Origin of the sequence: Acidovorax sp. 62 (assembly GCF_002754495.1) — a bacterium.
In the GTDB taxonomy this organism is placed as follows: Bacteria; Pseudomonadota; Gammaproteobacteria; order Burkholderiales; family Burkholderiaceae_C; genus Acidovorax.
Genome location: NZ_PEFJ01000001.1, coordinates 568,765 through 624,279 on the forward strand (window position 1 = coordinate 568,765; position 55,515 = coordinate 624,279).

The 55,515-nt window shown below is 64.9% G+C and carries 49 protein-coding genes and 1 tRNA gene (2 of these 50 cut by a window edge); 25 read left to right on the plus strand and 25 right to left on the minus strand.

Going from position 1 to position 55,515, the window contains the following annotated elements:
- The 3 genes in view from rsgA to CLU86_RS02580 are tightly spaced (at most 18 nt apart) and all read right to left on the minus strand, a layout consistent with a single transcriptional unit that may run on beyond the window.
- Nucleotides 1–350: the beginning of a ribosome small subunit-dependent GTPase A gene (gene rsgA, locus CLU86_RS02570; RefSeq protein ID WP_099740493.1), read on the minus strand. 598 nt of this gene lie to the left of the window's left edge; 350 of the gene's 948 nt are visible here — the first part of the coding sequence; it begins with the start codon at nt 348–350; the stop codon falls past the left edge of the window.
- A gap of 18 nt (nt 351–368) precedes the next feature.
- Nucleotides 369–710, minus strand: coding sequence for a 4a-hydroxytetrahydrobiopterin dehydratase (locus tag CLU86_RS02575; RefSeq protein WP_099658468.1), 342 nt, complete (start codon nt 708–710; stop codon nt 369–371).
- A complete protein-coding gene (locus CLU86_RS02580) occupies nt 707–2,014 on the minus strand; it encodes a M48 family metallopeptidase (protein WP_233194742.1) in 1,308 nt (435 codons plus the stop codon). Before CLU86_RS02580 ends, CLU86_RS02575 begins: the two co-directional genes overlap by 4 nt.
- Nucleotides 2,015–2,051: 37 nt before the next feature.
- Here CLU86_RS02580 and orn point away from each other — a divergent pair, with 37 nt between their 5' ends.
- The 3 genes from orn to CLU86_RS02595 all read left to right on the plus strand — a co-directional run bounded on the left by orn (nt 2,052) and on the right by CLU86_RS02595 (nt 6,433).
- A complete protein-coding gene (orn, locus tag CLU86_RS02585) occupies nt 2,052–2,630 on the plus strand; it encodes an oligoribonuclease (RefSeq protein WP_099658470.1) in 579 nt (192 codons plus the stop codon).
- 325 nt (nt 2,631–2,955) lie between these two features.
- Nucleotides 2,956–4,809, plus strand: a complete 1,854-nt coding sequence (locus tag CLU86_RS02590) for a DEAD/DEAH box helicase (RefSeq protein ID WP_099740495.1) — start codon at nt 2,956–2,958, stop codon at nt 4,807–4,809.
- Between the two features lie 202 nt (nt 4,810–5,011).
- On the plus strand, nt 5,012–6,433 hold the full coding sequence (locus CLU86_RS02595; protein WP_099740496.1) for a sensor domain-containing diguanylate cyclase: 1,422 nt from the start codon (nt 5,012–5,014) through the stop codon (nt 6,431–6,433).
- Here the strand turns inward: CLU86_RS02595 and CLU86_RS02600 are convergent.
- From CLU86_RS02600 to CLU86_RS02610, 3 genes are all read right to left on the minus strand, one after another.
- Nucleotides 6,430–7,695 (minus strand): multidrug effflux MFS transporter, encoded by a 1,266-nt coding sequence (locus CLU86_RS02600; protein WP_099740497.1) that lies wholly within the window; start codon nt 7,693–7,695, stop codon nt 6,430–6,432. The two genes, CLU86_RS02595 and CLU86_RS02600, sit on opposite strands and share 4 nt — an antisense overlap.
- 104 nt (nt 7,696–7,799) lie before the next feature.
- Nucleotides 7,800–7,875, minus strand: a tRNA-Lys gene (locus CLU86_RS02605).
- Nucleotides 7,876–7,955: 80 nt separating this feature from the next.
- Nucleotides 7,956–8,876 carry an NAD(P)-dependent oxidoreductase gene (locus tag CLU86_RS02610; protein ID WP_099740498.1) on the minus strand — a complete coding sequence of 307 codons (921 nt, stop codon included), beginning with the start codon at nt 8,874–8,876 and terminating at the stop codon, nt 7,956–7,958.
- 95 nt (nt 8,877–8,971) lie between these two features.
- Here CLU86_RS02610 and CLU86_RS02615 point away from each other — a divergent pair, with 95 nt between their 5' ends.
- Nucleotides 8,972–9,853, plus strand: coding sequence for an alpha/beta hydrolase (locus tag CLU86_RS02615; protein WP_099743232.1), 882 nt, complete (start codon nt 8,972–8,974; stop codon nt 9,851–9,853).
- A gap of 50 nt (nt 9,854–9,903) precedes the next feature.
- Here CLU86_RS02615 and CLU86_RS02620 read toward each other — a convergent pair whose 3' ends face one another.
- Both CLU86_RS02620 and CLU86_RS02625 read right to left on the minus strand, forming a co-directional pair.
- The gene (locus tag CLU86_RS02620; RefSeq protein ID WP_099740499.1) at nt 9,904–10,881 is read right to left on the minus strand and encodes a GMP reductase; all 978 of its coding nucleotides are present in this window, start codon (nt 10,879–10,881) and stop codon (nt 9,904–9,906) included.
- A gap of 204 nt (nt 10,882–11,085) precedes the next feature.
- Nucleotides 11,086–11,802 carry a hypothetical protein gene (locus tag CLU86_RS02625; protein WP_099740500.1) on the minus strand — a complete coding sequence of 239 codons (717 nt, stop codon included), beginning with the start codon at nt 11,800–11,802 and terminating at the stop codon, nt 11,086–11,088.
- A 37-nt stretch (nt 11,803–11,839) separates the two neighbouring features.
- On the opposite strand from CLU86_RS02625, the gene CLU86_RS02630 reads away from it, so the two are divergent.
- Together CLU86_RS02630 and CLU86_RS02635 are read left to right on the plus strand one after the other, a co-directional pair.
- The gene (locus tag CLU86_RS02630; RefSeq protein WP_099743233.1) at nt 11,840–14,293 is read left to right on the plus strand and encodes a UvrD-helicase domain-containing protein; all 2,454 of its coding nucleotides are present in this window, start codon (nt 11,840–11,842) and stop codon (nt 14,291–14,293) included.
- A gap of 25 nt (nt 14,294–14,318) precedes the next feature.
- Nucleotides 14,319–14,747, plus strand: a complete 429-nt coding sequence (locus CLU86_RS02635; RefSeq protein WP_099740501.1) for a hypothetical protein — start codon at nt 14,319–14,321, stop codon at nt 14,745–14,747.
- Nucleotides 14,748–14,778: 31 nt separating this feature from the next.
- On the opposite strand, the gene panC is transcribed toward CLU86_RS02635, so the two are convergent.
- Nucleotides 14,779–15,639 carry a pantoate--beta-alanine ligase gene (panC, locus tag CLU86_RS02640; protein WP_099740502.1) on the minus strand — a complete coding sequence of 287 codons (861 nt, stop codon included), beginning with the start codon at nt 15,637–15,639 and terminating at the stop codon, nt 14,779–14,781.
- A 202-nt stretch (nt 15,640–15,841) separates the two neighbouring features.
- The gene (gene panB / locus CLU86_RS02645) at nt 15,842–16,714 is read right to left on the minus strand and encodes a 3-methyl-2-oxobutanoate hydroxymethyltransferase (protein ID WP_099740503.1); all 873 of its coding nucleotides are present in this window, start codon (nt 16,712–16,714) and stop codon (nt 15,842–15,844) included.
- 253 nt (nt 16,715–16,967) lie between these two features.
- Here panB and CLU86_RS02650 point away from each other — a divergent pair, with 253 nt between their 5' ends.
- The 4 genes from CLU86_RS02650 to nadA all read left to right on the plus strand — a co-directional run bounded on the left by CLU86_RS02650 (nt 16,968) and on the right by nadA (nt 21,880).
- On the plus strand, nt 16,968–18,014 hold the full coding sequence (locus tag CLU86_RS02650; RefSeq protein WP_099740504.1) for a hypothetical protein: 1,047 nt from the start codon (nt 16,968–16,970) through the stop codon (nt 18,012–18,014).
- Nucleotides 18,015–18,074: 60 nt separating this feature from the next.
- Entirely contained in the window at nt 18,075–19,427 is a 1,353-nt protein-coding gene (locus CLU86_RS02655; protein WP_099740505.1) for an ankyrin repeat domain-containing protein, read from the plus strand.
- 302 nt (nt 19,428–19,729) lie between these two features.
- A complete protein-coding gene (nadC, locus tag CLU86_RS02660; protein ID WP_099740506.1) occupies nt 19,730–20,608 on the plus strand; it encodes a carboxylating nicotinate-nucleotide diphosphorylase in 879 nt (292 codons plus the stop codon).
- Nucleotides 20,609–20,761: 153 nt separating this feature from the next.
- Complete coding sequence (nadA, locus tag CLU86_RS02665) at nt 20,762–21,880, plus strand: quinolinate synthase NadA (protein WP_099740507.1); 1,119 nt, start codon at nt 20,762–20,764, stop codon at nt 21,878–21,880.
- A gap of 75 nt (nt 21,881–21,955) precedes the next feature.
- On the opposite strand, the gene CLU86_RS02670 is transcribed toward nadA, so the two are convergent.
- Nucleotides 21,956–22,678 (minus strand): response regulator transcription factor, encoded by a 723-nt coding sequence (locus CLU86_RS02670; protein WP_099740508.1) that lies wholly within the window; start codon nt 22,676–22,678, stop codon nt 21,956–21,958.
- Nucleotides 22,675–24,330 carry a HAMP domain-containing sensor histidine kinase gene (locus CLU86_RS02675; RefSeq protein ID WP_099740509.1) on the minus strand — a complete coding sequence of 552 codons (1,656 nt, stop codon included), beginning with the start codon at nt 24,328–24,330 and terminating at the stop codon, nt 22,675–22,677. The genes CLU86_RS02670 and CLU86_RS02675 overlap by 4 nt, the downstream gene beginning before the upstream one ends.
- A gap of 185 nt (nt 24,331–24,515) precedes the next feature.
- Here CLU86_RS02675 and CLU86_RS02680 point away from each other — a divergent pair, with 185 nt between their 5' ends.
- From CLU86_RS02680 to CLU86_RS02690, 3 genes are all read left to right on the plus strand, one after another.
- The gene (locus CLU86_RS02680; RefSeq protein ID WP_099740510.1) at nt 24,516–25,073 is read left to right on the plus strand and encodes a hypothetical protein; all 558 of its coding nucleotides are present in this window, start codon (nt 24,516–24,518) and stop codon (nt 25,071–25,073) included.
- 253 nt (nt 25,074–25,326) lie between these two features.
- On the plus strand, nt 25,327–27,186 hold the full coding sequence (locus CLU86_RS02685) for a chorismate-binding protein (protein WP_099740511.1): 1,860 nt from the start codon (nt 25,327–25,329) through the stop codon (nt 27,184–27,186).
- Nucleotides 27,187–27,507: 321 nt separating this feature from the next.
- Nucleotides 27,508–28,263, plus strand: a complete 756-nt coding sequence (locus CLU86_RS02690; RefSeq protein WP_099740512.1) for a carbonic anhydrase — start codon at nt 27,508–27,510, stop codon at nt 28,261–28,263.
- Here CLU86_RS02690 and CLU86_RS02695 read toward each other — a convergent pair.
- Nucleotides 28,260–29,189, minus strand: a complete 930-nt coding sequence (locus CLU86_RS02695) for a LysR family transcriptional regulator (RefSeq protein ID WP_099740513.1) — start codon at nt 29,187–29,189, stop codon at nt 28,260–28,262. The two genes, CLU86_RS02690 and CLU86_RS02695, sit on opposite strands and share 4 nt — an antisense overlap.
- Before the next feature lie 138 nt (nt 29,190–29,327).
- Between CLU86_RS02695 and CLU86_RS02700 the strand changes: the two genes are divergently transcribed.
- Together CLU86_RS02700 and CLU86_RS02705 are read left to right on the plus strand one after the other, a co-directional pair.
- Entirely contained in the window at nt 29,328–30,299 is a 972-nt protein-coding gene (locus CLU86_RS02700) for a tripartite tricarboxylate transporter substrate binding protein (RefSeq protein WP_199173490.1), read from the plus strand.
- A gap of 50 nt (nt 30,300–30,349) precedes the next feature.
- Nucleotides 30,350–31,963, plus strand: a complete 1,614-nt coding sequence (locus tag CLU86_RS02705; RefSeq protein ID WP_099740514.1) for a gamma-glutamyltransferase family protein — start codon at nt 30,350–30,352, stop codon at nt 31,961–31,963.
- A 93-nt stretch (nt 31,964–32,056) separates the two neighbouring features.
- Here the strand turns inward: CLU86_RS02705 and CLU86_RS02710 are convergent, their stop codons facing one another.
- The 9 genes from CLU86_RS02710 to CLU86_RS02750 all read right to left on the minus strand — a co-directional run bounded on the left by CLU86_RS02710 (nt 32,057) and on the right by CLU86_RS02750 (nt 39,692).
- A complete protein-coding gene (locus tag CLU86_RS02710) occupies nt 32,057–32,419 on the minus strand; it encodes a 5-carboxymethyl-2-hydroxymuconate Delta-isomerase (protein ID WP_099740515.1) in 363 nt (120 codons plus the stop codon).
- 30 nt (nt 32,420–32,449) lie between these two features.
- Entirely contained in the window at nt 32,450–33,709 is a 1,260-nt protein-coding gene (gene bioF / locus CLU86_RS02715; protein ID WP_099740516.1) for an 8-amino-7-oxononanoate synthase, read from the minus strand.
- Nucleotides 33,706–34,383: a dethiobiotin synthase gene (gene bioD, locus CLU86_RS02720; RefSeq protein ID WP_099740517.1), complete on the minus strand. Its 678-nt coding sequence runs from the start codon at nt 34,381–34,383 to the stop codon at nt 33,706–33,708. Before bioD ends, bioF begins: the two co-directional genes overlap by 4 nt.
- A complete protein-coding gene (gene bioA, locus CLU86_RS02725; protein ID WP_099740518.1) occupies nt 34,380–35,720 on the minus strand; it encodes an adenosylmethionine--8-amino-7-oxononanoate transaminase in 1,341 nt (446 codons plus the stop codon). Before bioA ends, bioD begins: the two co-directional genes overlap by 4 nt.
- A gap of 15 nt (nt 35,721–35,735) precedes the next feature.
- Nucleotides 35,736–36,110, minus strand: coding sequence for a 6-carboxytetrahydropterin synthase (locus CLU86_RS02730; RefSeq protein WP_066783393.1), 375 nt, complete (start codon nt 36,108–36,110; stop codon nt 35,736–35,738).
- Between the two features lie 66 nt (nt 36,111–36,176).
- A complete protein-coding gene (gene queE, locus CLU86_RS02735; RefSeq protein WP_099740519.1) occupies nt 36,177–36,812 on the minus strand; it encodes a 7-carboxy-7-deazaguanine synthase in 636 nt (211 codons plus the stop codon).
- On the minus strand, nt 36,809–38,398 hold the full coding sequence (gene nadB, locus CLU86_RS02740; protein ID WP_099743234.1) for an L-aspartate oxidase: 1,590 nt from the start codon (nt 38,396–38,398) through the stop codon (nt 36,809–36,811). Before nadB ends, queE begins: the two co-directional genes overlap by 4 nt.
- Nucleotides 38,399–38,534: 136 nt before the next feature.
- Nucleotides 38,535–39,401 (minus strand): ScpA family protein, encoded by an 867-nt coding sequence (locus CLU86_RS02745; RefSeq protein ID WP_369803800.1) that lies wholly within the window; start codon nt 39,399–39,401, stop codon nt 38,535–38,537.
- 84 nt (nt 39,402–39,485) lie between these two features.
- Nucleotides 39,486–39,692, minus strand: coding sequence for a DUF3460 family protein (locus CLU86_RS02750; RefSeq protein WP_099658497.1), 207 nt, complete (start codon nt 39,690–39,692; stop codon nt 39,486–39,488).
- Between the two features lie 42 nt (nt 39,693–39,734).
- Here CLU86_RS02750 and CLU86_RS02755 point away from each other — a divergent pair, with 42 nt between their 5' ends.
- The 3 genes from CLU86_RS02755 to CLU86_RS02765 all read left to right on the plus strand — a co-directional run bounded on the left by CLU86_RS02755 (nt 39,735) and on the right by CLU86_RS02765 (nt 42,718).
- A complete protein-coding gene (locus CLU86_RS02755; protein WP_199175078.1) occupies nt 39,735–40,283 on the plus strand; it encodes an outer membrane protein assembly factor BamE in 549 nt (182 codons plus the stop codon).
- Between the two features lie 236 nt (nt 40,284–40,519).
- Nucleotides 40,520–41,161 carry a YitT family protein gene (locus CLU86_RS02760; protein WP_099740520.1) on the plus strand — a complete coding sequence of 214 codons (642 nt, stop codon included), beginning with the start codon at nt 40,520–40,522 and terminating at the stop codon, nt 41,159–41,161.
- Between the two features lie 219 nt (nt 41,162–41,380).
- Nucleotides 41,381–42,718: a hypothetical protein gene (locus tag CLU86_RS02765; protein WP_099740521.1), complete on the plus strand. Its 1,338-nt coding sequence runs from the start codon at nt 41,381–41,383 to the stop codon at nt 42,716–42,718.
- A gap of 92 nt (nt 42,719–42,810) precedes the next feature.
- On the opposite strand, the gene metG is transcribed toward CLU86_RS02765, so the two are convergent.
- From metG to CLU86_RS02780, 3 genes are all read right to left on the minus strand, one after another.
- Nucleotides 42,811–44,910, minus strand: coding sequence for a methionine--tRNA ligase (gene metG, locus CLU86_RS02770; protein ID WP_099740522.1), 2,100 nt, complete (start codon nt 44,908–44,910; stop codon nt 42,811–42,813).
- An 88-nt stretch (nt 44,911–44,998) separates the two neighbouring features.
- Entirely contained in the window at nt 44,999–46,249 is a 1,251-nt protein-coding gene (locus CLU86_RS02775) for a patatin-like phospholipase family protein (RefSeq protein ID WP_099658500.1), read from the minus strand.
- Between the two features lie 407 nt (nt 46,250–46,656).
- Nucleotides 46,657–47,214, minus strand: coding sequence for a restriction endonuclease (locus tag CLU86_RS02780; RefSeq protein ID WP_099743236.1), 558 nt, complete (start codon nt 47,212–47,214; stop codon nt 46,657–46,659).
- A gap of 202 nt (nt 47,215–47,416) precedes the next feature.
- Between CLU86_RS02780 and apbC the strand changes: the two genes are divergently transcribed.
- From apbC to CLU86_RS02815, 7 genes are all read left to right on the plus strand, one after another.
- Entirely contained in the window at nt 47,417–48,508 is a 1,092-nt protein-coding gene (apbC, locus tag CLU86_RS02785; RefSeq protein ID WP_099740523.1) for an iron-sulfur cluster carrier protein ApbC, read from the plus strand.
- 182 nt (nt 48,509–48,690) lie between these two features.
- A complete protein-coding gene (locus tag CLU86_RS02790) occupies nt 48,691–49,635 on the plus strand; it encodes a LysR substrate-binding domain-containing protein (RefSeq protein WP_099740524.1) in 945 nt (314 codons plus the stop codon).
- Nucleotides 49,636–49,816: 181 nt separating this feature from the next.
- Nucleotides 49,817–51,496: an OFA family MFS transporter gene (locus tag CLU86_RS02795; protein ID WP_099740525.1), complete on the plus strand. Its 1,680-nt coding sequence runs from the start codon at nt 49,817–49,819 to the stop codon at nt 51,494–51,496.
- Nucleotides 51,497–51,650: 154 nt separating this feature from the next.
- Nucleotides 51,651–53,999, plus strand: coding sequence for an FdhF/YdeP family oxidoreductase (locus tag CLU86_RS02800; RefSeq protein ID WP_099740526.1), 2,349 nt, complete (start codon nt 51,651–51,653; stop codon nt 53,997–53,999).
- Nucleotides 53,996–54,292: a hypothetical protein gene (locus CLU86_RS02805; protein ID WP_233194752.1), complete on the plus strand. Its 297-nt coding sequence runs from the start codon at nt 53,996–53,998 to the stop codon at nt 54,290–54,292. The genes CLU86_RS02800 and CLU86_RS02805 overlap by 4 nt, the downstream gene beginning before the upstream one ends.
- A complete protein-coding gene (gene fdhD / locus CLU86_RS02810; protein ID WP_099740527.1) occupies nt 54,289–55,197 on the plus strand; it encodes a formate dehydrogenase accessory sulfurtransferase FdhD in 909 nt (302 codons plus the stop codon). Before CLU86_RS02805 ends, fdhD begins: the two co-directional genes overlap by 4 nt.
- Nucleotides 55,198–55,269: 72 nt before the next feature.
- On the plus strand, nt 55,270–55,515 hold the 5' end (the start) of the coding sequence (locus CLU86_RS02815) for a DUF3305 domain-containing protein (RefSeq protein WP_099740528.1). Its footprint extends 312 nt past the window's final position; the window shows 246 of its 558 coding nt (coding positions 1–246); it begins with the start codon at nt 55,270–55,272; the stop codon falls past the right edge of the window.

Below are 55,515 nucleotides of genomic sequence, written 5' to 3' on the forward strand. Positions count from 1 at the left end.
ATGTGGGTGGCTTCTGCTGTGATCAGTGCGCGGGCCAACTGGCTTTCTGAAAACACGGGCTCTGCAGCGATCAGGATCAGCACCTGGTCGATGTTGGCGGCGAAAGACTTGGTGCGGATCTCATCTTGGCGATAGAACAGGTTGCGCCGCTCCTGTACTTTCTCGATGGTCCCTTCGTCTCCTTGCCCGGCTGGGGCGGCCTGCCACAGCACGTGGTCGCCCACCACCGCTTGGCTTTTCTTGCCCCGAGGGTGGCAAATGCGGCGCTGGCCGTCGGGTGTTTCCACCACGCAGTGGCGACCATGGCTGGCTACCACGGTGCCTTGCATCAGGGCGCTGCGCTCAGCCATGGTTCAAGCCGGTGCGGGTCATGCCAGCACCAGCAGGCCGTCAAACTGCGCTGCGCATTCGATATCGGTGATCGAAATGCCCTGCACATCATGGGTGTTAAGACGCACCACGCAGCGGTTGTAGTGCACCGACAGGTCGGGGTGGTGGTCTTGCGCGTTGGCGATAAAGGCAACCGCGTTCACGAACGCGATGGTTTCGTAATAGTTGGCAAAGCGGTAGGTCTTTTCGATGGCCACATCGGCGCCATCGCCACTCAGGCTCCAGCCTTCGAGTTGGGCCAGTTTTGCTACAACTTCAGGAGCTTTCAGCGCCCGACGGGTCTGCGTTGACCAGTCTTTTTTCTTCAGCATGGAGGTCATGGTGTGGTGGTGAGAGGGAGTCGGGCCAGCCGCTCGGAAGCGGGTGGGTGGGAGTAGTAGAACTTCACGTAGATGGGGTCGGGCGTCAGTGTGGACGCATTGTCCTCATACAGCTTGAGCAAAGCCGATGACAGGTCTGCCGCCTGTGTTTGCAATGCGGCATAGGCATCGGCCTGGAACTCGTGCTTGCGCGAGAGCTGTGAAAACAGGGGAGAGATGAACTGGGTGAACACCGGTGTTGCCAGCATGAACAACAGCAGTGCCAACGCGTCGTTGGGCGCCGCTGTGCCATCGGCCTGCAGCCCCATGGATGGCAGTACCCCCAGCCCGGTGTAGAACCAGGCTTGGGTGGACAGCCAGCCCAGCAGGGCGAAGCCCACCAGGCTGAAGGCGAACAGGCTCACGATGCGCTGCACGATGTGGCGGTGCTTGAAGTGGCCCAGCTCGTGCGCGAGTACGGCCTCCACTTCACCGGGGGTGAGCTGTCGCAGCAGGGTGTCGTAAAACACCACCCGCTTGGCCGCGCCAAAGCCCGTGAAGTACGCATTGGCGTGGGCACTGCGGCGGCTGCCATCCATGACAAAAAGGCCCTTGGCTGCAAAGCCGCAGCGCCGCATCAGCTCAGATACGCGCTGCTTCAGGGCGTCGTCTTCCAGGGGCTTGAACTGGTTGAACAGCGGCGCAATGAAGGTGGGGAAAATCACCATGAGCAGCAGATTGAAACCTATCCACACCCCCCAGGCCCAAGCCCACCAGTAGGCGCCTGCCTGGCCCATCAGCCACAAAATGGCTGCGGCAATCGGCAGGCCAATGGCGGCGCCCAGCAGCGTGGATTTGCACAGGTCAATCAGCCAAAGTTTGGGGGTCATGTGGTTGAACCCAAACCGCTTTTCTTGCACGAAGGTTTTGTACAGCGATAGCGGCAGATCGATGAGCCCGCTGATGAGCACAAAGGTCGCCAGCAGCGCCAGTTTTTGCAACATGCCACCCCCCAGCCACTGCAGCAGGGCTTGGTTGAGCAGGCTCAGTCCGCCCAGCAAGGTCCAGCCCAACAGCACGGCCGTGCCCAAGGCCAGCTCCAGCAACTCCAGGCGTGTTTTGGACAGGGTGTAGTCAGCGGCTTTTTGGTGGGCTGCCAGGCCAATGCGTGCGGCGAAGGCCTGTGGCACGGCGCTGCGGTGTCGCGCTACGTGGCGGATTTGCCTGGACGCAAGCCACAGCTTGAGGAGCATGCCCGCACTGACGGCCAAGGCAAACAGCAGGGTCAGAAGCAGGGAGGGGGAGGGGGTGTCAAGGGCTGCCATGTGCGGCGAGTTTAGGTCATCGGCGACAATGCGCCCCATGTCAGAAGCTAACACCCCTATCCCCGCCGCGCTCTCCAAATCAGACCAAAATCTGGTCTGGCTGGACTGTGAGATGACCGGCCTGGACCCTGAAAACGACCGATTGCTGGAAATTGCCGTGGTGGTCACTGGCCCCAATTTGGAGCCGCGCATTGAAGGCCCGGTGATTGTGATTCACCAGTCTGATGAGCAACTTGGCAAGATGGATGCTTGGAACCGTGGCACGCATGGCCGCAGTGGCCTGACCGACAAAGTCAAGGCGTCCCAGGTGACGGAGGCCCAGGCTGAGCAGGAGATTCTTGCGTTTTTGAGCAAATACGTGCCCAAGGGCGTGGCCCCGATGTGTGGCAACAGCATTGGGCAAGACCGCCGTTTTCTCGTTCGCTACATGCCCAAGCTGGAGCGATTTTTTCACTACCGCAATGTGGATGTGAGCACCCTCAAGGAACTGGCCAAGCGCTGGAAGCCCGAGGCCTACAGCAGCTTCAAGAAAGCGCAAAAGCACACGGCACTGGCGGATGTGCATGAATCGATCGAAGAGCTGGCCCACTACCGCACCCATTTGCTTTCGGTGTGATGGCAGGCCTGCCGGGCGAATGGCGAGGCCCTGCGATTCGCTTGGACTCCTGGGGCGATTGCAGGTAATTTGCCTTTCCCCTATTGCGGGAAAACCCTCAACCATGCAATAATCGATGGCTGCGCAGTTTTCTGACGCAGATTGTGCATCTCCCCTCACACACTGGGCTTGCAAGCCCGTTGCAAATTGCAACGCGAGCTTTGCGATCTTTGCCCACCCGCCTCGGGTATAGCCAAGGCAGGTTTCGTTTGATGGTTGATGTTTTTTAACCATTGACGGAACCACCGCTGGCGCCTGCCAGCGGCAGGCTTCGTGTGAGAAAAATATGACCGACACTTTGCAAGTGCAGGGCGAATTCGCGCCTGCTGAATCTTCTTTTGCCGCTGAAATTTCGGCTGTCGCTGCCGTGGCCGATGCGCCTGTGGATGCCGTCACTGCCGAGCCCAATGGCTTCGTCGAACTGGGCTTGGCGCCTGAGCTCGTGCAAGCCGTGGCTGACCTGGGCTACACCCAGCCCACCAGCGTGCAGCGCAAGGCCATCCCTCTGGCCATGGGCAGCGATGCCTCCAAGTTCATCGACCTGATGGTCTCCAGCCAGACCGGTAGCGGCAAGACAGCAGCTTTCCTGCTGCCTGTGCTGCACACGCTGATCAACCAGCAAGCCGCTGCAGAAGCCGAAGAGCGCGCTGCTTTCGAGCGCGCCGTGGCCGAAGCTGCTGAGCGCGGCGAGCCTGCTCCTAAGCGCGCCAAGCGCAAGGATCCCACCAGCTCGCGCAATTTCAAGGCTGCCACCCCTGGCGCCCTGATCCTGTGCCCCACGCGTGAACTGGCCCAGCAGGTGGCACACGATGCCATCGACTTGGTCAAGCACTGCCGTGGCCTGCGCGTGGCCAACGTGGTGGGCGGCATGCCCTACCAGCTGCAGATCGCCAAGCTGCAGAACGCCGACCTCGTGGTCGCCACCCCTGGCCGTCTGCTGGACCTGCAGCGCTCGATGCAAATCAAGCTCGACAAGGTGCAGTTTTTGGTGGTGGACGAGGCTGACCGCATGTTGGACCTGGGCTTCTCGGACGATCTGGCCGAGTTGAACCAGCTCACAGCCCAGCGCAAGCAGACCATGATGTTCAGCGCCACCTTCGCGCCGCGCATCCAGCAACTGGCCATGCGTGTGATGCACGACGGTGGTTCGTCGGTGCAAAAGGTGACCATTGATTCGCCGCAAGAGAAGCACACCAACATCAAGCAGATGCTGTACTGGGCTGACAACGCACAGCACAAGCGCAAGCTGCTGGATCACTGGCTGCGCGACACATCGATCAACCAGGCCATCGTTTTTGCGAGCACCCAGGTGGAATGTGACGGTTTGGCCAACGACCTGCAGCAAGACGGCTTCTCGGCCGTGGCCCTGCACGGTGCCCTGAGCCAAGGTTTGCGCAACCGCCGCCTGATGGCGCTGCGCAGTGGTCAAGTGCAGATCCTGGTGGCCACCGATGTGGCGGCGCGTGGTATCGATGTGCCTACCATCACCCACGTGTTCAACTTTGGCCTGCCCATGAAGGCTGAGGATTACACCCACCGCATTGGCCGTACGGGCCGTGCGGGGCGTGATGGTCTGGCTGTCACGTTTGCTGAGTTCCGTGACCGCCGCAAGATTTTTGACATTGAAGGCTACAGCCGTCAGCAATTCAAGTCGGAAGTGATTCCTGGCCTGGAGCCTGCGCAGCGCGCTCCTCAAGCACCCCGTGGCGACTTCGGTGGCCGTGGCCGTTCGGGTGGTTTTGAAGGCCGCGATAACCAGTCCCGTGACCGCCGTTTTGGTGGTCCAGCACGCGGCGGCAATGATCGTGGTGGAAACGACCGTGGTGGTTTCGGCGGCGGCTTTGGTGGCGGTTTTGCTGGTCGTGGTGCTCCCGCGCCCCGTGGTGGCGATGGTTATGCCCCTCGCGAAGACCGTGGCTTCGCTCCGCGCCGTGATGGTGAGGGCTATGGCCGCAAGCCTGGCTTTGGTGACAATGCCCCGCGTGGTGGTGGCTTTGCCCCCCGAGGCGACATGGGTGCCCCCCGTGGTGGTGACCGTGGTGACTTCGCTCCACGCAAGCCCGCTTTCGCCAAGCCTGCTGGTGGCAAGCCGTTTGCGCCCCACGATGCACGCAAGCGTCCTGCACGCCCTGCGCGTTGATTTTTTGTAGCCCAGGCATTGGTCCTGGGTTGCTTTGGGTCAAAGGCCGCCTCTCGCAAGAGAGGCGGCCTTTTTTCATGGCCCCACCATCCACAAGATGCACCAGCCTGTGCCCGCATGATGGGTCTGGACCCTCGCATAATGGGCGCAGAAAGGAATCCTTGTGCTGCCCACCGACTCTTCTGATGCTGCTTTCGAGCACATGTTCAATCTGGCGCCTGTCTCGCTGTGGTTGGAGGATTACAGCGCCTTGAAGGCGCTGTTTGAGCGCTGGCGTGCCCAGGGGGTGGAGGACTTGCAGGCCCACTTGCAGTCTGATCCATTGCTGCTCTCGCAGTGCAGCGCGTCTCTCAAGGTGCTGCGTGTGAACCAGCGCACGCTGGACTTGTTCTCCGCTGCCAGCCAGTCGGAGTTGCTGGGCCAGCTTGCCCTGGTGTTCCGGGGCGATATGCACACGGCCATGGTGCGCGAAATGGTCCAGCTGTGGGAGGGGCGGCTGGAGTTCACCAATGAGACTGTGAATTACGCCCTGGACGGTCGGCGGCTTGATGTGCGCATCAGCATCCGTGTCTTGCCGGGCCATGAGGCGGATTGGGGGCGGGTCTTGGTCTCCCTGGAGGACATCACGCAGCAGGTGCAGGGGGCTGCCCGTTTGCAGCGCAGCGAGCACTACGCCCGCGATTTGTTCGAATACTCACCCGTCTCTTTGTGGGTGGAGGACTTCAGCGCCATCAAGTTGTTGCTGGAGGGGGTGCGTGCGCAGGGTATTGTCGATTTCAAAACCTTCTTGAAGGTGCACCCGGAGTTCGTTTCGCGGTGCATGCAAGAAATCCGCGTGATCGATGTTAACCAGCAGACGCTGCAGATGTTTGGCGCTACCTCCAAAGAGCATTTGCTCAACAACATCGGCCGCGTTTTTCGGGGGGAGATGCAAGAGTCTTTTGCGGAGCAGTTGCAGGACCTGTGGGATGGCAAGACGGTGCAGCAGCGCGAGGTCACGAACTATTCCCTGTCGGGGGATGTGGTGCACATCCACATGCAGTTCTCGGTGCTGGGCAGCCACCTGGATGATTGGAGTCTGGTGTTGCTGTCGTTGGTGGACATTACCGCGCGCAAGAAGGCGGAGGCCTACCTGGAGTATCTGGGCAAGCACGATGTCCTCACTCAGCTGCGCAACCGTGCGTTTTATGCGGAAGAGCTCAACCGCCTGACCCGCAAAGGGCCATGGCCCTTTGCGGTGATCGCCATTGATTTGAATGGTCTCAAGGCCATCAACGATGAGCAGGGGCATGCCGCGGGCGATGCCATGCTGCGCCGTGCGGGCGAGGTACTGGCCAAAGCGGTGGATGCGCCCGCCTGTGCTGCCAGGGTGGGGGGAGATGAGTTTGCGGTGTTGCTGCCCGGCCTGGACGAGCGCGCGGCCCAGGTCGTGCGCGAGCGCATCCAGTCGTTGATTGAGCTGAACAACCAGTTTTACTCAGGCCAGCCTTTGGGCTTTGCCATAGGCATTGCCTGTTGCCAGTCGGGGGAGGGGGTTGAGGCTGCCTTGCACAAGGCCGACCAGGCCATGTACGAGGAAAAGAGGCGCTACTACCAGCAGATTGGTGCAGAGCGCAGGCGCTAGGATTTTTCTGCTGGGGTTGGTACGAGGGTTGGCGGATGGCTGGCTTGGGCTCCGATCTCAGGCCAGCGGTGGTGCAAATAAAGCCAAGCCACGAGCCCGATGCCCAGCATCGACAAGGATGCCAGTGCCAAGCCTTGCGTGGAATGCATGACCATCGGAGAAATCACCCCCGCGACAATGCCGTTGGCGGTGGAGCCGACGAAGGCCTGCAAGGACGACGCCATGCCTCTGCGTTCGGGCACCAGGTCCAGCACCAGCAGGGTGACCACAGGCACCATGAGGGCCCAGCCGAAGGCAAAAATGGCGATAGGGAGCAGTGCCCAGGCAGGGTGGGGTGGGATCAGAAAATTCAGCGCAACGTTCACGATGCCCACGCTGAACATGATGACGAACCCATGCCTGATCTGGCGCTTGGGGGCAATGCGCCCGGCCAGTCGTCCGCTCAGCCATGCGCCCCCCATGATGCCGGAGATGGTCAGCACAAAGAACCAGAAAAACTGCGTGGGCGCGAGTTGCAGGTGCTCTCCCAAAAAGGCGGGGGCAGAGAGCACGTACAAAAACATGCCGTTGAACGGAATGCCGCTGGCAAAGGCCAGCAGCACAAACTTGGGGCTGGCGCCCAATGTCCAATACCCGCGCATCAGGTGCTGAACATTGAACGGCTGACGGTGTTGGTGGGCCAGCGTTTCGGGCAGCAGCCTGAAGTTGGTGATCCACAGGGTGGCCCCCACCAGGGTCAGGAACCAGAAAATGCTTTGCCAACCCGTGTGTACAAACAGCCAGCCGCCCACAATAGGTGCGATGGCGGGTGCCACTCCAAAGTAGATGGTGACCTGGCTCATCACCTGCTGGGCTTGTGCGGGTGGGAACATGTCGCGGATGACGGCGCGAGACACCACGATGCCTGCCCCTGTAGACAGCCCTTGCACTGCGCGGAAAAAAACCAGCTGCCCAATGTTTTGCGACAAAGCGCATCCGGCGGACGCCAGGGTGAACAGCGCAATGCCCCATAGCACCACCGGCCTGCGCCCGAAGCTGTCTGCCAGCGCGCCATGGAACAGATTCATGAAGGCGAAGCCGAACAGATAGGCCGACAGCGTTTGCTGCATCTGGACGGGGGTGGCCCCCAGCGCTGTAGCAATGCCTGAAAACGCAGGAATGTAGGTGTCAATGGAGAAGGGTCCCAGCATGCCCAGAATGGCGAGGAGAACGGCCAGTGCCCATTTGGGGCCAGTCCAGAGCGTGTCGGCTTGTGGGTTCATTGCCAGGGTGGATGTTGGGGGCGCAGAAAGGGATTTTGCGTGCGCCAAAGCAAAAAGCCGAAACTACGATGTAGCTTCGGCTTTTTCTGCCTTGCGGCTTTGTTTGGTGGGTCCTGAGTGACTCGAACACTCGACCTACGGATTAAGAGTCCGCTGCTCTACCAACTGAGCTAAGAACCCAAACTTTTTATTTGTCTGCATCGCTGCAGAGACTCGTATTATGCACTACTTTTTAGGCACTTTGCAAATCAGGTCAAAAATTATTGCATCGCGTTGCGGCTGGCCAGCTCTACAAACAGTCCGCTGTGGTCCAGCTCGCCCAGGCCGTGCTCCACGCCGTCGGCGTAGAGGGCTTCAAACAACGCGGTGACGGGAGCGTCGAATCCAATCTCTTGCGCGGTGGCGAGCGCGTTGCGCATGTCCTTGAGTTGCACGGCCATGCGGCCCTTGGGAGCGAAGTCGCGCTCGACCATGCGCTGCCCATGCAACTGCAGGATGCGGCTGTCGGCAAAGCCGCCTTGGATGGCTTCACGCACCTTGGCCATGTCGGCGCCGCCTTTGGCGGCAAACAGCAGGGCCTCGGCCACGGCGCCAATGGTGATGCCCACGATCATCTGGTTGGCCAGCTTGGCCAATTGCCCGCTGCCGTGAGGGCCCACATGGGTTGCGCGGCCCAGTGCGGCAAACACAGGCTGTGCGCGCGCAAAGTCCTCTGGCCGCCCGCCTGCCATGATGGCCAGCGTGCCGTTTTCTGCACCTACGGTGCCTCCAGAGACTGGCGCGTCCACATGGGATAGCCCCATTTCATCGAGCCGGGCGGCATGGTCGCGGGCCTCGCGGGGCTGGATGGATGCCATGTCGATCAACAGCGCGCCAGGGCGCATGGCCTGTGCTGCGCCCCGCTCGAACAGCACTTGCTCGACCACGGTGCCGTTTTCCAGCAGGCTCACCACCCGGTCCGCGCCTTGCACGGCCTCTGCCGCCGTGGCGTGCACTGCAATGCCCAGGGCTGCCAGTGGCTCTGCCTTCGCGCGGGTGCGGTTCCAGGCGTGCACCTGGTGCCCTGCCTGGTGCAGGCGGCGGGCGATGGGGTCACCCATGTTGCCAATGCCCAAAACGGCGATGCGGAGCGAAGGAGGGGTCATAGTTTTGATCTCGCGCGGAGTTGTCTCTGCACGCATGATGTTCCGTTTTGGTGCGTTCAGCCTGTCACGTAGCTTGCAGCTTTGGGGCGTTGGCAAGATGATGGGAGCCTGTTTTGAAGGAGCCACACGCCATGTCCCTCCCGCTGCACGACCCCGCCTGGCTAGAGCGCATGTACAACAACCGCGCTTTGGTGCCTGACCACATGGATTACCTGCAGCGCTGGGCGCAGGATTCAGCCCAAGTGCGTGCCAACATGCCTTGTGTGCTGGACGTGGCCTATGGCGCAGAGCCTGGCGAGACGCTGGATGTTTTCCCGCCTGTGCGGTCCAGCCCCGCGGGGGCGCCCGTGCTGGTGTTCATCCATGGTGGCTACTGGCGCTCGCTCGACAAGTCTGAGCATTCCTTCATTGCACCGCCGTTTACCCAGGCGGGCTGCTGTGTGGTGGTGGTCAATTACGCCTTGTGCCCTGGCACGCCAGAGTTTCCCATCACCGTTCCCCACATCGGCAGACAGATCGAGGCAGCCCTGGCCTGGGTGTGGCGCAATATCGCCCAGCATGGCGGTGATCCGCGGCGGATCACCGTGGCGGGGCACTCCGCTGGCGGGCAACTGGCGGCCCTGTTGCTCACCAGTGTGTGGCCACTCATTGGCGATGGCTTGCCAGATAGCCTGGTGCGCAAGGTGCTATCCATCTCGGGGGTGCACGATCTGGAGCCCGTGATGTACGCCCCGTTTCTGCAGCAAACCTTGCACTTGACCGAGCAGCATGTGCTGCTGGCAAGCCCGGCGCGGCTGCAAGCCCCGGCGCAGGGCTTGCTTTACAGCGTGGCGGGTGGTGACGAGAGCGAAGAGTTTGCCCGCCAAGCCCGCTTGATCCAGGATGCCTGGGGCACGCACATCGTGCCGCGTTGCCAGATCCTGCCGGGGCTGCACCACTTCAGCATTGTGGACGCGCTGGCCAAGCCGGGGCACGACCTGCACCACATGGCGTTGAACCTGCTGCGCGCCTGAAACGCGGGCGACTGGTTAGACGTCTGTCCAGCCCCCCGTGCCCTCGGGGCTTACATCAGCAAATGCTCGCCCGCGTTGTCACCGCCCAGAATCACGTAGTTCACCTTGCGCACGTCCATGAGCTTGGTGCCACCCGAGTAGCTGATGGAGCTTTGCACGTCCTGCTCCATCTCAATCAGCGTGTCGGCCAGCTTGCCCTTGACGGGCTCCAGAATGCGCTTGCCCTCCACGTGCTTGTACTCGCCCTTGTTGAAGTCTGAGGCCGAGCCGTAGTACTCCTTGAACAGCGCGCCATCCACCTCCACTGTCTTGCCGGGCGATTCTTCATGGCCTGCGAACAGCGAGCCGATCATCACCATGCTGGCGCCAAAGCGGATGCTCTTGGCAATGTCGCCGTGGCTGCGGATGCCGCCATCGGCAATGATGGGCTTGGTGGCCACGCGGGCGCACCACTTGAGCGCGCTGAGCTGCCAGCCACCCGTGCCAAACCCCGTCTTGAGCTTGGTGATGCACACCTTGCCCGGGCCCACGCCCACCTTGGTCGCGTCCGCACCCCAGTTTTCCAGGTCGATGATGGCCTCGGGGGTCGCCACATTGCCTGCGATCACGAAGGACTTGGGCAGCTTTTCCTTGAGATAGCCAATCATGTTCTTCACGCTGTCGGCATGCCCGTGGGCAATGTCGATGGTGATGTACTCGGGCGTGATGCCTTGGGCCACCAACTGGTCCACCGTGTCGTAGTCGGGCTTCTTCACGCCCAGCGAGATGGACGCGTAGCAGCCCTTGGCGTGCATGTCTTTGACGAACTGCAGGTTGTCCAGGTCAAAGCGGTGCATCACGTAGAAGTAGCCGTTTTGCGCCATCCAGGTGCAGATGGTTTCGTCCACCACCGTCTTCATGTTGGCAGGCACGACCGGCAGGCGAAAGCGGCGCCCGCCCAGCTCCACGCTGGCGTCGCACTCCGAGCGGCTTTCCACACGGCACTTGCGGGGCAGCAGCAAAACGTTGTCGTAGTCGAAGATTTCCATGAGATTCCAAGCTCCATCAAAGGACGCGGCAAAAGGATTTTTGCCACGGTGGGCGCTTGGCTTGGGACCGGCTTTGTGGGTGTCAGCGTGAAAGCTGCCACCGAACCCTGGTTGCACAGGCACAAAAAAACCGGGCGTCAAGAAACTTGGGCCCGGTGCTTGATTCTAGGCGCCTATGGCGTGCTTGTCATAACGTCGGCCGTATTACCTGCATACAGACTGCGCTGCCGCCAGCACGCGGCCCTGGGCATCCTGCACCCAGCCCACCATGTGCAGCCGCTGTGGCTGCGCGCCGGGGGGAATGCGCATGGGGCGGTTGTCCATCCACCGGAAAAGCTCATTTTTTGATAGCTGCTCGCGCTTATTCCATGTGCCTGAGAGCATGTTTCTGACCAAATTGCGAGCCACCAACGTGCCCTCGCTGCCTGCGGGCACGGCTTCTGCCAGCACAAGGTGGTACTGCCAGCCCTGCGGGGGCGGTGTCACACCATCTGTGCGGACCAACGCAATGCCCGTGCCCAGATAGTCATTGATCGGCAGGCCATGGGCCACCCGCAAGCGCAGGGGGCGGGCAGGGGGCTCTACGGTAGACAGTGCCACATCGGTGCCCACAAGGGCTTGGCGGCCCAGGGCCTGCAGGCGCTGGGCGGCGTCGTTGGTCGCTGCCGCAGACAACGGCGCCTCATCCCCTTGCGCGCTGGGCACGATCCAGTCCAGCACCACGGTGGACGGTGCGGAGGGCGCTGGCGTGGCCGGGTCGGCCCAGCATGCCTCACAGTCAGCGCTGATGAAGCGCTCGAACAGTGCAGTAGGGCGCGCTGTGCCATCGCTGCTGCAGCTGGCCTGTGCCGCTGCGTGGGGGGCGTGGCATGCCAGGACCGCTGCGGCAAACGTGCTGGTAACAAAGGCAAGGGGCTTCATGTGGGCCATGGTGCGAGTGGCTTTCTACAATGGGCACATGTTCCCACAAGATATGTTCTCGGACGCGCCCGATAGCGGCGCGCCCGCTGCCCCGGCCGCTGCGGCTGGCGTCTCCCCCCTGTTGCACAACCTCAACCCCGAACAGCTCGCTGCCGTCACGCTGCCCGCAGGCCACGCGCTGATCCTGGCGGGCGCGGGATCAGGCAAGACGCGCGTGCTCACCACCCGCATCGCCTGGCTGCTGCAAAACGGGCACGCCACCCCTGGCGGCATCCTGGCCGTTACCTTCACCAACAAGGCGGCCAAGGAGATGGTGGCCCGCCTGTCGGCCATGCTGCCGGTCAACGTACGCGGCATGTGGATTGGCACCTTCCACGGCCTGTGCAACCGCCTGCTGCGCGCCCACCACAAGGCAGCGGGGCTGGCGCAGACCTTTCAGATCCTCGACACCCAAGACCAGCTCTCGGCCATCAAGCGCCTGTGCAAGCAGCACAACGTGGACGACGAGCGCTTCCCGCCCAAGCAGCTCGCGTACTTCATCGCCAACTGCAAGGAAGAAGGCCTGCGCCCCGCCAACGTGGAAGCCCACGACAGCGATGCGCGCAAGAAGGTTGAGATCTACCAGCTGTACGAAGAACAATGCCAGCGCGAAGGCGTGGTGGACTTTGGCGAGCTGATGCTGCGCTCTTACGAGCTGCTGCGCGACAACGACCCCATCCGCGAGCACTACCAGCGCCGGTTCCAGCACATCCTGGTCGACGAGTTTCAGGACACGAACAAGCTGCAGTACGCCTGGCTCAAGCAGCTGGCGGGCAACGAGGTGGGCGGGAGCTTTGAAGCGCGTGGCAGTGTGATTGCCGTGGGCGACGACGACCAGAGCATCTACGCCTTTCGCGGCGCGCGCGTGGGCAACATGACCGACTTTGTGCGCGAATTCGACGTGCAGCGCCAGATCAAGCTGGAGCAAAACTACCGCAGCTACAGCAACATTCTTGATTCGGCCAACGCTCTCATCAGCCATAACAGCCGCCGCCTGGGCAAGAACCTGCGCACCACGCAGGGCGCAGGCGAGCCCGTGCGCGTGTACGAGGCCAGCTCCGACCTGGCCGAGGCGCAGTGGATGGTTGATGAGATCAAGCAACTGGTGCGCAGCGACGGGTTTGATCGCAAGGAAATCGCCGTGCTCTACCGCAGCAATGCACAAAGCCGGGTGATCGAATCTGCGCTGTTCAATGCCAGCGTGCCCTACCGCGTGTACGGCGGTCTGCGGTTTTTTGAGCGCGCTGAAATCAAGCACGCACTGGCCTACCTGCGCCTTTTGGAGAACCCGCACGACGACACCAGCTTCACGCGCGTCGTTAACTTTCCGCCACGCGGCATTGGTGCGCGCAGCATCGAGGTGCTGCAAGACGCTGCCCGCAGCGCAGGCTGCTCGCTGCACGACGCCGTGAGCGCCGTGCCCGGCAAGGCCGGTACCAACTTCAAGGCTTTCGTCGCCATGGTCGACGTGCTGCGTGAGCAGACCGAAGGGCAGAACCTGCGCAGCATCATCGAACAGGTGCTCGAAACCACCGGCTTGGTCGAGCACTTTCGCACCGAAAAAGAAGGCGCCGACCGCATCGAGAACTTGCAGGAACTCGTCAACGCCGCCGAGAGCTTTGTCACCCAGGAAGGCTTTGGCCGCGACGCGGTGGCGCTGCCGCTGGACGAGCATGGCACACCGCTCACCCAAAGCGTGGTCAGCCAAGGCCTGGATCCCAATGCGCCGGTGCTCGACGAGCCTTTGAAGCCTGCCGTGCCCGGCATCGTGGACGCCGACACCGGCGAAACCCTCTCGCCCCTGGCCGCCTTCCTCACCCATGCTGCGCTCGAGGCCGGCGACAACCAGGCCCAGGCCGGGCAAGACGCCGTGCAGCTCATGACCGTGCACGCCAGCAAGGGCCTAGAGTTCGACGGCGTGTTCATCGGCGGCATGGAAGAGGGCCTGTTCCCGCACGACAACGCCTCCAGCGACCGCGACGGTCTGGAAGAGGAGCGCCGCCTCATGTACGTGGCCATCACCCGCGCGCGCAAGCGCCTGTACCTGAGCCACTCGCAAACGCGCATGCTGCACGGCCAGACGCGCTACAACGTCAAGAGCCGCTTCTTTGACGAACTGCCCGAAGAGTGCCTCAAGTGGATCACGCCCAAGCAGCAAGGTTTTGGCGCCTATGCTCCTAATTCAGGAGCTGGTAGCGCTTATGGATCAAGCGCTAGAGGCAATTTTGGCTTCAAGTCAGAAACCTTTGCCAGCCCCCCAGTGCCTCCGCAAAAAGCCGCGCCCTCGCACGGCCTGCGCGCAGGCATCGCCGTGTTCCACACCAAGTTTGGCGAAGGCAAGGTGCTGGCCATTGAAGGCACGGGCGACGACGCGCGTGCCCAGGTCAACTTCCCGCGCCACGGCACCAAGTGGCTGGCGCTGAGCGTGGCGAAGTTGACGGTGGTGGACTGACGCCCGCAGAAGGCACCCGACAGGCATGGCATCCCCGCCCGATCTGCAATGGCGCACGCAGTGGCGTGAATGCCTGCGGCCATGGAAACTGGCCACGCTGGCGTTGGGCATTGGCCTGCTGCTGCTGGGGGCAGAGCTGACGCCCGCGCCGGACTGGGACATTCCCATCAGCTTCATCATGGGCCTGCTGGCCTACGCCACCGCGCCCTGGAGCTTGCGGGTGCTGGTGCGGCGCCATTGGCGCGCCTTGCCGGTGGCGCTGTTTCTGGCTTGGTTGACCGTGGACGGCTGCTACGCCCTCTACTGGTCTTTGAAGGATCCCGCCGTTTTGGCGTTGATGCGGGATGTGAACTTTCCCGCATCGCTGTCGCTGTACGGCATGTGTGGGCTGGGGTGGCTGTACCAGGGCTCTTTGCGCCAAGCCTGGCAGGCAATCAGTCGCTCGGTTGGGTAGCTGCTGCCTGCAGACCGCCCCTGCCTCGTCGTCAAAACTCCAGGTTGTCAATCAACCGCGTGCTGCCCAGCCGCGCGGCGCCCAGGGCCACCAGGGTGCCTGCGCCGTCGTGGGCGGTGGCGGGTTGCAGGTCGGTGCGGCGGCGCACCGTGAGGTAGTCGGGCTGCCAGCCACGGGCACGCAGCACGTCCATGGCCTGCTGCTCCAGCGCGTGGGGCGGGGCGGTGATGTCGCTGTGCTGCAGGGCGGCCAGCCAGCGTTCGCTCAGGTGCTGCAGGGCCTGGGCCAGGGCCACAGCTTCTTGGCGCTCTTGCAGGCTCAGGTAGCCGTTGCGCGAGCTCAGGGCCAGGCCATCCGGCGCGCGGGCGGTGTCGCCTGCCACGATGGTGATGGGTAGCGCAAACTGCTGCACCATCTGGCGGATGACCATGAGCTGCTGGTAGTCCTTTTTGCCAAACACGGCCACGCCGCCGGTCTGGCCCAGCACGCAGGCAAACAGCTTCATCACCACGGTGGCCACGCCCGTGAAAAAGCCGGGGCGAAAGTGGCCTTCGAGCAGGTCGGCCAGTGCGGCGTCGGGGTGCACCTTGAAGGTTTGCGGCTGGGGGTACAGGTCGGCCTCGCGCGGGGCAAACAGCACGTCGCAGCCAGCGCCTTGCAGGGCGGCGCAGTCGGCCTCCCAGGTGCGGGGGTAGCTGTCAAAGTCTTCGTGCGGCAAGAACTGCAGGCGGTTCACAAAGATGCTGGCCACCGTCACGTCGCCCAGGGGCTTGGCCTGGCGCACCAGGCTGATGTGACCCTCGTGCAGGTTGCCCATGGTGGGCACAAAGGCGGGGCGGCGGTAGGGGGCCAGGGCCTGGCGCAGTTCGTCGATGGTGTGGGTGATGAGCATGGGGTGGGTCAGGTGCAATGGGTTGCTAGGGGTATGCCGCGGGCTGGGGTGTCGATCCACATCCGTTCGCCCTGAGCTTGTCGAAGGGCTTTTACCAGAGTGCGCCCTGGCTTCGACAGGCTCAGCCCGAACGGTTGGAGGTGGGCCTTGGCTTCGGCGCGCTCAGCTTGATCGGGTTGGGGTTGCGCAAGGGGCTCGGGGCTTACCAGGCGTGCAGCGCGTTGTCGGGGAAGCGGCCTTGCTTGACGGCCTGCACGTAGGCTTCCATGGCCCCGCGCACGCTGCCCGCGTCCTGCATGAAGTTGTGGACGAACTTGGGCATCTTGCCCAGGTTCATGCCCAGCATGTCGTGCAACACCAGCACCTGGCCAGCGGTGCCGTTGCCCGCGCCAATGCCGATGGTGTGGCAGTGGGGCAGCTCGGCCGTCAGCTCGGCGGCCAGGGCTATGGGCACCATCTCCAGCACCAGCATGGTGGCTCCGGCGTCTTGCAAATCGCGGGCGTCTTTGCGCAGGGTGCGGGCGGCCTCGTCGGTTTTGCCTTGCACGCGGTAGCCGCCCAGGGCGTGTACGGTCTGGGGCGTCAGGCCCAGGTGGGCGCACACGGGCACGCCGCGCTGCACCAAAAATTCCACCGTCGGTGCGGTCCACCCGCCGCCTTCGAGCTTGACCATGTGCGCGCCCGCCTGCATCAGCGTGCAGGCGCTGCGCAGGGCTTGTTCGCGGGACTCATGGTAGGTGCCGTAGGGCAGGTCGGCCACCAGCCAGGCGGTGCCCTGCACGCGCTGCAGGCCGCGTGCCACGCTGGCGGTGTGGTAGGCCATGGTGTCGAGCATCACGCCCACGGTGCTCGGCAGGCCCTGGCACACCATGCCCAGCGAGTCGCCCACCAGGATGCAGTCCACGCCCGCCGCATCGGCCACGGCGGCAAAGGTGGCGTCGTAGGCGGTGAGCATGGTGATCTTCTCGCCCGCTTCGCGCATCTGCGCCAGGCGCGGCAGGCTGACGGGGCGGCGCTGGGGCAGAGGCGATGCGGGCGGCAGGGTGCCGTAGGGGGTGGTGCTGGGTTGGCTCATACAAGCTCGCCCTCAAGGGGGCGTTGTCTCCAAAAAATTGCCGCGAGTCTATGCGATGCCGCTACCTTTGCCCGCCCGTTCCATCGCGCGGGCAGGGCCTTGTGACGGGCTGTCTGGTGCGTATCGGGCAGCGGGGCGTTGAAATGCAGCACCGGACAACTTGTCCAGTGCACAACGCAATGCACGGGCTATCATCCATCGCAATCGGCCGCCGCACTGGGGTCCTACAAAGCAAGACACACACGAGGGTGCGATGGAGTATTGGGATGGATTCGACACCAGCCACTGGAAAACCACTGACAAGGCCTGGATGGCCGAGCGCAAGCAGCAGTGGCTGGAGATTGAGCAGCTGCTGTACGTGCTGGACAAGAACAAGAAGGCCCGCAGCATCATCAAGCAGTACTTCCTCAAGGGCCAACTGCCCGAGTGGAAGAAGCTCCATGACTGGAGCCAAGGCTCCACGACGCGCCATCTGGATTTACTGCTCTTTCTGTACCTGCACCCCAGCCGTGACGACGCGGTGCTGCGCCCTTTGCGCGACCAGTTCATGGACAACCCCCATGCCCGTTGGGACGACCGGTTGATCGGGTTCAACACGTTGTGGCAGATCGGTCTGTCCGAGCCTGCGTCGGGCAGCCTGCGGATGTTTCGCATCGCCGATCTGGAAAAAGAACTGCCCCAAGTGGCCGCCAGCCTGCCGCCTGCGCCCGAGCCCTATGCGGACTGCCGGCGCATTGAGGTGCACACCGATGGCCAGAACGAACGCTTGTTCAATCTGATGTGGCTCGACATCGCACAGCAAACCGTGCGCCTGCCGGTGACGCGCGACACCTACTGCTACCGGGCACCCCGGTACACCCTGGATTACGAAGAGTTCCCGTTGAGGCGGCACCGCTTCACGCTGGACACGCTGTGGACCATGGGTCAGTGGCTGGTGTGGCCTGCCCCCCTGAACCGGGGCAGCAGCGACATGCTGTTCCAGTACGAGCGGCCGATGGACCTCTGGTACCACCACTGCGCGCAAGAGGATGTCCCGGAAGATCCTGTGTGGCGCGAGCTGGTGATGCTGGCGGTGTACCGCATCTTTCACTTCGATGTGGGCCAGGAAGGCCCCGACAGCCCGCGCGCCAACTTCGTGCACAGGGCGCAGGCGTTGCTCACGGAGCGCGAGTTCTCCGCTTCATTCCAAGCCCTGATCGCAGCAGCCCGCAGCGGCGAGGTCGTGGTGAGCGACGCATGGGGCCATGAAGCCAAGGTTCTGGCACCGGCCTTCTACACGAGCACACGCTGGACCGGCTGAGGCCAGGTGCCCATTTCCAACGCAACCAATCCAACCAACCCAAGACGAGAGAGTGAAACCATGCAAACCAGCGCATTTGTCAGTGAACCTGGAGCTTTCCGAATCCGTGCGGCCGACCATGCCGCCGCTTTGAAGAGCTTGCAGCGCGGGTGCCCCAAGCACATGGTGATTGCGGACTACCTGCAGAACCCCGAAGAGTTCGCCAGCACGCGCTATCTTGCGCGGGCGTTTGAGCTGCTGGGCACGCAATGCGATGTGGATGGCGGCGATCTGGTGCTGGTGCCTTTTGCAAGCAGCGAGAGCGCGGACCTCTCGGCCTACTACTGGGACTTCATTGAAACGTTGGCGCACGAAGAGAACCCAGGCTCCCTGTCCGAGGGGACCAAGTTGGCGATGATCGAAGCCGGTGAGGATGTGGACGACGAGCAGGACGCTCGCCACCACGCCAGCGAAGCGGCCGATGACTTCATCAGCGAGATGGGAGATCGCAAGATCACCTTGGCCGAACTCGATGCCGTAATCGCCAGCGAAGGCAGCGTGGACTTTTGCGACTACAACGGCGACACGCCGTTGCTTGCGGCGAGCACGAGTTACCGCTGGGCCATTTCGGCGCGTGCAGATGCGCAGATGGACGGCGACACCGATACCGACGGCGACGAGGGCGACGACGGCGACCCGGAAGAAGAAGCCTATGCGGCACAAGAGTGGGAAAGGAACGTGCACAACCTGCACACCGTGCTGCAACGCCGTCCGGACATGGGCGCGCGCAACAGGGATGGCTCGGACGCCCTGGGCCTGGCGGCAGAGTCCGGCAGCGTGGAGTTCGTCGATCTGCTCATGGCACACGGCGCAACGGTCAACGCGGGCGCGCTGCAGGGCGCAGTCCGCAGCCTTTCGCTGGACATGGTGCGCAAGCTCGCCCAGCACCACGCGCACCTCGCGGGGCCTGATCTGCTGGTTGGCGCTTGCTCTGCCTATAGCATCGTGCCCGGCAAGCTGGAGATGGTGCGCTATCTGGTGGAGGAACTGGGCTGCGACGTGAATGCCCGCGCGACAAAGGTCGCCAGCGCGTTCAAGGGGCCGGTGGGCCGCCTTGGCACGGCCTTGATGGCGGCCGCGCTGACAGACGACCTGGCGCTTGTCCAGTACCTGCTGTCCGCCGGGGCCGACCTGCACGCGGCAGACGCGTACGGCAACACGGCGCTGCATTACTGCAGCGGCCAGACGTGGGTGAACGAGCCGGGCGGGGGGACGCTTTGGTTCGCGCTGGATGACAACCCGAAGGTCATCGACCTGCTGCGCAGCCACGGTGCGGACGATGGCGCCCGCAATGTGGCCGGTAGAACGCCTGCCGATCTGTTCGCCAGCCGCAGCTCGCACGGCCCAGCGGACGAGGCGGACGAGGCGGACTGACGCCGTTGCCTTCTTAGAGCGGCTAACAAAACTCCCCTGGCGTCGTTGTCCCGCCTGGTCGTACCCCTTGTACTGCCTGCGGCGGAACGCCTAGCCAGGGCCGCTTCGCTGAGTTTTGTGGGTCGCTCTTAGCCCGGTCGGGCAATCGTGGCTGCACTGGGCTGTTGCCCATGGCCCATGACCCATGCTGCACCGCGCTTGGTATCGCGTCCTGCCAAGGGCGCTGCGAGATCGCAAGCAGGCTCCAAGGCGCCCGTCAAAAAGTGCTGCGAGCCTGCGCGATGCCGCTATGCTTGCCCACCATGAAAAATCGAGACGATGAAACCACTGCGGCCTTGGCCGCACTGGCACAGCAAGACGTAGCCCGCGCACTGGCCGAAGATGTAGGCGCTGGCGACCTCACCGCCGGCCTGATTGACCCCGCTCGCCGCGCCCGTGCGCGCATCCTGGCGCGCGAAGACGCCGTGATCTGCGGCGCCCCCTGGGCCGAAGCCGCCCTGCGCGCGCTGGACCCCACGGTGCAGATCACCTGGCATGTGGTCGAGGGCCAGCGCTGCATGCCCGACCAGGTGGTGCTGGAGCTGGAAGGCAACGCCCGTGCGCTGCTGAGCGCCGAGCGCACCGCGCTGAATTTTCTGCAACTGCTGTCGGCCGTGGCCACCAAAACGCGCACCTATGTGGATGGGGTGGCGGGCACCCGCGCCCACATCGTGGACACGCGCAAGACGATTCCCGGCCTGCGGCTGGCGCAAAAGTACGCCGTGCGCGTGGGCGGCGGCACCAACCACCGCATTGGCCTGCACGACGCCGTGCTCATCAAAGAGAACCACATTGCCGCCGCCGGTGGCGTGACGGCGGTGCTGAAAGCGGCGCAGGCGGTGGCCGCGCAGGCCAGCTTTATCGAGATTGAAGTGGAAACGCTGGAGCAACTGGCCGAAGCGCTGGACGCGGGCGCCAAGATGGTGCTGCTGGACAACATGCCGCTGCCCATGCTGCGCGAGGCGGTGCGCATCAATGCTGCGCACGCGGGCGGTGGTGCCATCCTTGAAATCTCCGGTGGCGTGACGCTGGCAGGCCTGCGCGAGCTGGCCGAGACGGGCGTGGACCGCATCTCGATTGGCACGCTGACCAAGGATGTGAAGGCCACCGATTTTTCGATGCGCCTACAGGACATTCAGTGAACACCCCCCTGAGCTGCTGCGCAGCTTCCCCCCTCTCCTGCGGGAGGGGGAACGACGCCAGCACGGCGGGGCGGCCCTTGTGCGGCGTCTGCTGGCCTCGTGCGTGCCCGTTTGAGGGGCGGCTACCACTCGGCAACGCAATGGAACCATGCCATGACCACAGTGATTGATATTGAATACGAGCAACCCGACGAAGCGGTTGCCGGTGCTGTCTGCTCCACCAAGCACGCCTGGGCGCGCGTGCCGCCCGAGCCATCGCAGGCCGAGCGTGCCGCGCTGAAAGACAAGATCCGCCGCCTGCTCAAGGAAAAGAACGCGGTCATGGTGTCGCACTACTACGTGCACCCGGACTTGCAGGACCTGGCTGAGGAAACCGGCGGCTTGGTCAGCGACTCGCTGGAGATGGCCCGCTTTGGCCGGGACCACGCCGCACAGACGCTGGTGGTGAGCGGTGTGCGCTTCATGGGCGAGACGGCCAAGATTTTGAGCCCGGAAAAGACCGTGCTCATGCCCGATCTGGACGCCACCTGCTCGCTCGATTTGGGTTGCCCCATCGACGAGTTCAGCGCGTTTTGCGATCGGCACCCCGACCGCACCGTGGTGGTGTACGCCAATACCAGCGCGGCCGTGAAGGCACGGGCCGACTGGCTGGTGACATCGAGCTGCGCGCTGGAGATCGTGAGCGCCCTCAAGGCCGCAGGCCAGAAGATTTTGTGGGCGCCAGACCGCCACCTGGGCGCCTACATCCAACGCGAAACGGGCGCGGACATGGTGTTCTGGAACGGTGCCTGCATCGTGCACGACGAGTTCAAGGCACTGGAGCTGGAGCTGCTCAAGCAGCAGCACCCACATGCCAAGGTGCTGGTGCACCCCGAAAGCCCCGCCGACGTGGTGGCCCTGGCCGATGCCGTGGGCTCCACCAGCGCGATCCTCAAGGCCGCGCGCGAGATGGAGGCCACCGAGTTCATCGTGGCCACCGACAACGGCATGATGCACAAGCTGCGCACGCTCAACCCCGGCAAAACCTTCTACGAAGCCCCCACCGCGGGCAACAGCGCCACCTGCAAGAGCTGCGCGCATTGCCCGTGGATGGCGATGAATGGCCTGGCCGATGTGGCCCGCGTGCTGGAGACGGGGGCCAACGCCGTGCACGTAGAGCCCGCGCTCATCCCCCGCGCACGCCAGCCGATTGACCGCATGCTGGCCTTCACCGCCGCGCTTAAAAATGGGCAGCCCACGGCGGGCCTGGTGCCGCACCTGGGCGTTGCTTAATATTTGCTATTAAAAATGTAGCTGCCAGCGCTTGTGAATCAAGCGCTGGCAGTGCTTTTTACTCAAAGAATTGGCTCATGCCGCCGCCGAAGGTGTTTGCGCCTCCATCCGGTAGCCCAGCCCGCGCACGGTGTGGATCAGCGCGGTGGCGTGGCCGTCGTCGATCTTGCTGCGAAGGCGGCGGATGTACACGTCCACCACGTTGGTCAGTGGGTCTTCGCTGTGGCCCCACACGCTGGCCAGGATGCGTTCGCGGCTGAACAGGCGGCCCGGGGCGCTCATCAGCAGCTCCAGCAGCGCCAGCTCGCGGGCCGTCAGCGTCAGGGCTTGGCTGGCACGCGTGGCCTTCATACTTTCGCGGTCCAGCACCAGGTCGTCTACTTGCAGGCGGCTGGCGCGGCCCGGCTGCAAGGGGCGGGCGCGGCGGGCCAGGGCTTCCAGGCGGGCCAGCAGTTCTTCAAATTCAAAGGGCTTGCACAGGTAGTCGTCCGCACCCATGCGCAGCCCGGCCACGCGGTCTTCCAGCGTGCTCAGCGCCGTCAGCATCAGGATGGGCAGCGCCACACCTGCGGCGCGCAGGGTTTGGCAAATCTCCATGCCGTTCATGCCGGGCAGCATCAAGTCCAGCACCAGCACGGTGGGCGCGTCGCTGGGCTGGGCAGTGCGGGCGGCCTCTTGCGCCAGCCCCAGCCCCTCCACGCCGTGGGCCGCGCGCTGCACGCTGTGCCCTTCGGCCCGCAGGCCGCGCATCAAAAAGTCTGCGATCCGGGGATCGTCTTCCACCAAAAGGATGTTCATGCCATGACTGGGGTGGGGCTCGCGTTCCGTGGGGTGTCTGTCTCGGCGCCATGCCACAGCGGCAGCCGCAGCACGGCGCAGGTGCCGCCATCGGTGCTGCTTTTGGTGCTTGGGGGCCAGGGGCTGTGCAGCTGCAGCGCGCCGCCATGGGCCTGTGCCAGGGCGCGGGCAATGGGCAGGCCCAGGCCGCTGCCGCTGGCACGGTGCTGGCGCGCTGCGCTGCCCCTGAAATGCCGCTCAAACACCTGGGGCTGCTCGGCCGCCGGGATGCCAATGCCCTCGTCACGCACCTGCAACTCGGCCCAGCCGTCTTTTGCCAGCAGACGCCAGGATGCGGTGCCCCCCGGGTGCGAGTAGCGGATGGCGTTGTCCAGCAACAGCAGCACCAACTGCGTCAGGCGCTGGGCATCGCCAAACACGGTGAGGGTGTCGGGCAGGGCGCCCTCTGCCTGCAGGCGCACGCCCTGCTCGGCCGCCAGGGCCGTGGCCAGCCCCAGGGCGTCCAGCACCGGCTGCTGCAACGCCACGGGCTCGCGGGCCACGCTGAAGGTCTCCATGTCGGTGCGGGCCATGGCCAGCAGGTCGTCAATCACTTTGCCTTGCTGGCGTGAGATGTCGACGATGCGGGCCAGGGCCTCGCGGTATTCGGTGGCGGGGCGCTTGCCGCCGCGCAGGGTCACTTCGGCCTCGCCACGGATCGCGGTGGTGGGCGTGCGCAGTTCGTGGCTGATGTCGGCCAGCAGCTGGCGCCGCCGCACGTCGGTGCGCTGCAGCGATTCGTTGGCCTGGTGCAGGTCGGCGGTGCGCTCACGCACGGTGGCTTCCAGCACCTGGCGCTGCTGCTGCTCGCGCTGGCGGTGGCGCTCCAGCTCGTCGGCCATGGCGTTCATGCTGCGCGCGGCATCGGCAAACTCGTTGCGGCCCGGCAGGTTGATGCGGTGGTGCAGCTGCCCTTGCTGCAGGGCCCGTGCGCCGTCTGCCAGCGCATACAGCGGGCGGCGCAAGGCGCGCCCAAAGTACAGCGTGGCCGCCAAGGCACCCAGCGCCAGGGCCAGGGCGGTGCCAATCCACAGCGCCCGCATGCGGGCCAAAGAGGCATCGGCAGCGGCGCGCTCTCGCTGCATGGCGGCCCGTTCGCGTGCAATGCTCTGCGCCACCAGTTCGCGCAGGTCGCGCCCTTCGGACTGCTCGAACACCGCCGTCAGCGCGTTCCACACGGCGCTGGCCTGCACCTCGGGCGTGAGGGGCTGCATCTCGCGCACCGCTGCGCCCAGCTGGGCCACGCTGTGGGTCAGCACGCGCAGGGCGTCCAGGCGGGCCGCGTGTTCTTCTGGCGCCTCCTCGGCAAGACCCATGGTTTCGGCATCGCGCGCCAGCGCCACCAGCGACTGCAGTTGCGCCTGCATGCGCTCGACCAGGGTGTCGCGCTCGGAAGGGGCGCCGCCCGCGCCAATCTGGTGCTGCGTGGCCCAGGCACGCAAGCGTTGCTTGGTGGAGGACAGCTCGACAAAGCGCTGCAGGGTGTCGCTGGCCACACGGCCCCGCACCACCTGCCGCTCGGCCTCGCGCACCGCCACCACTGCGGCCAGGCCTTGCAGCGTGACGGCGGCGGCCAGCAGGATGAGGACAAAGCTGAGTCGGCGGCGGAACATGGCGGCATTGTCGCTGCACAGTCAGCGCAGATGCCCCTGTTCATCTGGCGTTAATGTGGGGATCAGGCGCCGTTCATGTGGCGTCCATCGGTGCTTCATGCCAGCGTTTTCCAATGCAGAGCTGTGGTTGCACACCCTGTGCTTCCACCGCCAAACCACCCTCCACTTGTGAAGGAAATCCTGAAATGAAAGCACGCCACCTCGCACCCCTTGTTTCCCTCGTTCTCGCCGGGCTCAGCACCCTGGGCCATGCCACCGTGGTGAACCGGGCCATCACCGAATCCGAAGTCACCGCCGCGCAGGCGGCCTGGTGCCAGGCACTGGTGGAGATCAGCGCTGCCCACGACAAGGGCGGACAGCCCGCCGCCAAGGCCTTGGCTGAAAAAGTCATCGACGCCGCGTACGGCTACCAGCTGGGGGCCGTGCTGTTCAAGCCCACCCTGGCGGCCGCGCCGCAAACTTTCCGCACCACCCGTGCGGGCGCGCTGGCCTACTTTGTGGGGGGCGACAGCAACTTCCCCAAGGACACGGGCTTTGCCCTCAAGGGCTGGACGCGCTGCGAAGCCACGAATGCCGCTGTGTTTGTCGCGGGTGACTCTGCCTCCAGCATGGGCAACGTGGTGATGACCGGCAAGGACGGCAAGGTGACGACCGTGGACAAAACCTGGTCGTATGTGAAGGACGACGCGGGCAAGCTGCGCATCGTGGTCCACCACTCCTCCTTGCCCTACAGCGGCCAATGAGGGTGAGGGGATGAGGGCTTGATGGAGGGCGTGAAGCCCCTTGCCGGGCCGAGATGAAGGCAATGTCGCAAGGCGGGTGGTCAAGGGGTTGCGCAGCAGGGGTGGGCGCAATGTGGCTATCCTTGCCACCTTTGCCTTGGCGCAGGTAGCTGGCAACGTGGGGCCGCAAGGCCCGGCATGCTGGCTGGTTTGCTATGAAAATAATAGCTTCTTGCGCTTGATTGGATTGCCCTAGGGGCCTGTTTGACTCTTTATGTCCTGCATCGACTTCACCCAGCCCCTGCTGCCTGACGCGCCGCGCCTGCGCTGCCAGTTTGGCGTGCCACGCCAGGTGCTGCGCGCCGACGCGCCCACCCAGGTGCGTGCGGTGCTGGACGCTGTGCACGCCGCCGCACGGCAGGGATCATGGTGCGTGGGCTATGTGCGCTACGAAGCGGCTGCCGCGTTCGATGCCGCCTTGCAGACCCATGCGGCCGATGGCCCCCTGGCCTGGTTTGCCGTGTACGACCACGCCGAGCCCTGGGCTGCGGACGCGCCGCCCCCCGGCGTAACCGGCGATGCCCCCAGCGTGGATTGGCAGGCAGGCATGGCGCGCCAGGATTTTGATGCCGCCATTGCCCGCATCCAGCAGGCCATTGGCAATGGCGAGCTGTACCAGGTGAACTACACCGCGCCGCTGCAGGGCATGCTGCACGGGCATGCGGCAGACCTGTTTGCCGCCCTGCACCGCGCCCAGCCACAGGGCTACGCGGCCTGCATCGACGCGGGGCTTGAGCAGGTGCTGTCCGTGTCGCCTGAGCTGTTTTTTGACTGGCAGGAAGGGCTGGACAGCCCGGCAGGAGAGGGTCCCTTGCTGGCCCGCCCCATGAAGGGCACGGCCCCGCGCGGCGCCACCCCAGAGCAAGACGCAGCCCATGCCGAACACCTGCGCACCGCCCCCAAGGAGCGGGCCGAGAACGTCATGATCGTGGACCTGCTGCGCAACGACGTATCGCGTGTGGCCTTGCCCCACAGCGTGCGGGTGCCTGCGCTGTTTGCCACCCAGGCGTTGCCTACGGTGTGGCAGATGACCTCGGACGTGGTGGCCCGCACGCGCCCCGGCACCACGCTGGCCGATGTGTTTGCGGCCTTGTTTCCCTGTGGCTCCGTCACCGGTGCGCCCAAGGTGCGGGCCATGCAGATGATCCATGCGCTGGAGGCCGGGCCGCGTGGCGTGTATTGCGGCGCGGTGGGCGTGGTGCGGCCTGCGGGCCCGGCCACTGACCGCGCAGCGGGCCCAGGCCTTGTCCAGGGCTTGCACCCGGTGGCGGCCACCTTCAATGTGCCCATCCGCACCGTGGTGCTGCGCACGCAGGGGCCGGGCAGCGCACCGCAGGCGGTGTGTGGCATTGGCAGTGGCATCACCTCGGGGGCCGAGGCTGAGGCCGAGTGGAACGAGTGGCGCCATAAGCGCGCCTTTGTGGAAAGGGCGAGCATGCCGTTTGAGATTCTGGAAACCCTGGCGCTGGACGCTGGGCAATTGCGCCACGTGGGCGAGCACCTGGCCCGCATGGCCGGGGCGGCGCAGCATTTTGGCTTTGCCTGGGATGCTGCCCGTGTGCAGCAATGCCTGCAGGCCCTGGCCGCGCAGCACCCCGAGGGGCTGTGGCGCGTGCGCTTGCTGCTCAACGCCACGGGCCAGCCGCGTGCCGAGGCCTTCGCCACGCAGCCCACCGCCGTGCCCGTGCTGCTGCAACTGGCTGGGCAGCCGTTGGCCGAGGCGCACAGCGAGTTCACCCGCTTCAAAACCACGCGCCGCACCCACTACGACGCCTTCACACCCGACGCGGCCACGCAGCCTGGGGTGTTTGACACCCTGCTCTACAACGGAGCAGGCGAGATCACCGAATGCACACGCGGCAACATCGCCGCGCTGCTGCCCGACGGCCGCTGGGTGACCCCGCCCCTGGCCAGCGGCCTGCTGCCCGGCGTGGGCCGCGCCGTGGCCCTGCGTGAAGGCCGCGTGGTCGAGGCCGTGCTGCGCGTGAGCGACGTGCCCCAGGTGCGCGAATGGGCCTTTGTGAACAGCCTGCGGGGCTGGCTGGCGGCGCGGGTGGTGCCCTCGTCGGTGTAGCAAGTTGGCTTGTCAATGGCCGCCAAACAGTGCCATTGTGAACACTCTGTGTCTGGCACGCGTGCGCGCTCTGTCAGGGCTGTTGAGCGGCCGGTGCGCGAGCTTTTTGCTCTGCAAAAGTTCTTGGTTTTTGGTACGTAGTTTTGCACTCGCTCACAGCGCTGGGCAGGCGCATCATCACGTTCCGCAGGTGCTTGGGCATTTGCCTGCACCGCGCCCTGTCCAGAGTTTCACGTTGTGGTCACTCTCCTTTTTTCATGCTTTGGGCATTTGTCGGGCCGGTGGTGGGGAGAGGACTTGCTGTCTTTGTCTGTTCAAACAATGAAACACTCCAAATGGATTCGACAAGTGGCGTTGGCGTCGGTGGCCCTGTGTGCCACCATGGCCTACGCACACGATGAACACGCTCACTGGGCCTACAAGGGCCATGGCAGCCCCAACCACTGGGGCGAGCTGGACACCTCTTTTGAGACTTGCGCGCGCGGTGGTACGCAAAGCCCGATTGACATCCGCAACCCTGTCAAAGCCGACCTGCCTGCGCTGAGTTTTCAATACGCAGCAGGCGCCCCCGTGCTGGTCAACAACGGCCACACCGTGCAGGTGAATGTGCCTGCGGGCAGCACGCTGACGGTGGGGGACCAGGCTTTGGAATTGGTCCAGTTCCACTTTCACACGCCGAGCGAAGAGGCTGTTGCGGGCAAGCATGCGGCCATGGTCGCGCACTTTGTGCACAAGGACGCCGATGGCAAGTTGGGTGTGGTGGCGGTGCTGCTGCAGCCTGGCAAGGCCAACGCGGCTTGGGCGCCTGTCTTTGCGCACCTGCCCCGCCCCGGCGAGCAAGTGCAGGTCGAGGGCTTGTCGCTGGACCTGTCTGCGCTGCTGCCTGCCGCCAAGGGGTACTACAGCTTTGAAGGCTCGCTGACCACCCCGCCTTGCTCTGAAGGGGTGAAGTGGATGGTGTTGAAGGAACCTGTGAAGGTGAGTCCGCAGCAGATCAAGGCGTTCCGCCAGCTTTACAACGCCAATGCGCGGCCGCTGCAGCCCCTCAATGGGCGCGTGGTCAAAGAGAGTCTTTAAGCGGAGGCTTGCCCCGGCCGCAAGTGCTGGCGTGCCATGGCCAAAAACGCCATGGCCGCTGGGCTCAGCGGCTGTTTGGCCAGGCGGATGGCGACCACCGGAAACTCCAGCACCGGCCGCACGATGGGCACGGCGCGCAGATCGGGCGGCATGAGGCGCGCCACATAGCGCGGCAGCAGCGCCACCCCGGCGCCCGCCTGGATCATGCCAAAGGCCGTGGTCAGCATCGAGACATGGTGCACCACCTGCGGGTACACATTGGCCACAGCGCTCAGCTCGCGGCTGATGGCGCGCCACACCACGGCATCGGGGTTCACATGCACCAGGGGCAGGCCATCCAGGTCGCGCCCCTGCACGCTGGCGCGCTGGGCCAGGGGGTGGTCGTGCCGCAAAAACAGCGCCATGCGCTCGCTGAACAGGCGCTCGGTGGCCAGCTCTGAATGCGTCTGCCCGATGTCTGAGCCCAGCGCCAAGTCCGCCTCGCGTGAGAGCACTTGCGCCACCATCTGCGCAGCATTGCTGTCGTGCAGCGTGGCCACCAGTTGGGGGTGTGCCTTCGAAAAGCGCGCCAGCAGCGCGGGCAGCAGCGCCCCGGCCGTGAGGTGCCCCACGGCCACCACCACCCGGCCCTCCTGCAGCTGTGCCTGTGAGCGACAGGCGTGCACCGATTCGTCGATCATGCGTAGCGCGCGCTGGGCCGTGTCGGCCATCATCTGCCCGGCATCGGTGAGCCGAATGCGCCGCCCGCGCACCACCAGCGGCTGGCCCAGCTGCTGCTCCATGCGCTTGATGAGGTGGCTGACGGCGGGCTGCGTCAGCTGCAACGCGTCGGCCGCCAGCGTGAAGCTGCCCGTCTGCGCAATGGCGGCCAGGGCGCGGAACTGCTGCAAAGAGACTTCATCGGCAGGGGCGGCAGAGGGTTTCATGGCGTTATGTATGACATGACGTCATAGCGAAATAACTTTGATTATCTGTTTTGATGGATGGCCAGCGCCTACATTGGGGGCGTTGAAGGCGCCTTCTTTTCGTTGTTTCCGCTCCCCCCTCTTGCAAGGAATCGATCCATGATCCGTCGCCACCACTTTCTGCGCGGCTTGGCCGCCGCCCTGGCGCTGGGCGCCACCGTGCCTGCAGCGCTGGCCCAGGCCAGCAAACCCATCCGCCTGATCGTGCCCTTCCCGGCGGGCGGTGCCACCGACCTGTTTGCGCGCACCCTGTCACAGAAGATGGGCGAAAAGCTGGGCACCTCCATCGTGGTGGACAACAAGCCCGGTGCGGGCGGAAGCCTCGGGTCAGACCTGGCGGCCAAGGCTCCGGCCGATGGCCTCACGCTGCTGTTGGCCACCACCAGCACGCATTCGATTGGCCCCGCCATGGGCGGCAAGCTGCCCTACGACACCGTGCGCGACTTCACACCGATTGCCCATGTGGGCAACGCGCCCAGCATCATGCTGGTGCCCAACAGTTCGCCCGCCAAGACGGTCAAAGAGTGGATCGAGTACGCCAAAAAGAACCCCGGCAAGCTCAACTACGCCTCCAGCGGCAATGGCACCATCGTGCAGCTGACGGCCGAGCTCTTCAAGGCGCAGGCGGGCCTGTATGTGACGCACATCCCCTACAAGGGCACGGCGCTGGCGATTCCAGACCTGGTGAGCGGCCAGCTTGATGTGCTGTTTGATTCATTGCCCACTGGCATGCCCCACGTGCGCGATGGCCGCCTGCGTGCACTGGGCGTCACCACGCTCAAGCGCAGCCCGCTGGCGCCCGACTTGCCGCCCATTGCCGACACGCTGCCCGGCTACGAGTCGAACACCTGGTTCGGCCTGTACGGCCCCAAGGGCTTGGGTGCTGACATCGTGACCCGGGTGAACACCGCCGCCAACCAGGCGCTGAACGACCCCGAGGTGCGCAACAAGCTCACCACGCTGGGCATTGAGCCCGTGACGAGCACGCCCACCCAGTTCAGCAAGATGGTGGCGGACGACCTGGCCAAGTGGAAGAAGATCATCAGCGAACGCAAGATCGTCAACGAATAAGAACCCTGTTCAAGCACCTTATCCATTTCAAAAAATCGCCAGGAGACCGCATGCAGTTCAACTACCACAACCCTTACCTCTCCACCCGCATCCCGGTGTTTGCGCGCAATGTGGTGTCCACCTCGCACCCGCTGGCCGCGCAAGCCGGTTTGCGCATCCTGCAGCAGGGCGGCAATGCGGTGGACGCCGCTGTGGCCACCGCCGCCGTGATGACGCTGGTGGAGCCGGTGAGCAATGGCTTGGGCAGCGATGCGTTCTGCATTTTGTGGGATGGGCAGCAACTGCACGGCCTCAATGCCTCGGGCCGCGCGCCGCAGGCCTGGACGCCCGAATATTTCAAGGCCAAGTACGGCGCAGATGCCACCACGCCGCCCATGCGCGGCATCGATTCGGTGACCATCCCCGGCGCGGTGCGTGGCTGGGTGGCTTTGAGCCAGCGCTTTGGCAAGCTGCCGTTTGCCGACCTGATGGCGCCTGCGATTGAAGTGGCCGAGCGCGGCTACCTGGTGCCGCCCGTGGTGCAACAAAAGTGGGCGGCTGCCACCCCCGTGCTGCAGGGCATGGCGGGCTTTGCCGACACCTTCTTGCCCTGGGGCCGCGCGCCTGAGGTGGGGGAGCTGTTCCGCTTCCCCGCCGCAGCGCGTGCACTCAAGGCCATAGCCGCCACCAACGGCGATGCGTTGTATGAGGGCGAAATCGCCGAGGCCCTGGCGGCCTTTGCCAAAGAGCAGGGCGGTGCCCTGACGGTGAAAGACCTCGCCAGCTACCAGCCCGAGTGGGTCAAGCCCCTGGCCCGCGACTACCGGGGCTACACGCTGCACGAGATTCCGCCCAACGGCCAAGGCATTGCTGCGCTGATTGCGCTGGGCATTCTGGAGAAGTTCGACATGGCCAGCCTGCCGGTGGATTCGGTGGCCTCGCAGCATCTGCAGATCGAGGCCATGAAGCTCGCGTTTGCCGACGTGTACCGCTATGTGTCCGAGCCATCGACCATGGAGGTGACGCCCGAGCAGATGCTCGATGACGCCTACCTGGCATCGCGCGCCCGCATGATCGACCTGGGCCGTGCACAAGACTTCAAGGCGGGCAACCCGGTCAAGGGCGGCACCATCTACCTCACGGCGGCCGATGAGAACGGCATGATGGTCAGCTTCATCCAGAGCAACTACATGGGCTTTGGCTCGGGCTGCGTGGAGCCCACCTACGGCATCAGCCTGCAAAACCGGGGCCATGGCTTCAGCCTGGACGCTGCCAGCCCGAACGTGGTGGCGCCCGGCAAGCGGCCGTTCCACACCATCATCCCGGCCTTCCTGACCAAGGATGGCCAGCCCGTGATGAGCTACGGCGTGATGGGCGGCAACATGCAGCCGCAAGGCCACATGCAAACGCTGGTGCGCATGCTGGACTACCGCCAGAACCTGCAGGCCGCCTGCGATGCGCCGCGCTGGCGCTTCAACAAGGGCCTGAACATCAATGTGGAAGCGGCCATGAACGCGGCCACCGTGCAGGGCCTGCAAGACCTGGGGCACGAGATCGATGTGATCAACGACTCGTACCAGGACTTTGGCGCGGGCCAGTTCATCTGGCGTGCGGGCAACCCGGCTGTAGAAGGCTACGTGGCAGCGAGCGACCCGCGCCGCGACGGGTTGGCTGCGGGGTATTGAGGGGCAGGGCGGGCTCTTTTCCCGCTTCATCCGTTTCATCCGCTTCGCCCGCTGGACTGCTGGCGTGGGGCAGGGCAGCCCCCGCAGCGGCTTTTATTCGAGCCGTGCCTTGGCGTAGGTGGCGCGGTCCATGTCGCGCACCTCCACGCTCAGCTGCACCGACATGCCCGCAGGCCGGGGGGTAACGCGCTGCAGCACCTCCAGCACACGGCTGGCCAGCTCGGTCTTGGCCTCTGGGGGGCGTCCGGTCAGCAACCGCAACTCGGCATGCACAAAGCCGCGCGATTCTGGCGCGGTGCCCATCACAAAATCGGTCACATCCACAAAGCGGATCTTGAGATCGGCCTCGACTGGAATCTGCGGATGTGCGGTGAGTGACGCGGCCAGCTCTTTCAAGGCCTGGGCCTTGGGGTAGGTGCCGAGGTTGGCGGTGGTTTCGATAACCAGATGGGGCATGTGTGTCTCGCTTTCGGTATGGAACAGAATCTAGGATGCTGGGGCAAGAAGAGAGTCCGCGTGCTCGGCCAGGGCTTGCACCAGCCGGTCGATGTCAAACGGTGTGTGGGCCGCCGACAACGCGATGCGCAGCCGCGCAGTGCCCTCTGGCACGGTGGGCGGGCGAATGGCGGGCACCCACAGGCCGCGTGATCGCAGCGCCTCCATGGCGGCCAGGGCGGCTGCATTGCTGCCAATCACCAGCGGCTGGATGGGCGTGTGCGACGGCATGAGCTGCCACGGCGTGCGCGCCAGCAGCGGGGCCAGCCCCGCGCGCAGGCGGGCGATGAGCTGCTGCAGGTGCGTGTAGCGCCAGGTCTCGGTCTGCATCACCTGCACGCTGGCCTGCAGCGCCTTGGCCAGCAGGGCGGGGGCGGCGGTGGCAAAGATGTAGCTGCGGGTTTTTTGCAGCAGCCATTCCACCAGCACCTCACTGCCCGCCACAAACGCACCGGCCACGCCTGCGGCCTTGCCCAGGGTGGCCATGTACAGGATGCGGGGCGAGGCGTTCTCGCCCGTTAGCCCAAAGTGCGCCAGCGTGCCGCGCCCTTCCTGGCCGGGTGCCCCCAGCACACCAAAGCCATGGGCGTCGTCTATGAGCAGCAGCGCGTCGTAGCGCTCACACAGCGCCAGCAGGGCCGGAATGTCGGCCACATCACCGTCCATGCTGAAGACAGCATCGGTCACCACCAGCTTGCGCTGCGCGGGGCTGCTGGCCAGGGCAGCTTCCAGTGCGGTCAGGTCGGCATGTGGGTAGCGGTGGATGGTGGCCCGCGACAGGCGCGCGCCGTCGATCAGGCAGGCGTGGTTGAGTGCATCCGAGAACAAGGCATCGCCCGCACCCACCAGCGCGGGGATGATGCCCACGTTGGTGGCATAGCCCGCGTAAAAGTACAGCGCACGCGGCAGGCCCACAAAGCGGGCCAGGTCATGCTCGAGCAGCGCATTGGCCGTGCTGTGCCCGCTGACCAGGGGCGAGCCGCCCGAGCCCAAGCCGTAGGCGTGGGCGGCCTCGCACGCGGCAGTGGCCAGCGCGGGGTGGCTGGCCAGGCCCAGGTAATCGTTGCTGCAAAAGGCCAGCATGGGCTGGCCGTCGATTTGCAGCATGGCGCCGCCCGCCGGGGCCACGGTGCGGCGCACGCGCAGCAGGTGCCCGTCCTTCAGGTCCGCGATGCGGCCGGGCAGCTCGTCCAGCCAGGATGCCGTCGGTGAAGTGGCTGGGAGGGCAGGGGTGGTGGCAGAGGTGTTCATCGGGTCCAATCTGCGGGCAGTTGAAAGTGGGCTGCCAGGCTGTGGGCGGTGTGTTCGCCCCAGGGGATGTCGGCCAACGGCGGGGCGCCCAGGCGCTGCTGCAGCCAGGCAATGTTCTCCTCGGGCGCCAGCATGTCTGGGTCCACCCGGTTGGCCACCCAGCCTGCCAGCGTCAGCCCGCGTGCGGCAATGGCCTCGGCCGTCAGCAGGGCGTGGTTGAGGCAGCCCAGTCGCAGGCCTACGACAAGCACCATGGGCAGATTCAGCGCCACGGCCAGGTCGGCCCCGGTCTCGGTTGGCGACAGCGGCACATGAAAGCCACCGGCCCCTTCAACCACCACCGCATCGGCTTGCAGGGACAGTGCCTGGTAGGCCTGCGCGATGGCCGCGATGTCGATCTGCACCCCTGCGCGTGCGGCGGCAATGTGGGGTGACAGGGGATCGGGCAGCAGCACCGGTGTGTCCAGCTCAGGGGGCACGGCGATGGTGGACGCCGCCCGCAGGGCGATGCTGTCCTCGCTGGCCCAGCCCTCGCCCCAGGGCACCACGCCTGCAGCCACGGGCTTCATGCCCACCACGCGGCGGTGGTGCTGTGCCATGGCCTGCAGCAACGCGCAGGAGACATGGGTTTTGCCCACGCCCGTGTCGGTGCCCACCACAAAGCAGGCGGTCATGCGGGATCCTGTGCCAGGGTGGCGTGCAGGGCATGGAGCGCGCCTGTGGCCAGGCACTGCACGGCTTCGTCGTCCAGTACATAGGGCGGCATGGCATACAGGGTGTGGCCTGTGCCGTTGGAGATGGGCCGCAGCAACAGCCCCTGCGCCAGTGCGTGCTGGTGGTAGCGGCGGGCAAAGTCGGGCAGCGTGGTGTCCACGTCCCACGCCCAGATCATGCCCAGGCGCCGGGCGTGGCGCACACGGGGGTGGTGGGTGAGGGGCGCGCAGGCCGCGTCGATACGCTGTGCCAGGGCGGCGTTGGCGGTCAGCGTGTCCAGTTGCTCAAACAGCTCCAGCGTGGCCACCGCGGCGCGGCATGCCAACGGGTTGCCGGTGTACGAGTGCGAGTGCAAAAAGCCACGGGCCACGCTGTCGTCGTAGAACGCTGCGTACACCGCATCGGTGGTGAGCACGGCCGACAGCGGCAGCGTGCCGCCGGTGATGCCTTTGGACAGGCAAATGAAATCAGGCTGGATGCCCGCCTGCTGGTGGGCAAACATCGTGCCGGTGCGGCCAAAGCCCACCGCGATTTCGTCCACCACCAGGTGCACCTCGTAGCGGCTGCACAGGGCTCGGGCCAGGCGCAGGTACTCGGCATCGTGCATCGCCATGCCTGCGGCGCATTGCATCAGGGGCTCGACGATCAGGGCGGCGGTGTCGGCATGGTGCTCTTGCAGCCAGTGCTCCAGCGCGGCGGCGGCGCGGCGGGCCACGTCTGCGGCGGTCTCGCCCGGCTGGGCCTGGCGGGCGTCGGGGCTGGGCACGGTGGCGGCCAGGCGCACCAGCGGGGCGTAGGCCTCGCGAAACAGCGGGATGTCCGTGACGGCCAGGGCGCCCACGGTTTCACCGTGGTAGCCCCCTGCCAGGCCGATGAAGCGGCTCTTGCCGGGGCGGCCGCAGTTGCGCCAGTAGTGCGCACTCATCTTCAGCGCGATTTCGGTGGCCGATGCGCCGTCGCTACCGTAGAACGCATGGCCCAGGCCGGTGAGGGCGCCCAGGCGCTCGGACAGCTCCACCACCGGCGCATGCGTGAAGCCCGCCAGCATGACGTGGTCGAGCTTGTCGAGCTGATCGGTCAGCGCGGCCTTGATGTGCGGGTGGCTGTGCCCGAACAGGTTGACCCACCACGAGCTGATGCCGTCCAGGTAGCGTTGGCCGTCCTCGGCATGCAGCCAGGGCCCTTGGGCCCGGGCGATGGCAATGGGGGGCTGCGCCTCATGGCGCTTCATTTGCGTGCAGGGGTGCCACACGTGGGCCAGGCTGCGTTCGGCGAGGGAGGCAAGGGGCATGGTCATGGCGTGCAGGCTGGGTCAGGCGCTGGGTGCCTGGGGCAGGTCCAGCGTGCACGCGTCGCCCACGGCATCGCGCCACACGCGCACCTGGCTGGGGTGCAGGTCGGCCACGGCACGGGCGATGAAAAGGCACAGGTGCTCTAGCGTGGGCACGCCCAGGCCAGGCACTTCGTCCAGAAAGTGGTGGTCGAGCTGTTCGCGCACTTCGGCCAGGCGCGCGCGCAGATGGCCCAGGTCTTGCACCATGCCGGTGGCAGGGTCGAGTGGGCCGGTCAGGGCCACTTCGGCGTGGTAGGTGTGGCCGTGGATGCGGCGGCTGCCCTCGGCCTCGATCTCACGGCGCAGGGTGTGCGCGGCATCGAAGAAAAAGCGTTGGCGAATGGTCAGTTGCATGGCAAAAAAGGGGGCAGAGGCCGGTTCAACGGGAGCAGGAAGGTGGGAGTCCGCAATGGCGTCGGATCAACGAATCCCGGTCAGCTTGTGGGTTTGCAGGCTCAGGCGCCAGGCGGGGTGGCGCATGCAGGTGTCTATGCACAGGGCGGTGTTTTGGCGTTGCAGGGGCCCGTCCATGGGCTGCAGGTAGCGGTGGGCAAAGTCGGTGTCTTGCTCCAGCGTTGGCAGGTCGAACCCGGGTTGAGGCCACACCAGTTTCAGCTCTTGCCCGCTGCGCTGCACAAAGGGGGCGCCTGCCTTGGGGCTGATGCACAGCCAGTCGATGCCTTCGGGGGCCTTCACGGTGCCGTTGCTTTCGACGGCGATGCGGAACTGCTGCGCGTGCAGCGCGTCGATGAGTGCGGTATCGACCTGCAGCAGGGGCTCGCCACCGGTCAGTACCACCAAGCGGTGGCCTGCGCCCACGGGCCATTGCGCGGCGATGGTTTGCGCCAGCAGCGCAGCCGTCTCAAACTTGCCACCCAGCGTGCCGTCGGTGCCCACAAAGTCGGTGTCGCAGAACTGGCAGATGGCCTGCGCGCGGTCCTGCTCACGGCCCGTCCAGAGGTTGCAGCCCGCAAAGCGGCAGAACACTGCGGGCGCGCCCGCCTGGCCGCCTTCGCCTTGCAAGGTGTAAAAAATTTCTTTGACGCTGTAGGTCATCGGGCCACCGGAGGGACTAAGAGGGTGGGGGCAGCGGGGGCAGCCATGTCGGGGTAGTCGCGGCTGTAGTGCAGGCCTCGGCTTTCGCGGCGCAGCTGGGCGCTCTTCACGATCAGGTCGGCCACCTGCACCAGGTTGCGCAGCTCCAGCAAATCGCGCGTGATGTGGAAGTGCGCGTAGAACTCCTGGATCTCGCCCTGCAACATGGCAATGCGGTGGGCGGCGCGCTCCAGCCGCTTGTTGGTGCGCACGATGCCCACGTAGTCCCACATGAAGCGGCGCAGCTCGTCCCAGTTGTGGGAGATGACGACGGACTCATCCGCATCGGTCACGCGGCTGTCGTCCCAGGCGGGCACGGCAGGCAGCGTGGAGGTGGGGGCGGCGGCAATGGCCTGGGCGGCCGCACGCGCAAACACCATGCATTCGAGCAGCGAGTTGCTGGCCAGGCGGTTGGCGCCGTGCAGGCCGGTGCAGGCCACTTCGCCCACGGCGTACAGGCCGGGCAGGTCGGTGCGGCCCGCCAGGTCGGTCAGCACGCCGCCGCAGGTGAAGTGCGCGGTGGGTACCACGGGGATGGGCTCTTTGGTGATGTCGATGCCCAGCGACACGCAGTGCGCGAGGATGTTCGGAAAGTGCTCTTGCAGGAACTCCGGGCTCTGGTGCGAAATGTCGAGGTGCACGCAATCGAGCCCGTGTTTTTTCATCTCAAAGTCGATGGCTCGGGCCACCACGTCGCGCGGGGCCAGTTCGGCGCGCGGGTCGTGGTCGAGCATGAAGCGCGTACCGCCCGCCGATGGGGGCAGCAGCAGCTTGCCGCCTTCACCGCGCACGGCCTCGCTGATGAGGAAGGACTTTTCGTGCGGGTGGTACAGCCCTGTGGGGTGGAACTGGATGAACTCCATATTGGCCACGCGGCAGCCCGCGCGCCAGGCGGCGGCAATGCCATCGCCCGTGGCGGTGTCGGGGTTGGTGGTGTACAGGTACACCTTGCCCGCGCCGCCGGTGGCCAAAATAGTCTGCGGCGCGCGGAAGGTGACGACTTCGTCCGTGTCGCTGTCCAGCGCATACAGGCCCAGGCAGCGGTTGCTGGGCAAGCCCAGCTTGCGTGTGGTGATCAGGTCCACCAGCGTGTGCTGCTCAAACAGGGTGATGCCCGGTGTGCTGCGCACCACGTCGATCAGCGTGCGCTGCACGGCGGCGCCGGTGGCGTCGGTGACGTGGGCAATGCGGCGCGCGCTATGGCCGCCTTCGCGCGTGAGGTGCAGCTGGTCGCCTTCGAGCGTGAAGGGCACGCCCAGGCCGCGCAGCCAGGCGATGGATTCGGGCGCGTTCTCCACCACAAACCGTGTGGTGGCCAGGTCGCACAGGCCCGCACCGGCCACCAGCGTGTCTTCGATGTGCGCGGCAAAGCTGTCGTCATCGGCCAGCACGGCGGCAATACCGCCCTGGGCCCAGGCGCTGGAGCCGTCTTGCAGCGTGCGCTTGGTGATGACCGCCACGCGGTGTGTGGGTGCCAGGTGCAGGGCTGCCGAGAGACCGGCGAGGCCGCTGCCTACGATGAGAACGTCAAAGTCGTGGGATGCCATAGAAGGTGTCAGTTGCCGTTGAAACTGGCGCTGCGCCATGCCGGGGCCACCGTGGAGCTGGCTTTGCCAGACCACCGGTGGCATCCCCCTCCCGCGCTGCGAGAGAGGGGGAAGCGGCGTAGCCGCTCAGGGGGTGTCATACGGGGGTGTAAGCAAGGCGCACGTAAATGGGCGCAAACGCTTCGGCCTGCGTGATCTCGATCAGCGTCTCTTTGGCCAGCTCCAGCAGGGCGATGAACGTGACCACCAGCACGGTGCTGCCTTTTGCGGGCTCGAAGAGCTCTTCAAACTCCACAAAGCGGCGGCCTTGCAGGGTCTTGAGCACCATGCTCATGTATTCGCGCACGCTCAGTTCTTCGCGGGTGATCTTGTGGTGCTGCACGAGCTTGGCGCGTTTCAGAATGTCGCGCCAGGCGTCTTGCAGCTCCACCACGTGCACATCGGGAAAGCGCGGTTGCAGGCTTTGCTCGATGTAGACCTGGGCCTTGAGGAAGTCGCGGCCGTACTGCGGCAGCTGCCCCAGGCGGGCAGCGGCCATCTTCATTTGCTCGTATTCGAGCAGGCGGCGCACCAGCTCGGCGCGCGGGTCTTCGGGCTCCTCGCCCTCGGCCTGCTTCTTGGGCGGCAGCAGCATGCGCGACTTGATCTCGATGAGCATCGCCGCCATCAGCAAATACTCGGCTGCCAGCTCCAGGTTGCGGCTGCGGATCTCGTCCACGTACACCAAATACTGCTTGGTGACCCCCACCATGGGGATGTCGAGGATGTTGAAGTTCTGCTTGCGGATCAGGTACAGCAGCAAATCCAGCGGGCCTTCAAAGGCTTCGAGGAAGACTTCGAGCGCGTCGGGCGGGATGTACAGGTCGGTGGGCAGCGCAAACAGCGGCTCGCCATACAGGCGCGCCAGCGCCACCTGGTCGATCACATTGGGCATGCCGCTGGCCGCCGTGGCTGCCAGTGCATCTGCCACGTCGGCGGCGGGCTGGGGGCTGGCGCTGCTCATGATTTGCTATGAAATGTGTAGCTGCTAGCGCTTTTTGTACAAGCGCTAGGTGCCAATTTCGTTGCAACTGCCAGCCGCAAGACGTCAGTCCGCGTTGGTCTGGTAGACGTAGGGCTTTTGGGCAACCTGGCCTTGGCGGTAGTCGCCCCACAGGGTGCGGTCGACCTGCTTGTCCCACAGCAGGGCGCGGCCTGTCTGCTGTTGCTGGTCCAGCTCGGGCTTGGTGGCCTTGAGCTGGTTGATGAACTGGGTAGCGTCGGATTGGTAATCGGGGCGGCGGAAAATGGACATGGACTGTTAACCTCTTTTGCTGGATTTTACCGGGACGACGCCATGCCATTTTTTCGACGCGCCCAAAGCGCTGCCACCGCCGCAGTCTCCGCCGCATTGACCCCCGTCTTCGCGGCCCTGGTTTTGCTGGCCACCGGCGGCTGTGATCCGCAGCGCATCAGCGAGCTGCAACCGGGCCAATCGACCGAGGCCGATGTGCGCGACCGCTTTGGCGCGCCTGAAAACGTATGGAACGAGGCCGATGGGGGCCGCACGCTGGAGTACAACCGCCAGCCTGCAGGCCAGGTCAACTACATGATCACCCTGGGGCCCGATGGCAAGGTGGCCGCTGTGCGCCAGGTGCTGACCCCCGACAACTTTGCCCGGGTGCAGCCCGGCATGCCCATGGCCGAGGTGCGCCGCCTGCTGGGCAAGCCTGCCAAGACAGCGCACTACGCCCTCAAAAATGAAACGGCAGTGGACTGGCGCTTTGCCGATGGCAGCCCTTCGCCCAAAGTGTTCACCGTGGTGCACGGCCCGGACTTGCGCGTGGTCCGCACCCAGACCGGTGACGATCTGGATGCGCCTGAGTTCAAGGGCGGTGGCAAGTAGGGCCCGGTGCGCTGTTGGATTTTGAAAATAGAAGAAAATAGGCTCTAGCGCTTTAACCATAAGCGCTAGAAGCTATTTATTTGATAGCAATTGCGGCGCTGGGCGCTGCATGCCACTGGGCAAGCTGGCGTTTGGCGCGCTGCTTGCTTGTGTTCTCGTGCTCCCGTGACAGGGGCCAATGGCGTTGGGGCTCACAAGGTCCTGGCCCTCCATTTTCAAAATCAAGAGTTTTTTCCATGTCTCCTGCTGAATCCGGCATTCCGCCCGCCCCGGGCCCCGTGGTGTCTTTGCGCCACGGCACTTACGAAGATGCGCAAGCCCTGTTCTCGGGCACCCTGTTTGTGGCCATGGCGCTCATGCTGTTCAACCAGGCCGGGTTGCTCATCGGCAGCACGGCGGGCATTGCGTTTTTGCTGCACTACGTCACCGATATTTCGTTCGGCAAGCTGTTCTTTGTGGTGAACCTGCCGTTTTACTGGTTTGCCTGGACGCGCATGGGCCGCGAGTTCACGCTCAAGACCTTCCTTTGCGTGGCGCTGCTGTCGCTGTTGACCGAGCTGTTCCCGCATGTGATGCAGGTCAGCTACATCAATCCGCTGTTTGCCTCGCTGCTGGGCGGGCTGCTGCTGGGCACGGGCTGCCTGTTCCTGGCGCGGCACCGCTCCAGCCTGGGGGGCGCCACCATCGTGTCGCTGTACATGCAAAACCGCTACGGCGTGCGCGCAGGCAAGGTGCAGTTGGCGATTGACTGCGTGGTCCTGCTGCTGGCCCTGTTTGTGGTGCCGCTGGAGCGGGTGTTCTATTCGGTGCTGGCCGCCGTGGTGATGGGCGTGTTTTTGTGGATCAGCCACCGCCCGGGGCGGTACGTGGGCGGTTGACTCCACATTGACTTCAGTGTGACGGCGGCCCTGTGGTTTTGGGTTCGCCGTGCGTCAGTATCGGTGGTGTCCGCAGCTGCAGCGCGCAACGCTGGACAAGTTGTCCAGTCCCAAGCGCAGGCTGCTCACTAGAATTCCTCGACGTTGCAGATATGCACCGACCACCACGTCGCACCACATCGGGCTGGCCCGTTGCCTGCTGAACACCATCTCTGGCCCATGACCTCTGATTTCATTCAAATCTATCCTGCCGATGCGGCCCTGCGAACTCCAGAGCGCGAGCGTCTGTATGACGACATTCTTGCGAACGTTGAATTGGGCGAGTTCAAAAAGAAAACATTTGGCCCCGCGCTGAAGCGTCTGTGCTTTGAAGGCCAGATTGAAGCCCGCGATGAGCGCATCCGCGATCCGGGTGAACTCATCAGCCGCATCAATCCGCTGGGCACGTACGTCCATGCCTACCTCTGCCTTGCATCGCCGGTGGTCAGTGAGGGGGCGTTCGCAGCCATCCTCCAGCACTACAAGCAGGCATCGGTCACCGATATGGCCATCGAACTGGTGCGCTATTTCGACGGCCCTCGGGCTCATCAGCCTGGCCCGGACCTGCATGCGCGCATTCGTTGCCTGGTGCGCGCTTTGCCGCAAGTTATCTCCGCCACGGCGTTCCAGCATCTGTGTGGCAGCATGTTTTCCAAGTTTCTCTCCCTGGCCTGCTATCGCGGTACCACCGAGAACGCCTTGGTCGTCGACTGTTGGGAGGGCGTCGAGCACTTTGTCGGTCTTGGCAAGGACATGGAGAGCATCCACAACCTGGCCACAGATTTGTTCAGCGGTCAGGCGCAGGAGCCACTCGGGTACCAGGATCACCGCGTCATCGATTTCTGCGAGCGCTACTTTCGGCGCCAGTGGGGGGCGAACCTGCTGGCTTTGCTGGACACGGTCTACCACGCCATCCCACAAGACCAGCGCCTGAGGGTTGAGCACGGTGCGATCGTGTTCACGCACCCTTTGGCAGCGAGCGCAGTGGACACCAGTGAAACGGCGGCGGTAGCGCCTGTGCCTGTGCCCGTCCCTTTGGCTCAGCCAGGTGCTGGCCTGGTCGGCACCGGTTTCTTTTGCTTGGTGAGAAGCCCGACGGCGGCGCACTCTCGTGGCGTCGAGCGCTTTCTTGGCGCGCGGCCGCAGGCCAGTGCCGCGATATCGCTGGATGTGGCAAACGAGGGGCTCCAAGCTCTCGCACCTTTCGCCCAGCCCGAGACCCTGCAGCGTGTGGATGACTCCACCCTATTGCTGGCTTGGGAGGCGGATTTTGTCCCTGAGGCCGGGCGCGCCGAGGCGGCTGCCTGCATGGCCGCCGGCTGCCGTGTGCTCGTCCCCGTGCTGTGGCTGGAGTCCGGCGAAGTACTGCATCTCCATGGATTGGGGCCGGGAGAGCCATGGCGTTTTTCCAGGGCTTGCCGCAGTAGCGATGCTCAAGACGAAGCCACAGAGGTATTCGACATTCCGGAGCTTCTGGCGCTGCTGTTGGCGCGGGTGGGGCAAGAAGACTCAGCCTGAGCAGTGATATCCGCCGGGTACTTGCCGGTCTCTTTGGGCAAGAAAAAAGGCCCTCGCAGTGAGGGCCTTTTCGTCTGTGGCAATCGTAGCGATCAGCGCACGCGCATGCCGGGCGTGGCGCCGGGCCAGGGGTTGAGCACGTAGATGCCGGGGTTGGCTTTTTCGTCGCCATGGCTGGCGGCCAGCACCATGCCTTCGCTCACGCCAAACTTCATCTTGCGCGGGGCCAGGTTGGCCACCATCACGGTGTGCTTGCCCACCAAGTCTTCGGGCTTGTAGGCGCTGGCGATGCCGCTGAACACGTTGCGCGTGCGGCCTTCGCCCACGTCCAGTGTCAGGCGCAGCAGCTTGGTCGATCCCTCCACGGCTTCGCAGTTCACGATCAGCGCAATGCGCAGGTCGATCTTGGTGAAGTCGTCGATGGTGATGGTGGGGGCAAGTTCTTCGCCGCCGGGGTGGGCACTGGCTGCTACGGTTTCTGTAGCTGCTGGCGCTTGTTCTGCTTGCGCTGGGGCCTCAAACAAGGCCTCAAGCTGCTCAGGGGTCACGCGTTGCATCAGGTGTTGGTAGGGCTGGATGGCTTGCACATTGCCCGCCACATTCCATTGCTGCATGTCCACCCCCACAAACGACTGCACTGCCTGCGCCAGGCCGGGCAGCACGGGCGAGAGGTAGCGGGTGAGTGTGGCAAAGGTGTTGATCAGCACCGAGCAGACCTGGTGCAGTGCCTCGTTGTTGGCCGCGTCCTTGGCCAGGTCCCAGGGTTTGTTCTGGTCCACGTAGGCGTTGACCTTGTCGGCCAGTTGCATGATCTCGCGCGTGGCCTTGCTGTATTCGCGCGTTTCGTACATCTGTGCGATGGCATCGCCCGCACCGCGCACCTCGGCCAGCAGGGCGGCTCCGGTGGTTCCGAAATCGCTGGTCAGCTTGCCGTCAAAGCGCTTGGTCAAAAAGCCCGCCGCACGGCTGGCAATGTTCACGTACTTTCCGATCAAATCGCTGTTCACCCGCAGCATGAAGTCTTCGGCGTTGAAGTCGATGTCTTCGTTGCGTGCCGACAGCTTGGCGGCCAGGTAGTAGCGCAGCCACTCGGCGTTCATGCCCAGGCTCAGGTACTTGAGCGGGTCCAGGCCGGTGCCGCGGCTCTTGCTCATCTTCTCGCCGTTGTTCACCGTGAGGAAGCCGTGCACGAAGACGTTGTTGGGCGTCTTGCGGCCGCTGAAGTGCAGCATGGCGGGCCAGAACAGGGTGTGGAAGGTGACGATGTCCTTGCCGATGAAGTGGTACTGCTCCATGGCCGGGTCGGCCATGTAGGCGTCGTAGCTTTCGCCGCGCTTTTCCAGCAGGTTTTTCAGCGAGGCCAGATAGCCCACGGGGGCATCCAGCCACACGTAGAAGTACTTGCCCGGCGCATCGGGGATCTCGATGCCGAAGTAGGGCGCGTCGCGGCTGATGTCCCAGTCGCCCAGGCCTTCGCTGGTGGTGCCGTCGGGGTTGGTGCGGACGGTGAACCACTCCTTGATCTTGTTGGCCACCTCGGGCTGCAGCTTGCCGTCCTGCGTCCACTTTTCCAGGAACTCGACGCAGCGTGGGTCAGAGAGCTTGAAGAAGAAATGCTCGGAGTGCTTGAGCTCGGGCTTGGCGCCCGACAGGGCCGAGAAGGGGTTGATGAGGTCGGTGGGTGCATACACCGAGCCGCAGACCTCGCAGTTGTCGCCGTACTGGTCTTTGGCGTGGCACTTGGGGCACTCGCCCTTGATGTAGCGGTCGGGCAGGAACATGTTCTTCTCGGGGTCGAAGAACTGCTCGATGGTGCGCACTTCAATGAGCGAGCCATCCGCACGGTCGCGCAGGTCGCGGTAGATCTGGCGGGCCAGCTCGTGGTTTTCGGGCGCATCGGTGCTGTGCCAGTTGTCAAAGCTGATGTGAAAACCGTCCAGGTACTGCTTGCGGCCCGCGGCGATGTCGGCCACGAACTGCTGGGGTGTCTTGCCCGCTTTTTCAGCGGCAATCATGATGGGCGCGCCGTGGGTGTCGTCCGCACCCACGAAATTCACCGCGTTGCCCTGCATTCGCTGATACCGCACCCAGATGTCGGCCTGGATGTATTCCATGATGTGGCCGATGTGGAAGTTGCCGTTGGCGTACGGCAGGGCGGTGGTAACGAAGAGTTTGCGTGCGGGTGACGACATGGGGGAACACTTTCTCAGGCGGAACCAGCGATTTTAGGCGAGTGCCAGAGCGGCTGCCGCCGATGGGGGCGCGGGATGTGGGCCCGCGTTACTGGTGCAGTCGCGTCTTGATTTCGGCGCCGGTGTCGTTCCAGCCAAAAAACCGGCATACCTCGGCGCGCATGGCCAGGGTGTCGGCGCGGCCCAGGGCCATCAGCTCCTGGGTGTAGCCCGCTTCAAACAGCAGGTAACTGGCCAGCGCCGCGCCGCGCACATCGGCCATGTTGGAGGTGACGCCCAAGGCGCCCAGCATGGTGCGCACCGGCGTGGGCAAGTCGCCCACGTGGCGCGCTGCCACGGCGTCCAGCCGCTGCGAGGGGGCAATCACCAGCAGCTCGATGGGGCGCAGGGAGCTGTGGGTGCGTTTTTCCTCGGGGATGAGGGACAGCGTCTGGTTGATGCGCTGCACCCGCTCCACGTCCACTGACAGTGCGTCCAGAAAGATGTTGGACAGCGCGTGCCCCGCAATTTGCGCCAGCGTGGGGTAGTTGGTCGTGGGGTTGGCGGCGGTGTCGCCCTTGGGCTCATGCATGCGCCCGGCGCCGATGACTAGGATGCGCTCCGCCCCCAGATGGATGGCGGGCGCGATGGGCGCGGACTGGCGCATGGAGCCGTCGCCAAAGTATTCGACGTGGTCGTCCACCTCGATGCCCTTGGCCGGGAATATGAACGGAATGGCCGAGGAGGCGAGCAGGTGCTCGTGCGTGATGCGGTCACGCGCAGCTTTGCGCTGCGAGCGCACCCAGGGCTGCACCGCCTCGGCTGACTCAAAAAACGTGACGTGCTCGCCCGAGCTGTAGCTGGACGCCGTGACGGCCAGCGCCTTGAGGTGCCCCCTGCGGATGAGGCGCGGCAGGCGCACCAGGGGCACCATCTTGACCAGCAGCTTCTCGAGCGGTGCGTTGTCCAGCAGCGATTTGGGCCGCATGCGCCGCCAGCGGGCCAGGGCCCAGCCCAGAGAGACCAGCGTGAGCCAGCGCGCGCCGCTGCGCATCACGCTCAGTGAATCGGCGCCGTACACCTGGCTGGCGTGGAACTGCCGCCACACGCGGGCAATGCGGCGCACGGCGCGGTCAAAGTTGTCGGCCCCGCAGGCCAGCGCCGCTGCGTTGATGGCCCCGGCCGAGGTGCCGGTGATGATGGGAAACGGGTTGGGTTGCTGCCCCGCGCCGCAGGCCAGACGCAGGTCGGCGATGGCTTCGAGCACGCCCACCTGGTAGGCAGCGCGGGCGCCGCCGCCGGTCAGGAGCAGGCCGGTGGACGGGGTTTGGGGGGGCTCAGGCGGGTCGCGGTGGGGCATGTCGAAAACCGTGGGTGTGCAAGCGGGTCTGCCCGTGGGTTGTTAGAACCTGTTCAAGATCTTTTTGGGGTCGCACAAGTGCCTTGCGGGGATGGACTGCTAGGCGCGGTGGGCAGCCAATAGCTCGGCTATTGGCAAGCACCGCAACAACGCAGACCGCCCGGCAAGGCACTTGCCCTACGGGTTGGAGTGAAATCGGGCGATTGAACGCCCCGGCTGCGCAGTATGGGCATGAGCCCATGCTGCGCAGCCGGGGCATCCACTCATCCCGATTGCACTCCAATGCGATCCCCAAAAAAGATTTTGAACAGGTTCTTACAGCGGACAGGATGCCCAAAGTGTGCTGCGCGGGGCCCCGCTTTGGTTTGTGAAAACCCGTAGATGCCGTGGCGCTGCGGGCCCGTGTCTCAGCCGAGCAACAGCGCCGCCAGTGCGGGGCCTTGCACGAGGGTGATGCCGTGGTCGCGGGCAAACAGGGCGGCGCTTTCGCTCACGCTGCCTTGGCCCGCCACATAGAGGGCGCCCTGGGCGTTTTGGGCCTGCATGGCGTTGTATAGCTCGCGCAGGGGCTCGATGCCGTGCGTGGCGGCCTTCCAGCGCTTGGCGCTGACCAAAATGGTCTGTTCGCCCTTGGTCAGGCGCAGGTCCACCGGCCCTTTGGACGCCACATTCACGTCAAACCCCTGGCCCACCCAGGCGTGGGTGAGTGCCTGGGAGAGGGCGCTCCAGGGCATGGACTGGGTGCTGTCCAGCATTTGCTGCACCTTGGCTGCGCTGGGTGCGCGCAGCTGCCGCCAGGCCGCGATGCAGCCCACCACAAACAGCGGAAAACCGCTGAGCGCCCCGAGCACAAAGTATTCCGCAGGCAGCAAGGCCCGGGACACCAGCGCAAGGGCCGCCACCAGCACAAAGCTGATCCACCACGGCGAGCGCAGCAGCAGGGCAAACAGGGAGTTTTCGGACATCTTGAGTTTCACGGTGGCGTCTCGCTCTGGCGTTGGGGGCGGTAGGGTCAATGGGTGCGCATTGTCGTGCAGGTGCAGGGGTTGGCGGGCACGTTGGTGTGGTTGCAACGGTGTTTCGGCCACCGCAGAAGGTGGCTTGCCCCCAGTAAAAACCAGTGAAAGCCTCTTGGATAGACTACTGGCCCCCACAGGAGTTATTTGAATGGCAGTCACCGAACAGGGCCTTTTGGCCGCACTCTCCAGCGTGCTGGACCCCCACACGGGCAAGGATTTTGTGAGCACGCGCGCCCTGCGCAATGTGCAGATCACCGGTGGCGATGTGGCCTTTGACGTGGAACTGGGCTACCCCGCCAAGAGCCTGGTGCCCGAGCTGCGCCGCAGCCTGGTGGCCGCCGCCAAGGGCGTGGCGGGCGTGGACAACGTGTCGGTCAACATCACCACCAAGGTGATTGCCCATGCCGTGCAGCGCGGCGTGCAGCTGCTGCCCCAGGTCAAAAACATCATCGCCGTGGCCTCGGGCAAAGGCGGCGTGGGCAAAAGCACCACGGCTGCCAACCTGGCCCTGGCCCTGGCCGCCGAGGGCGCCAGCGTAGGCGTGCTGGACGCCGACATCTACGGCCCCAGCCAGCCCATGATGCTGGGCATCAACCGCCGCCCCGAGAGCGAAGACGGCAAGACCATGGAGCCGCTGGAGAACTACGGCGTGCAGGTCATGTCCATCGGCTTTTTGGTGGACCAGGACGAAGCCATGATCTGGCGCGGCCCCATGGCCACGCAGGCGCTGGAGCAGCTGCTGCGCCAGACCAACTGGAAAGACCTGGATTACCTCATCATCGACATGCCCCCCGGCACCGGCGACATCCAGCTCACCCTGAGCCAGCGCGTGCCCATGACCGGCGCCGTCATCGTGACCACGCCGCAGGACATCGCCCTGCTGGACGCCAAGAAGGGCATCAAGATGTTCGAGAAGGTGGGCGTGCCCATTCTGGGCATCGTCGAGAACATGGCCGCCCACGTGTGCAGCAACTGCGGCCATGTGGAGCACATCTTTGGCGCCGACGGCGGCAAGAAGATGGCGGCGGACTACGGCATGGACTACCTGGGCGCGCTGCCGCTGAACATGAGCATCCGCCTGCAGGCCGACAGCGGAAAGCCCACCGTGGTGGCCGACCCCGATGGCGAAGTCGCCCAGATCTACAAGAAGGTGGCCCGCGACGTGGCGGTGAAGATCGCCCAGCAGGCCAAGGACTTTTCCAACAAATTCCCGACCATCTCGATCAGCAAGAACACCTGAGTGTTTTGCTATTGAATCGATAGCTTCTTGCGCTGATTGGTAGAGCGCTAGCGGCCTAAAAGCCTTTAATTTTATGAGCGGATCGCCCTTGCAAGAGGTACCTGCGGTGCTGGTGGTGCCGACCCCGCAGCTTGGGTGGGCAAGCCGCGCGCCCTCTTTGTGCGCAGGCAAGGCGTAACTCCATGAACCTGCTCGCGTCCCTGCGCTACCTGGTGGCGCTGCACGAGCACCGGCACTTTGGCCGGGCGGCGCAGGCCTGCCACATCACACAGCCCGCGCTCTCCAACGCCCTGCGGTCGCTGGAGGAGGAGTTTGGCGTGGTCATCGTGCAACGGGGGCGCGCGTATGTGGGGCTCACGCATGAAGGCCAGGCGGTGCTCACCACCGCGCAGCGCATGCTGCGCGAGAGCGAGGTGCTGCGCCAGGAGCTGAGCAGCTTGCAAGACATGCCGCGTGGCTGCCTTCGCATGGCATCCACCCCCACGGCGGTGCCGGTGCTGTCGCGCTTTGCGGCGCTGCTGCAGGCCCGCCACCCGGGCATTGCCTCGGTCGTGCTGTCGATGAGTTCGCTGGAGCTGGAACAGGGGCTGGAAGACCTCTCCATCGACCTTGCGGCGGGCTACAGCGAGCGCATGCAGGCGCAGCGCGCCAACTTGCGGTCGTGGCCGCAGTGCACCGAGCGCTATTACCTGCTGCGCCGCGCCGCAGAGCCTGCCCCCGACCACCTGCGCATTGGACCGCCCATGGCATGGCGCGAGGCAGGGCAGTTGCCGCTGTGCCTGCTGACGGCTGAGATGCACAACCGCTTCATCATCGACCAGGCCCTGGGCGAGGCAGGGGCGCCCGTGGTGCCTGCCATTGAGACGAATTCGGTGCTGACCCTGGTGCTGAGCGTGGCGGCGGGCCAGGTGTGCAGCATCTTGCCCAGCGCCATGGTGGCCGCGGTGCGCAGCGAGCGTGGCCTGGAGGCGCTGCCCCTGGTGGAGCCCGATGTGCGCACCCCCATTGGCTTCATGACCCAGCGCGGCCCCCGCACTTCGCGGGCGCTGGAGGCCGCGCTGGCGCTGCTGGAGTCCCCCGAGTGGCAAGCGCAGTTGAGCGACCACTGTGGAGACCTGGCGCACTAGCCCATGCTTGGGCAGTGACTGAGGGCTTGGTTATGCACCGTGCTGCATACATTCGCTGCATGAATCAAGCGATGCTTTGATTTAATTTGACGCCCGGTTGCCGCTTTACTGAAACTCCGCTCCTGATTTTGATTTGCATCAAGAAACAACGCCGTGACGGCGCGAAAGGGAGAGGAAATACATGACAGCTTCCACTGCAAGCTTGCCTTTGGTTCAAGAGGATTCGGCCGCACCGGGTTTTCTGAGCAAGGAGCGCATCATTGCCGGCCCAGGCTTTAACCGCTGGCTGGTGCCACCGGCAGCCTTGGCCATCCACCTGTGCATTGGCATGGCCTACGGCTTTTCCGTGTTCTGGCTGCCGCTGTCCAAGGCGCTGCAAACGGCGGGTGCCGGTGCGGCCTGCGGCAAGGAGGTGGGCTTTTTCACCCAGTTGTTCACCACGCAGTGCGACTGGACCGTGGCCACGCTGGGCTGGATGTACACGCTGTTCTTTGTGTTCCTGGGCTGCTCTGCGGCCATCTGGGGCGGCTGGCTGGAGCGGGCGGGCCCCCGCAAGGCCGGGGTGGTGTCGGCCGTGTGCTGGTGCGGCGGCATGCTGCTGTCGGCCCTGGGCATCCACACCCACCAGTTCTGGATGATGATTTTGGGCTCGGGTGTCATCGGCGGCATTGGGCTGGGGCTGGGCTACATCTCGCCCGTGTCCACACTGATCAAGTGGTTCCCCGACCGCCGTGGCATGGCCACCGGCATGGCCATCATGGGCTTTGGTGGTGGCGCCATGATTGGCTCGCCCCTGGCGGTGGAGTTGATGAAGTTCTTCGCCACCCCCACCGATGCCGGTGTGATGCAGACCTTTGTGGTCATGGCGCTGGTGTACTTTGCGTTCATGATGGCCGGGGCCCTGGGCTACCGCGTGCCACCCAGTGGCTGGAAGCCCGCAGGCTGGACGCCGCCGGCCACGCTCACGGCCAACGCCATGATCACGCAGCGCCATGTGCACGTGAAGAAGGTATGGGGCATTCCCCAGTTCTGGCTGGTGTGGGTGGTGCTGTGCATGAACGTGTCGGCCGGCATTGGCGTGATCGGCATGGCCAGCCCCATGCTGCAGGAAGTGTTTGGCGGTGGCCTGGTGGGCATCGGCAAGAAGTTCTCCGAGCTGAGCAAGGAAGAGCTGTCCGCCATCGCGGCCGTGGCCGGTGGCTTCACGGCGCTGCTGTCGCTGTTCAACATCGGCGGCCGCTTCTTCTGGGCCAGTCTGTCAGACAAGCTGGGCCGCAAGCTCACTTACACCGTGTTCTTTGTGCTGGGTGGCCTGCTGTACTTCAGCATTCCTTCGTCGGCCGGTGCGGGCAGCAAGCTGCTGTTTGTGGGCGCGTTCTGCGTCATCTTGTCGATGTACGGTGGTGGTTTTGCCACCGTGCCTGCCTACCTGGCCGACCTGTTTGGCACGCAAATGGTGGGCGCCATCCATGGCCGCTTGCTCACTGCGTGGGCCACGGCGGGTATTTTGGGCCCGGTGGTGGTCAACTACATGCGTGAATACCAGTTGGGCCTGGGCATTCCGCGCGAGCAGGTCTATAACCAGACCATGTACATCCTGGTGGGCATGCTGGTGGTGGGCTTGATTGCCAACCTGCTGGTGCGCCCCGTGGCCGACAAGCACTTCATGACCGACGCCGAGCTGGCCCACGAGAAGAAACTGGCCCACGACAAGGCCGTGGCCGCAGAAGTGGGGGCGGGTGGCAACAGCACAGAGCGCACCAGCACCGCTGTGGTGGTGCTGGCCTGGCTGGCGGTGGGCTTGCCGCTGGCCTGGGGCACTTACAAGACGTTGTTGAGCGCCGCCAAGTTCTTTCAGTGAATGACCTTGCGCGAGCCGTGGGCGCTGGGTGCAGGCGCCCGCACTCGCGCTGGGGTGGCAGTACAAGCAGTGATGTGGGCGCACAGCAGGTTCCTCGTCTTGGGGGGGGCCTGCTGCAGCGCCTTTGGGTTTTCGTTCAGTCCGGGAGACGGCGATGAAACAAGAAAAAATTGAGTTTTACAAAGGCCCGGCCGGTGGCTGGGGTGCTTTGAACAGCGTGAAGAACACGCTGCTGCGCCAGGACATCCCCCTCAAGGGAGCGAAGACCTTGCTGTCGGCCAACCAGCCCGATGGGTTTGATTGCCCAGGTTGTGCCTGGCCCGATCGCAACCACGCATCGACCTTCGAGTTTTGTGAGAACGGCGCCAAGGCCGTGGCGGCCGAAGCCACGGAGCGCCGCGCAGGTGCGGAGTTTTTCGCCCAGCACACCGTGGCCGATCTGCAAACGCAAAGCGATTTTTGGCTGGAAGACCAGGGGCGGCTGACGCAGCCCATGGTGTACGACGCGCCCTCAGACCGCTACCAGCCCATTGCCTGGGACGACGCGTTTGCGCTCATCGCACGCCATCTCAACGCGCTGCCAGATCCGAACCAGGCGATTTTTTACACCTCGGGCCGGGCCAGCAACGAGGCTGCGTTTTTGTACCAGTTGTTCGTGCGCCAATACGGCACCAACAATTTCCCGGATTGCTCGAACATGTGCCACGAGCCCAGCGGCAGTGGCATGCGCCCGCAAATTGGCGTGGGCAAGGGCACCGTCACGCTGCACGACTTTGAGTGTGCCGACGCGATTTTCATTTTTGGCCAGAACCCTGGCACCAACCACCCCCGCATGCTGGCCGAGCTGCGCGACGCCCACAAGCGCGGCGCGCGCATCGTGAGCTTCAACCCCCTGCGCGAGCGTGGGTTGGAGCGCTTTGCCGACCCGCAAAACAAGATGGAGATGGCCACCCTGGGCTCGTCGCCCATCAGCACGCACTACTTCCAGTTGCGCGTGGGGGGCGATTTCGCGGCCGTCAAAGGCATGATGAAGCATGTGCTGGAGCAGGAAGACCAGCGCGGCGGGGTGTTGGACCACGCTTTCATTGCCGAACACACCACGGGCTTTGAGGCACTGGCTGCTGACTTGCGGGCCGAGTCGTGGGCGCTGCTGGAGCAGGAGTCGGGCCTGACCGAGGCACAGATCCGTGCGGCGGGTGACATCTACATCGGCGCCAAGAACGTGATCGCTTGCTGGGGTATGGGCATCACGCAGCACAAGTACTCCGTGGCCACCATCCAGGCCATCGTGGGCTGGCTGATGATGCGCGGCAATGTGGGGCGCGAGGGGGCGGGGCCTTGCCCGGTGCGCGGTCACAGCAATGTGCAGGGTGACCGCACCATGGGCATCTGGGAGAAGCCGCCTGCCGCCTTGCTGGACAAGCTGCGCGATGTGTTTGGCTTTGAGCCGCCGCGCAAACCCGGTGTGGACACGGTGGAGGCCATTGGCCAGATGCTGGCGGGGCAGGGCAAGGTGTTTTTTGCGCTGGGCGGCAACTTTGCCGCCGCCACGCCAGACACTTACGAAACCTGGAAAGCCCTGCAGCGCTGCGATCTCACCGTGCATGTCACCACCAAGCTCAACCGCAGCCATCTGGTGCACGGGCGCGAAGCACTGATCCTGCCGTGCCTGGGCCGTACCGAAATCGACATGCAGGCCAGTGGCGCGCAGGGCGTGACGGTGGAAGACTCGATGAGCATGGTGCACCTGTCCATGGGCATCAACCCCCCGGCGTCCGAGCAGCTGCTGTCCGAGCCCGCCATCGTGGCCCGACTGGCTGCGGCCACGCTGGAGGGGCGCAGCAACACGCCTTGGCTGTGGCTGGTGGAGGACTACCGCCGCATCCGCGATCTGATCGAGCAGGTGTTTCCCGATTTCAAAGACTTCAACACCCGTGTGGCGGCGCCGGGCGGATTCAGGCTGCGCAACACGGCCAGCGAGCGGGTCTGGACCACGGCGTCGGGCAAGGCCAGCTTCTACACGCACCCCGTGCCCCGCGATACACCGTCGCACCTGGCGCGCGAGCGGGTGCGCGACACGGTGGTGTTCACCTTGCTCACCACCCGCTCGCACGACCAGTACAACACCACCATTTACGGCATGGACGACCGCTACCGTGGGGTCTACGGCCAGCGCCGCGTGGTGTTCATCCATGCCGAGGACATTCGCGAGTTGGGCATGAAGGACGGCGACTGGGTGGACATCCAGACCCTGTGGAGCGATGGGCAAGAACGCCGTGCCGACCGCTTCAAGCTGGTGGCGTATGACATTCCTCGGGGCAATTTGGCCGCCTATTACCCTGAGACCAACCCATTGGTGCCCCTGACGGCAGTGGCCGATGTGGCCGGTACGCCCACGTCCAAGTCCATTCCGGTGGTGCTGGTGCGGCATGTGGCCACCACCGGGGCAGAGGCTGGTGCAGAGAGCGGTGCAACAGGCGCTGCGGCAGGGGCATTGGCTTGACACACATCCCTACCGATCCCTTGGCCTGCGAGATTTTGCAGATGCTGGCAGCCGAGCATGCCCCGGTGTCTTTGCCTCGCCTGGGCAAGCGGTTGGGGCAGAGCGGGAGCGTGCTCATGCGCCAGCTGGCTGTTATGGGCACAGCCTCCATTGCCGGGCAGGCGGGGCCTGGATGGGTGGACCTGCGCCAAGAGGACGGGCGCTGGGTGGCGCGAATCACCCCGCAAGGCCTGGAGGCGGTGGCCCTGGTGACTGACGCACCGGGCGCATCGCCCACGCAGGAGCTGGCATGAGTGCGCAGATGGAGTTTGGGGTGGACGCCGGGCTGGTGTGCAGTCCCCAAGATGCAGAGGCCGCATTGACCCTGCCCGTGGTGCATGAGCGCCCGGTGCGCGTGTTTGGCGAAGCGGGCTTGTCCGCAGACGGTGCACAGCGCCCGGACTGGCTGGCGGCAGAAGTGCCGGTGGCCATGGTGTTCAACGGGGTGTCGCACGCCGTGATGATGGCCACACCGGACCAGCTGGAAGCCTTTGCCTTGGGCTTTGCCTTGAGCGAGGGCATTTTGGACCGCCCGGAGGACTGTCGTGGCATGGAGCTGCATACCGTGGACAGCGGGACGGCCGTGTTGCCCCCCGGTGTTTCGGCGGTCGAGGTGCGCATGGACATCTCGGTGCGCTGCTTTGAGCGCCTGAAGCAGCGCCGCCGCAGCCTGTCGGGCCGCACGGGCTGCGGTGTGTGCGGTGTGGAAAGCCTGGCCGCGCTGGACATGACCCCGGAGCGTTTGCCCGCCAAGCCTTGGGTTCCGCAAGTGGATGTTGCCACGGTGCTGCGCGCCTTCGATGTGCTGCGGGCCCGGCAGTGGGTCAACGCCCAGGCGGGGTCCTTGCACGCCGCAGGTTGGGCTAATCTGGACGGGCAGTTGATGCTGGTGTGCGAAGACGTGGGGCGGCACAACGCGCTCGACAAACTCATCGGTGCCCTGGCCCGCGAGGGGCGCCTGTCGGAGCCCGGCTTCGTCGTGCTCACCAGCCGCGGCAGCCACGAGCTGGTGCGCAAATGCGCCCGCGTGGGCATCAGTGCCCTGGCCACCATCTCTGCACCGACTGCCACGGGGGTGCAATTGGCCGAGTTGGCCGGAGTTCGCTTGTGGGGGCTGTGCCGCTCACCGCGGGCCATTCTGTATGCGGCAGGGGCTTAGAACAGGTGCTTAGACAAGGCCGTTAGGCCATCTGCGACCATGGGGGCATTGGCCCGGCGTTACAGTTCGGCCATGCAAACACGCCCCGTTTTTCAAGTTGCGGTCATCATGCGCCGCGAGCAACTGGACAACCGCTGGCAGCCCTGGCGATGGGTGCTGGAAGACGTCGTCCCCCATGAGGCCGCGTTTGGCACAGCCCCGCGCCTGCTGCGGCAAACCGATGGGGCGGCGCAGTGGCTCTTTCCTTGCTTTTCCGTGGAGTTGTTCCGCGATGATGCCGAGGGCTACCACCTCAATGCGACGTCCCCCGCGCCTTGC

Excerpts from the sequence above, each read along its gene's own strand:
- CLU86_RS02575 (WP_099658468.1), bottom strand. The coding sequence starts at position 710 with ATGACCTCCATGCTGAAGAAAAAAGACTGGTCAACGCAGACCCGTCGG.
- CLU86_RS02580 (WP_233194742.1), bottom strand. The coding sequence starts at position 2,014 with ATGGCAGCCCTTGACACCCCCTCCCCCTCCCTGCTTCTGACCCTGCTG.
- orn (WP_099658470.1), top strand. The coding sequence starts at position 2,052 with ATGTCAGAAGCTAACACCCCTATCCCCGCCGCGCTCTCCAAATCAGAC.
- CLU86_RS02590 (WP_099740495.1), top strand. The coding sequence starts at position 2,956 with ATGACCGACACTTTGCAAGTGCAGGGCGAATTCGCGCCTGCTGAATCT.
- CLU86_RS02595 (WP_099740496.1), top strand. The coding sequence starts at position 5,012 with ATGTTCAATCTGGCGCCTGTCTCGCTGTGGTTGGAGGATTACAGCGCC.
- CLU86_RS02600 (WP_099740497.1), bottom strand. The coding sequence starts at position 7,695 with ATGAACCCACAAGCCGACACGCTCTGGACTGGCCCCAAATGGGCACTG.
- CLU86_RS02610 (WP_099740498.1), bottom strand. The coding sequence starts at position 8,876 with ATGCGTGCAGAGACAACTCCGCGCGAGATCAAAACTATGACCCCTCCT.
- CLU86_RS02615 (WP_099743232.1), top strand. The coding sequence starts at position 8,972 with ATGTCCCTCCCGCTGCACGACCCCGCCTGGCTAGAGCGCATGTACAAC.
- CLU86_RS02620 (WP_099740499.1), bottom strand. The coding sequence starts at position 10,881 with ATGGAAATCTTCGACTACGACAACGTTTTGCTGCTGCCCCGCAAGTGC.
- CLU86_RS02625 (WP_099740500.1), bottom strand. The coding sequence starts at position 11,802 with ATGAAGCCCCTTGCCTTTGTTACCAGCACGTTTGCCGCAGCGGTCCTG.
- CLU86_RS02630 (WP_099743233.1), top strand. The coding sequence starts at position 11,840 with ATGTTCCCACAAGATATGTTCTCGGACGCGCCCGATAGCGGCGCGCCC.
- CLU86_RS02635 (WP_099740501.1), top strand. The coding sequence starts at position 14,319 with ATGGCATCCCCGCCCGATCTGCAATGGCGCACGCAGTGGCGTGAATGC.
- panC (WP_099740502.1), bottom strand. The coding sequence starts at position 15,639 with ATGCTCATCACCCACACCATCGACGAACTGCGCCAGGCCCTGGCCCCC.
- panB (WP_099740503.1), bottom strand. The coding sequence starts at position 16,714 with ATGAGCCAACCCAGCACCACCCCCTACGGCACCCTGCCGCCCGCATCG.
- CLU86_RS02650 (WP_099740504.1), top strand. The coding sequence starts at position 16,968 with ATGGAGTATTGGGATGGATTCGACACCAGCCACTGGAAAACCACTGAC.
- CLU86_RS02655 (WP_099740505.1), top strand. The coding sequence starts at position 18,075 with ATGCAAACCAGCGCATTTGTCAGTGAACCTGGAGCTTTCCGAATCCGT.
- nadC (WP_099740506.1), top strand. The coding sequence starts at position 19,730 with ATGAAAAATCGAGACGATGAAACCACTGCGGCCTTGGCCGCACTGGCA.
- nadA (WP_099740507.1), top strand. The coding sequence starts at position 20,762 with ATGACCACAGTGATTGATATTGAATACGAGCAACCCGACGAAGCGGTT.
- CLU86_RS02670 (WP_099740508.1), bottom strand. The coding sequence starts at position 22,678 with ATGAACATCCTTTTGGTGGAAGACGATCCCCGGATCGCAGACTTTTTG.
- CLU86_RS02675 (WP_099740509.1), bottom strand. The coding sequence starts at position 24,330 with ATGTTCCGCCGCCGACTCAGCTTTGTCCTCATCCTGCTGGCCGCCGCC.
- CLU86_RS02680 (WP_099740510.1), top strand. The coding sequence starts at position 24,516 with ATGAAAGCACGCCACCTCGCACCCCTTGTTTCCCTCGTTCTCGCCGGG.
- CLU86_RS02685 (WP_099740511.1), top strand. The coding sequence starts at position 25,327 with ATGTCCTGCATCGACTTCACCCAGCCCCTGCTGCCTGACGCGCCGCGC.
- CLU86_RS02690 (WP_099740512.1), top strand. The coding sequence starts at position 27,508 with ATGAAACACTCCAAATGGATTCGACAAGTGGCGTTGGCGTCGGTGGCC.
- CLU86_RS02695 (WP_099740513.1), bottom strand. The coding sequence starts at position 29,189 with ATGAAACCCTCTGCCGCCCCTGCCGATGAAGTCTCTTTGCAGCAGTTC.
- CLU86_RS02700 (WP_199173490.1), top strand. The coding sequence starts at position 29,328 with ATGATCCGTCGCCACCACTTTCTGCGCGGCTTGGCCGCCGCCCTGGCG.
- CLU86_RS02705 (WP_099740514.1), top strand. The coding sequence starts at position 30,350 with ATGCAGTTCAACTACCACAACCCTTACCTCTCCACCCGCATCCCGGTG.
- CLU86_RS02710 (WP_099740515.1), bottom strand. The coding sequence starts at position 32,419 with ATGCCCCATCTGGTTATCGAAACCACCGCCAACCTCGGCACCTACCCC.
- bioF (WP_099740516.1), bottom strand. The coding sequence starts at position 33,709 with ATGAACACCTCTGCCACCACCCCTGCCCTCCCAGCCACTTCACCGACG.
- bioD (WP_099740517.1), bottom strand. The coding sequence starts at position 34,383 with ATGACCGCCTGCTTTGTGGTGGGCACCGACACGGGCGTGGGCAAAACC.
- bioA (WP_099740518.1), bottom strand. The coding sequence starts at position 35,720 with ATGACCATGCCCCTTGCCTCCCTCGCCGAACGCAGCCTGGCCCACGTG.
- CLU86_RS02730 (WP_066783393.1), bottom strand. The coding sequence starts at position 36,110 with ATGCAACTGACCATTCGCCAACGCTTTTTCTTCGATGCCGCGCACACC.
- queE (WP_099740519.1), bottom strand. The coding sequence starts at position 36,812 with ATGACCTACAGCGTCAAAGAAATTTTTTACACCTTGCAAGGCGAAGGC.
- nadB (WP_099743234.1), bottom strand. The coding sequence starts at position 38,398 with ATGGCATCCCACGACTTTGACGTTCTCATCGTAGGCAGCGGCCTCGCC.
- CLU86_RS02745 (WP_369803800.1), bottom strand. The coding sequence starts at position 39,401 with ATGAGCAGCGCCAGCCCCCAGCCCGCCGCCGACGTGGCAGATGCACTG.
- CLU86_RS02750 (WP_099658497.1), bottom strand. The coding sequence starts at position 39,692 with ATGTCCATTTTCCGCCGCCCCGATTACCAATCCGACGCTACCCAGTTC.
- CLU86_RS02755 (WP_199175078.1), top strand. The coding sequence starts at position 39,735 with ATGCCATTTTTTCGACGCGCCCAAAGCGCTGCCACCGCCGCAGTCTCC.
- CLU86_RS02760 (WP_099740520.1), top strand. The coding sequence starts at position 40,520 with ATGTCTCCTGCTGAATCCGGCATTCCGCCCGCCCCGGGCCCCGTGGTG.
- CLU86_RS02765 (WP_099740521.1), top strand. The coding sequence starts at position 41,381 with ATGACCTCTGATTTCATTCAAATCTATCCTGCCGATGCGGCCCTGCGA.
- metG (WP_099740522.1), bottom strand. The coding sequence starts at position 44,910 with ATGTCGTCACCCGCACGCAAACTCTTCGTTACCACCGCCCTGCCGTAC.
- CLU86_RS02775 (WP_099658500.1), bottom strand. The coding sequence starts at position 46,249 with ATGCCCCACCGCGACCCGCCTGAGCCCCCCCAAACCCCGTCCACCGGC.
- CLU86_RS02780 (WP_099743236.1), bottom strand. The coding sequence starts at position 47,214 with ATGTCCGAAAACTCCCTGTTTGCCCTGCTGCTGCGCTCGCCGTGGTGG.
- apbC (WP_099740523.1), top strand. The coding sequence starts at position 47,417 with ATGGCAGTCACCGAACAGGGCCTTTTGGCCGCACTCTCCAGCGTGCTG.
- CLU86_RS02790 (WP_099740524.1), top strand. The coding sequence starts at position 48,691 with ATGAACCTGCTCGCGTCCCTGCGCTACCTGGTGGCGCTGCACGAGCAC.
- CLU86_RS02795 (WP_099740525.1), top strand. The coding sequence starts at position 49,817 with ATGACAGCTTCCACTGCAAGCTTGCCTTTGGTTCAAGAGGATTCGGCC.
- CLU86_RS02800 (WP_099740526.1), top strand. The coding sequence starts at position 51,651 with ATGAAACAAGAAAAAATTGAGTTTTACAAAGGCCCGGCCGGTGGCTGG.
- fdhD (WP_099740527.1), top strand. The coding sequence starts at position 54,289 with ATGAGTGCGCAGATGGAGTTTGGGGTGGACGCCGGGCTGGTGTGCAGT.